45 protein-coding genes and 2 pseudogenes (1 of these 47 running past the window's edge) are annotated in these 57,671 nt (G+C 46.3%); 20 read left to right on the plus strand and 27 right to left on the minus strand.

The features are described from left to right. From FEM33_RS24210 to FEM33_RS24230, 5 genes and pseudogenes are all read right to left on the minus strand, one after another. Nucleotides 1–760 (minus strand): RagB/SusD family nutrient uptake outer membrane protein (locus FEM33_RS24210; RefSeq protein WP_201747836.1); only part of this gene is annotated, 760 nt, incomplete at its 3' end. A 9-nt stretch (nucleotides 761–769) separates the two neighbouring features. After that, entirely contained in the window at nucleotides 770–3,970 is a 3,201-nt protein-coding gene (locus FEM33_RS24215) for a SusC/RagA family TonB-linked outer membrane protein (RefSeq protein ID WP_139014556.1), read from the minus strand. A gap of 695 nt (nucleotides 3,971–4,665) precedes the next feature. Then, the gene (locus tag FEM33_RS24220; RefSeq protein ID WP_139014557.1) at nucleotides 4,666–5,448 is read right to left on the minus strand and encodes an SDR family NAD(P)-dependent oxidoreductase; all 783 of its coding nucleotides are present in this window, start codon (nucleotides 5,446–5,448) and stop codon (nucleotides 4,666–4,668) included. 6 nt (nucleotides 5,449–5,454) lie between these two features. Further along, nucleotides 5,455–6,315: pseudogene (locus FEM33_RS24225) on the minus strand (alpha/beta hydrolase). 127 nt (nucleotides 6,316–6,442) lie between these two features. Next, the gene (locus FEM33_RS24230) at nucleotides 6,443–7,822 is read right to left on the minus strand and encodes a Gfo/Idh/MocA family protein (protein ID WP_139014558.1); all 1,380 of its coding nucleotides are present in this window, start codon (nucleotides 7,820–7,822) and stop codon (nucleotides 6,443–6,445) included. 57 nt (nucleotides 7,823–7,879) lie between these two features. Here FEM33_RS24230 and FEM33_RS24235 point away from each other — a divergent pair, with 57 nt between their 5' ends. Next, nucleotides 7,880–8,362, plus strand: a complete 483-nt coding sequence (locus FEM33_RS24235) for a DinB family protein (RefSeq protein WP_139014559.1) — start codon at nucleotides 7,880–7,882, stop codon at nucleotides 8,360–8,362. Between the two features lie 61 nt (nucleotides 8,363–8,423). On the opposite strand, the gene FEM33_RS24240 is transcribed toward FEM33_RS24235, so the two are convergent. After that, nucleotides 8,424–9,065 (minus strand): 3-keto-disaccharide hydrolase, encoded by a 642-nt coding sequence (locus FEM33_RS24240; protein ID WP_310588837.1) that lies wholly within the window; start codon nucleotides 9,063–9,065, stop codon nucleotides 8,424–8,426. Nucleotides 9,066–9,246: 181 nt separating this feature from the next. Here FEM33_RS24240 and FEM33_RS24245 point away from each other — a divergent pair, with 181 nt between their 5' ends. Further along, nucleotides 9,247–11,658 carry a PAS domain-containing sensor histidine kinase gene (locus FEM33_RS24245; protein ID WP_139014560.1) on the plus strand — a complete coding sequence of 804 codons (2,412 nt, stop codon included), beginning with the start codon at nucleotides 9,247–9,249 and terminating at the stop codon, nucleotides 11,656–11,658. Between the two features lie 20 nt (nucleotides 11,659–11,678). Here FEM33_RS24245 and FEM33_RS24250 read toward each other — a convergent pair whose 3' ends face one another. Together FEM33_RS24250 and FEM33_RS24255 are read right to left on the minus strand one after the other, a co-directional pair. After that, entirely contained in the window at nucleotides 11,679–11,969 is a 291-nt protein-coding gene (locus FEM33_RS24250; protein ID WP_139014561.1) for a GNAT family N-acetyltransferase, read from the minus strand. A 110-nt stretch (nucleotides 11,970–12,079) separates the two neighbouring features. Next, entirely contained in the window at nucleotides 12,080–12,997 is a 918-nt protein-coding gene (locus FEM33_RS24255; RefSeq protein ID WP_139014562.1) for a sugar phosphate isomerase/epimerase family protein, read from the minus strand. A gap of 109 nt (nucleotides 12,998–13,106) precedes the next feature. Here FEM33_RS24255 and FEM33_RS24260 point away from each other — a divergent pair, with 109 nt between their 5' ends. Continuing rightward, nucleotides 13,107–13,601, plus strand: a complete 495-nt coding sequence (locus FEM33_RS24260) for a VOC family protein (protein ID WP_139014563.1) — start codon at nucleotides 13,107–13,109, stop codon at nucleotides 13,599–13,601. A 167-nt stretch (nucleotides 13,602–13,768) separates the two neighbouring features. Here the strand turns inward: FEM33_RS24260 and FEM33_RS24265 are convergent, their stop codons facing one another. The 4 genes from FEM33_RS24265 to FEM33_RS24280 form a co-directional block, all read right to left on the minus strand. After that, complete coding sequence (locus FEM33_RS24265; protein ID WP_139014564.1) at nucleotides 13,769–14,908, minus strand: glycoside hydrolase family 5 protein; 1,140 nt, start codon at nucleotides 14,906–14,908, stop codon at nucleotides 13,769–13,771. A 179-nt stretch (nucleotides 14,909–15,087) separates the two neighbouring features. Further along, the gene (locus FEM33_RS24270) at nucleotides 15,088–16,095 is read right to left on the minus strand and encodes a sugar phosphate isomerase/epimerase family protein (RefSeq protein ID WP_139014565.1); all 1,008 of its coding nucleotides are present in this window, start codon (nucleotides 16,093–16,095) and stop codon (nucleotides 15,088–15,090) included. A gap of 40 nt (nucleotides 16,096–16,135) precedes the next feature. Continuing rightward, complete coding sequence (locus FEM33_RS24275) at nucleotides 16,136–17,260, minus strand: redoxin domain-containing protein (RefSeq protein ID WP_139014566.1); 1,125 nt, start codon at nucleotides 17,258–17,260, stop codon at nucleotides 16,136–16,138. Between the two features lie 218 nt (nucleotides 17,261–17,478). After that, nucleotides 17,479–18,822 (minus strand): WG repeat-containing protein, encoded by a 1,344-nt coding sequence (locus tag FEM33_RS24280; RefSeq protein WP_139014567.1) that lies wholly within the window; start codon nucleotides 18,820–18,822, stop codon nucleotides 17,479–17,481. A 255-nt stretch (nucleotides 18,823–19,077) separates the two neighbouring features. Here FEM33_RS24280 and FEM33_RS24285 point away from each other — a divergent pair, with 255 nt between their 5' ends. Next, nucleotides 19,078–19,959, plus strand: coding sequence for a hypothetical protein (locus FEM33_RS24285; RefSeq protein WP_139014568.1), 882 nt, complete (start codon nucleotides 19,078–19,080; stop codon nucleotides 19,957–19,959). A 28-nt stretch (nucleotides 19,960–19,987) separates the two neighbouring features. Here the strand turns inward: FEM33_RS24285 and FEM33_RS24290 are convergent, their stop codons facing one another. The 5 genes from FEM33_RS24290 to FEM33_RS24310 form a co-directional block, all read right to left on the minus strand. Beyond that, nucleotides 19,988–20,896 carry a bestrophin family protein gene (locus FEM33_RS24290; protein WP_139014569.1) on the minus strand — a complete coding sequence of 303 codons (909 nt, stop codon included), beginning with the start codon at nucleotides 20,894–20,896 and terminating at the stop codon, nucleotides 19,988–19,990. Nucleotides 20,897–20,924: 28 nt separating this feature from the next. After that, nucleotides 20,925–21,395 (minus strand): putative universal stress family protein, encoded by a 471-nt coding sequence (locus FEM33_RS24295; protein WP_139014570.1) that lies wholly within the window; start codon nucleotides 21,393–21,395, stop codon nucleotides 20,925–20,927. A gap of 146 nt (nucleotides 21,396–21,541) precedes the next feature. After that, nucleotides 21,542–22,906 (minus strand): HAMP domain-containing sensor histidine kinase, encoded by a 1,365-nt coding sequence (locus FEM33_RS24300; RefSeq protein ID WP_139014571.1) that lies wholly within the window; start codon nucleotides 22,904–22,906, stop codon nucleotides 21,542–21,544. Beyond that, nucleotides 22,890–23,588: a response regulator transcription factor gene (locus FEM33_RS24305; protein ID WP_139014572.1), complete on the minus strand. Its 699-nt coding sequence runs from the start codon at nucleotides 23,586–23,588 to the stop codon at nucleotides 22,890–22,892. The genes FEM33_RS24300 and FEM33_RS24305 overlap by 17 nt, the downstream gene beginning before the upstream one ends. A 315-nt stretch (nucleotides 23,589–23,903) precedes the next feature. Continuing rightward, nucleotides 23,904–24,170, minus strand: a complete 267-nt coding sequence (locus tag FEM33_RS24310) for a hypothetical protein (RefSeq protein WP_139014573.1) — start codon at nucleotides 24,168–24,170, stop codon at nucleotides 23,904–23,906. 621 nt (nucleotides 24,171–24,791) lie between these two features. On the opposite strand from FEM33_RS24310, the gene FEM33_RS24315 reads away from it, so the two are divergent. After that, nucleotides 24,792–26,942, plus strand: a complete 2,151-nt coding sequence (locus tag FEM33_RS24315) for a type IA DNA topoisomerase (RefSeq protein ID WP_139014574.1) — start codon at nucleotides 24,792–24,794, stop codon at nucleotides 26,940–26,942. 9 nt (nucleotides 26,943–26,951) lie between these two features. Here FEM33_RS24315 and FEM33_RS24320 read toward each other — a convergent pair whose 3' ends face one another. Further along, nucleotides 26,952–27,194, minus strand: coding sequence for a transcriptional regulator (locus tag FEM33_RS24320; RefSeq protein WP_139014575.1), 243 nt, complete (start codon nucleotides 27,192–27,194; stop codon nucleotides 26,952–26,954). Nucleotides 27,195–27,385: 191 nt separating this feature from the next. Here FEM33_RS24320 and FEM33_RS24325 point away from each other — a divergent pair, with 191 nt between their 5' ends. Both FEM33_RS24325 and FEM33_RS24330 read left to right on the plus strand, forming a co-directional pair. After that, nucleotides 27,386–28,237, plus strand: coding sequence for an aldo/keto reductase (locus tag FEM33_RS24325; RefSeq protein WP_139014576.1), 852 nt, complete (start codon nucleotides 27,386–27,388; stop codon nucleotides 28,235–28,237). A gap of 13 nt (nucleotides 28,238–28,250) precedes the next feature. Further along, nucleotides 28,251–29,000, plus strand: a complete 750-nt coding sequence (locus FEM33_RS24330; protein WP_201747837.1) for an SDR family NAD(P)-dependent oxidoreductase — start codon at nucleotides 28,251–28,253, stop codon at nucleotides 28,998–29,000. A gap of 24 nt (nucleotides 29,001–29,024) precedes the next feature. Here FEM33_RS24330 and FEM33_RS24335 read toward each other — a convergent pair whose 3' ends face one another. The 3 genes from FEM33_RS24335 to FEM33_RS24345 all read right to left on the minus strand — a co-directional run bounded on the left by FEM33_RS24335 (nucleotide 29,025) and on the right by FEM33_RS24345 (nucleotide 31,698). After that, nucleotides 29,025–30,185: a Gfo/Idh/MocA family protein gene (locus FEM33_RS24335; RefSeq protein WP_139014577.1), complete on the minus strand. Its 1,161-nt coding sequence runs from the start codon at nucleotides 30,183–30,185 to the stop codon at nucleotides 29,025–29,027. 118 nt (nucleotides 30,186–30,303) lie between these two features. Then, nucleotides 30,304–31,125 (minus strand): DUF481 domain-containing protein, encoded by an 822-nt coding sequence (locus tag FEM33_RS24340; RefSeq protein ID WP_139014578.1) that lies wholly within the window; start codon nucleotides 31,123–31,125, stop codon nucleotides 30,304–30,306. Between the two features lie 129 nt (nucleotides 31,126–31,254). Further along, a complete protein-coding gene (locus tag FEM33_RS24345; RefSeq protein WP_139014579.1) occupies nucleotides 31,255–31,698 on the minus strand; it encodes an RpiB/LacA/LacB family sugar-phosphate isomerase in 444 nt (147 codons plus the stop codon). Nucleotides 31,699–32,098: 400 nt separating this feature from the next. On the opposite strand from FEM33_RS24345, the gene FEM33_RS24350 reads away from it, so the two are divergent. Beyond that, complete coding sequence (locus FEM33_RS24350; RefSeq protein ID WP_139014580.1) at nucleotides 32,099–35,464, plus strand: DEAD/DEAH box helicase; 3,366 nt, start codon at nucleotides 32,099–32,101, stop codon at nucleotides 35,462–35,464. A 31-nt stretch (nucleotides 35,465–35,495) separates the two neighbouring features. Here the strand turns inward: FEM33_RS24350 and FEM33_RS24355 are convergent, their stop codons facing one another. Genes FEM33_RS24355 through FEM33_RS24370 form a run of 4 tightly spaced genes read right to left on the minus strand, consistent with a single transcriptional unit; the run spans nucleotide 35,496 to nucleotide 40,327 of the window. Then, nucleotides 35,496–36,623 (minus strand): glycoside hydrolase family 18 protein, encoded by a 1,128-nt coding sequence (locus FEM33_RS24355; RefSeq protein ID WP_139014581.1) that lies wholly within the window; start codon nucleotides 36,621–36,623, stop codon nucleotides 35,496–35,498. A gap of 22 nt (nucleotides 36,624–36,645) precedes the next feature. Further along, nucleotides 36,646–38,115, minus strand: a complete 1,470-nt coding sequence (locus tag FEM33_RS24360; RefSeq protein ID WP_139014582.1) for a fibronectin type III domain-containing protein — start codon at nucleotides 38,113–38,115, stop codon at nucleotides 36,646–36,648. A gap of 44 nt (nucleotides 38,116–38,159) precedes the next feature. Continuing rightward, nucleotides 38,160–39,062, minus strand: coding sequence for a magnesium transporter CorA family protein (locus FEM33_RS24365; RefSeq protein WP_139014583.1), 903 nt, complete (start codon nucleotides 39,060–39,062; stop codon nucleotides 38,160–38,162). 2 nt (nucleotides 39,063–39,064) lie between these two features. Beyond that, nucleotides 39,065–40,327, minus strand: a complete 1,263-nt coding sequence (locus FEM33_RS24370) for an NAD(P)/FAD-dependent oxidoreductase (RefSeq protein WP_139014584.1) — start codon at nucleotides 40,325–40,327, stop codon at nucleotides 39,065–39,067. A gap of 246 nt (nucleotides 40,328–40,573) precedes the next feature. Between FEM33_RS24370 and FEM33_RS24375 the strand changes: the two genes are divergently transcribed. After that, on the plus strand, nucleotides 40,574–41,431 hold the full coding sequence (locus FEM33_RS24375) for an SDR family oxidoreductase (RefSeq protein WP_139014585.1): 858 nt from the start codon (nucleotides 40,574–40,576) through the stop codon (nucleotides 41,429–41,431). A gap of 96 nt (nucleotides 41,432–41,527) precedes the next feature. On the opposite strand, the gene FEM33_RS24380 is transcribed toward FEM33_RS24375, so the two are convergent. Together FEM33_RS24380 and FEM33_RS26490 are read right to left on the minus strand one after the other, a co-directional pair. Then, nucleotides 41,528–45,394, minus strand: coding sequence for a PAS domain S-box protein (locus tag FEM33_RS24380; RefSeq protein WP_139014586.1), 3,867 nt, complete (start codon nucleotides 45,392–45,394; stop codon nucleotides 41,528–41,530). A gap of 321 nt (nucleotides 45,395–45,715) precedes the next feature. Beyond that, nucleotides 45,716–45,865 (minus strand): annotated as a pseudogene (locus FEM33_RS26490) (DUF6496 domain-containing protein); the annotation flags it as partial. 177 nt (nucleotides 45,866–46,042) lie between these two features. On the opposite strand from FEM33_RS26490, the gene FEM33_RS24385 reads away from it, so the two are divergent. From FEM33_RS24385 to FEM33_RS24435, 11 genes are all read left to right on the plus strand, one after another. Next, a complete protein-coding gene (locus tag FEM33_RS24385; protein ID WP_139014587.1) occupies nucleotides 46,043–47,386 on the plus strand; it encodes an amidohydrolase family protein in 1,344 nt (447 codons plus the stop codon). A gap of 14 nt (nucleotides 47,387–47,400) precedes the next feature. Next, on the plus strand, nucleotides 47,401–47,916 hold the full coding sequence (locus FEM33_RS24390) for a cupin domain-containing protein (RefSeq protein WP_139014588.1): 516 nt from the start codon (nucleotides 47,401–47,403) through the stop codon (nucleotides 47,914–47,916). 27 nt (nucleotides 47,917–47,943) lie between these two features. Next, nucleotides 47,944–48,309, plus strand: a complete 366-nt coding sequence (locus FEM33_RS24395; RefSeq protein ID WP_139014589.1) for a VOC family protein — start codon at nucleotides 47,944–47,946, stop codon at nucleotides 48,307–48,309. A 582-nt stretch (nucleotides 48,310–48,891) separates the two neighbouring features. Next, nucleotides 48,892–49,893 carry a hypothetical protein gene (locus FEM33_RS24400; RefSeq protein WP_139014590.1) on the plus strand — a complete coding sequence of 334 codons (1,002 nt, stop codon included), beginning with the start codon at nucleotides 48,892–48,894 and terminating at the stop codon, nucleotides 49,891–49,893. After that, entirely contained in the window at nucleotides 49,893–51,041 is a 1,149-nt protein-coding gene (locus FEM33_RS24405) for a glycosyltransferase family 4 protein (protein WP_139014591.1), read from the plus strand. Before FEM33_RS24400 ends, FEM33_RS24405 begins: the two co-directional genes overlap by 1 nt. A 25-nt stretch (nucleotides 51,042–51,066) precedes the next feature. Beyond that, nucleotides 51,067–52,224, plus strand: coding sequence for a glycosyltransferase (locus FEM33_RS24410; RefSeq protein WP_139014592.1), 1,158 nt, complete (start codon nucleotides 51,067–51,069; stop codon nucleotides 52,222–52,224). 49 nt (nucleotides 52,225–52,273) lie between these two features. Further along, on the plus strand, nucleotides 52,274–53,200 hold the full coding sequence (locus FEM33_RS24415) for a glycosyltransferase family 2 protein (RefSeq protein WP_139014593.1): 927 nt from the start codon (nucleotides 52,274–52,276) through the stop codon (nucleotides 53,198–53,200). Next, a complete protein-coding gene (locus FEM33_RS24420) occupies nucleotides 53,157–53,723 on the plus strand; it encodes a WcaF family extracellular polysaccharide biosynthesis acetyltransferase (RefSeq protein ID WP_139014594.1) in 567 nt (188 codons plus the stop codon). Before FEM33_RS24415 ends, FEM33_RS24420 begins: the two co-directional genes overlap by 44 nt. Next, nucleotides 53,720–54,463 carry a glycosyltransferase family 2 protein gene (locus tag FEM33_RS24425; protein WP_139014595.1) on the plus strand — a complete coding sequence of 248 codons (744 nt, stop codon included), beginning with the start codon at nucleotides 53,720–53,722 and terminating at the stop codon, nucleotides 54,461–54,463. Before FEM33_RS24420 ends, FEM33_RS24425 begins: the two co-directional genes overlap by 4 nt. A 106-nt stretch (nucleotides 54,464–54,569) precedes the next feature. Next, nucleotides 54,570–55,775: an MraY family glycosyltransferase gene (locus tag FEM33_RS24430; protein ID WP_139014596.1), complete on the plus strand. Its 1,206-nt coding sequence runs from the start codon at nucleotides 54,570–54,572 to the stop codon at nucleotides 55,773–55,775. Nucleotides 55,776–55,870: 95 nt separating this feature from the next. Further along, on the plus strand, nucleotides 55,871–57,671 hold the 5' portion of the coding sequence (locus tag FEM33_RS24435; protein WP_139014597.1) for an NADP-dependent malic enzyme. It continues 470 nt past the right edge of the window; the window shows 1,801 of its 2,271 coding nt (coding positions 1–1,801); it begins with the start codon at nucleotides 55,871–55,873; the stop codon falls past the right edge of the window.

Genomic DNA, 57,671 nt, shown 5'->3' on the forward strand with positions numbered 1-57,671 from the left:
CGGAAAGATACCCCAGGAACTCAGGCTTGGCATAAGCAGCAATTACGCTGGACTTGGCCTTTGCGGTCGGGATGTCGTGCAAATCACTGGCCGCATACAGAAGGATACGGGATTTAAGCGCCAGCGCCGCTTCTTTGGTCGCACGGCCTTTGACCAGCGTCTTGCCTTCCAGCAGCATGGCCGCACTGTCGGCATTGGTTACAATGAAGCTGACGCATTCCTCAAAGGTGTTGCGGGCCACGGCATAATCCTCGTTCAAATCGTATACCTTGGTGATCAGCGGAACAGAGCCGTAGTAGCGCACCAGCTGGTGGTAATAGTAGGCACGAAGGAAATAAGCTTCGCCCATCAGCCTGCTTTTCAGTGTCTCATCGGTGAAAGTGGCCGTTTTCAGGTTCTGGATCGCGATGTTGGTCGAGCGGATACGCTGGTACATCGGGCTCCATCCGTAGGTATCGTCCACCCAGCCCAGGTTGGAAGGGCTCAGACTTCCTTCGTTGACCGTGTTGATGTTGCGGCCCGTATGCGTGAAGACGGCTTCGTCCGAGAGTGAAGCCAGCATCTGCTCGCTGAAACCACCCTGCTGAAGACCCGAGTAAATACCCGTTACAAATGCCTCGGAAAGTGCGCCGTCCGTCCAGACCTGCTCGCTTGCAATCTCGCTCGGAGGCGTTACGTCCAGAAAATCCGTGTCGCAGGACACCAGCCCGAATGTAGCCAGTGATGCAAAAAATAATATATTCTTATAATTGAATTTCATGTTTTGATCTTAGAAAGTTACACGTACGCCTGCATTAAGAACTCTTGACTGAGGATAATACTGTCCATTTGAAGAAGTGGATTCCGGATCCCAGATCTTGATCTTGTCAATGGTGAAAAGGTTCAGTCCGTTAACATAAATCCTCAGATTGCTCAAACCGATCTTGCTTCCTACTTCTGAAGGCAGGTTATAGCCCAGCTCAATGTTTTTAAGACGCAGGTAATTATTGCTTCTGATAAAATAAGTGTTGGCACCGGCAATATCATTGTTTGTATAATAGGTATTGTTACGGTTGGCCAGACGCGGATCTACAGAACTTGGATTATCAATGGTCCAGCGGTGATCGTATGCATATTTCAGGAAGTTTCCGATATCGCCGGATTCTGTCTGACCGATGTACTGAAGACCGCCCATTGTACCCTGGAACAAAATAGCCAGGTCAAAAGCTTTGTATCCGAAGTTGAAGTTCGCACCTCCTGTGAAACGCGGACGGTTGGTTTTGTCAGAACGAAGTCTGTCATCAGCCGTAATTTTGCCATCCGGTTTGAAATCAGGGCCCGGGCCGCCGATGTCCTTGAACTTCATATCGCCGGGACGAAGCGATCCTGCAATAGCGCTGTAATCAATGGTGTTGGCATCAATTTCAGCCTGATCTTTGAAAACACCGTCGTACTGATAAGCCAGGAATGAATTGTAAGGCATGCCGGTAGTTTGCTGATATGGCGGGTTACCCGGCGTTTCATCCCAGAATTTGATCTGGTTTTTGGCATAGCCTCCGTTTACACTTACAGAGTAAGTAAAGTCATTTATGCTTCCGTCATATCCGATTTTGAATTCCCATCCTTTGTTCTGCAGTTTTCCAAGGTTCTGGGGAGGAAGTTTTCCGTCGATACCCGCAGATGAAGGCGTAGAACCGGTTTTCGGAATCAGGATATTGGAACGGTTGTTTACAAAGTAGTCAAACTCAAAGTAAACCTTGTCGCGGAACAGTGTTCCTTCAATACCGAAGTTGCTGTTGTTTGCTACTTCCCAGGTAAAGCTGTTGTTTGCAACACGCGACTCAAGAAGCGTTTTGGCAACCTGATCGTTGATCACGTACTGGCCAAATCCCATTGTAGAAAGATACTGGTACTCAGCAAGGATTTCGGTTCCAAGGAAATAAGGCTCCGCTCCCATCTGTCCCCACGATCCGCGCAGTTTCACGTTGTTCAGGAAATTGATGTTGTTTTTCCAGAAACCTTCTTCCGAAATTCTCCATCCGGCAGAAATACCCGGGAAGAAACCGAAACGGCCGTCTTTTGGAAACACGTAAGAACCGTCTACACGCCACAGGAATTCAGCAAGATACTTTTCTTTGAAGTTGTAACCTGCACGACCGAAATAGCTCAAACGGGCACGCTGATAAAGATCTGTGTTGTTAAGGGTTGTACCGTTCAATGTAGCCGTTCCCGAGTTTCCGATATTCTGCTCAGGCGTTCCGCCGGCAAACAACTGATCCACGATGGGTGACACAAAGTAGCGGCGGTATGCAAAGAAACCGTCGGCATCCACTTTTTCACGCTGGATACCAGCCATTACATTGAAATTGTGCGATCCGATTGATTTCTCATAGGAAACCTGGCCTGTAAGCTGTATCGATAATTCCTGAGATGCCGTTTCCGTCAGACGCGGATCATTGAAAGTAGAGCGTACAGAACCTGTCAGCAGCGGGCTGGTGCCGTCTGCTTCAAAGGATGTTTTGTCCCAGTAATACAATGTCCACGGTTTCTGGAACGATTTCTGACGACGTACCTGCTTATCCACTGCAGCCATGGCAGTTACTTTCAATCCGTTTACACCCGGAACAAGGATTTCCAGCGTTCCATTGGTCTGGATATAATCCCTTTTGTCATTGTTGTAACCGGTTGTATTGGTCGTAATCACGGCCGGGTTTTGTCCGTTTTCAATATCCGGGCCCGGACGTCCGTCTGGCCAGATGGCGATTTCAGTCGGCTTTCCGCGCATCAGCATACGGAAAATATCGCCTGCGCCACCGCCATTCGGGAAGCGGCGGTCTTCTTCACGTAGAGCTACTCCAAGATTTGCATTTACATATTTGTTGATTTTGGTATCCAGATTGACACGCATGTCATACTGCTTGTAACCTGTTGCGGAGTTGATATAATTTCCCTCCTGATTGATGTGTCCAAGCGACGCCAGATATCTGATATTTTCGCTTCCGCCCGTCAACTGAAGATTGTGACGTTGCTGCGGTGCCCATTTCCGGATTACCGAACCGTACCAGTCTGTATTCGGGTGCAGCAAAGGATCCGATCCATTGGTAAATTTATTGATGTCATCCGGAGTAAAAACCGCGCTCAGTACGTTTCCGTTGTCCGTTCTTGTATAGGATCCGTTTGTATTGAAGCCCTGCAATGCATTTCCCCACTGTCCGACCGGAAGGTTGTCGTAAATCTGCAACTCGTTACGGATTGTAGCGTACTCACGTGCGTTTGACATGGTTGGTGTGCGGGTTGGCTGCGACATTCCAAGGTTAAGGTCATAAGCCAATTGCGGCTTGCCTGATTTTCCACGCTTGGTGGTGATCAGTATTACACCGTTTCCTGCACGCGAACCATAAATAGCAGCCGCAGCATCTTTCAGAACGGAAATACTTTCAATGTCGGCCGGATTGATACGGTCCAGACCGCCGCTACGGTTGGGAACGCCATCCACAACGATCAGTGCATTGCTGTTACCCAGCGAGTTAGTTCCACGAATACGGATTGCCGATCCGTCATAACCCGGCTCACCGCTGGACTGTACGGCAGAAACGCCCGGAAGACGACCGCCCAGCGTGTTGGAAAGGTTGGCAGCAGGCGCTTTCTGAAGCTCCGCTCCTTTTACAGCTGTAACCGAGCCGGTAAGCGTTGCCTTCTTGGCTGTACCGTAACCCACAACCACTACTTCTTCAAGGGCTTTGGTATCGGAAAGCATTTTTACATCCAGATTGGTCTTATTGCCCAAGGGTATTTCCTGTGTAACGTAACCAATAAAGGAAAACACAAGGGTACTTGTTCCGGGCGAATTCAAGGTATAGTTACCTTCCAGATCGGTAACCGTGCCGACAGAAGTTCCTTTTACTACCACACTTACTCCCGGCAATCCCTGCCCTTGCTCATCATTTACTTTCCCTTTTACCGTAACATCCTGAGCAAATGCTGCGGTCATGACACACATGGTCATTAAAAGCGAAAATAAGTACCGGGTTAAGGTCCGGTCCCTGCTGGTTTTAAAAATCCCCATAGATCAATTGCTTAATTGTAAATAGTTAAAAAATAATAAAAATTAAAAAAATCCTATTCTTACCATTGTTCACTTTGTTTTGTCATGTAGGCTTCATAAAGGTTTAGTGTCTATTTTACACAATTAATTAAACTAAAAAAACGAAATGTCCAATTCTGCCGGAGCCGCAGTTATTGCCGGAAAAATTTTTGTAATAAAAAAAAGGAAATTAAGTGTGATTTGAACCTTATTCTGAAAATTCCCGGCTCAGATCGGATCTGGATTGCAATGATCCATCTGTACAAAAAGATATGAAATTATTTACATAAACAAGCATTCACGTTTTCTGAATATGTTTTCTTAGAAAAGAACCAATATACAACAACGAATAATGCTTGTACAATGATAAGGAGCAATAAAATAATATGATTAATAGACTTAAGTTGATTTTATCAATTCCGTCACCGCTTTCCACTTTCAAATCCCTGAACAAAGCCAAATCTGTCATGCTGTCTTAATAACCACAAACTTTATTATTTTATTATATTTAAAGAAGAAATATTTACATTTTAAAATATTTGTATATATTTCAGGTTACTTCTGCTTTTGTGTTCATTTGGCAGTTCCTGAAAAATTACAATTCAGCGCGCAGTCCAGCCGCCGTCAACCGTAAGGATAGAACCCACCATATAACTCGCCGCATCACTGGAAAGAAAGATGGCGGCGCCCTGGATTTCCCGTAAATTGCCCCAGCGCTGAAGTGCCGTTGTGTTCAGGATTTTCCTGGCTTCGTCGCTGTCTGCAATCGGAAGGTTCATTTCGGTAAGGAAAGGGCCCGGACAAATTGCATTGACCAGAATGTTGAACGGGGCAAGTTCCAGCGCCAGCGCGCGCGTCATCTGTACAACGGCTCCTTTGCTGGAAGTGTAAGGTGTGCGGTTTTCCAGCCCGACCAGCCCGAGCGTACTGGCCAGATTAATGATCCTGCCGCTTTTCTGCAGCTTCATATAAGGCGTAACGGCACGTGAGGAAAGCCATGTGCCGTTTACATTCACATTCATCACCTGATTGAAATCCGCCGGAGAAAGTACATCAATTGCACCGCGGATGTTGATACCGGCACTGTTGATCAGAATATCAATTTTCCCGAAAGTTTCTGCGGCGAATGCAGCCATGCCATCCGCTTCTTCCACATTCGTGATGTCGGCTGCAAAAGAAACGATCCGCGTATCATACGGTTTGCCGAGTGCGGCCGCACTCGCCTGCCCTTCTGCGGCATTGCGGTTTACCAGCATTATATCGGCTCCGGCAGAAGCCAGCCCGGCTGCCATCGCAAAGCCGAGCCCTTTGGAACCGCCCGTGATAACTGCCGTTTTTCCGGTAAGATCAAACTGTCTGATGCCCGGAAGTAGCTCTTTGTCCATGCGTAATCAATATTGATGAAATGCCTGCGATACAAATTCCAGCACCGTGGGCAGCGAAGCACGCCAGTAAGTCCAGTTATGCGCACCGTCGCGGATACGGAACTCGTGCGGGATTTCCTTTTTGCGGAGTGCAATGTGCACCAGGCTGTTTCCTTCGTACAGAAAGTCATCATCACCGCAGTCTATAAACCAGCGCACTGCTTTTTTCTGGTCATCCGGCATGCTATTGATCAGCGCCAGTGCGCTATGCCTGTTGTAATACGAAGCAACGGTTGAATCCTGCACGTTCGGATTGTTCCTGAGCAGGTTCTTTTTCGCATCTTCCAATGTAATCGGACCGGTGGATGCACTCAGCGGACAGGCGGATGAAAACAGTTCGGGATGATGCAGGGCATACATGAAGCTGCCGCCTCCGCCCATAGAAAGCCCGGCAACGGCGCGGTACTTTTTTTCTCCTTTGATCCGGTATTTCTTTTCCACAAACGGCATCAGCTCTTGGAAAAAGAAGTCTTCGTACGGCCAGTCGCCTTTTACATCGTTGAAATAGCCTCTTCATCCGGTATCTGCATCGGGCATGACAATGATCATCGGCGTTGCCGTGCCTTCACGAATGGCCTTGTCCGCAATATTCAGCACTTCGCCAAACTGTACCCAGCCTGTATGATTATCACCGGCACCGTGTAAAAGGTAAAGTACCGGATAACTTCTTTCAGAAGTCGCATAATCGGGAGGCAGGTAAATGGCGAACTTTCTTTCCGATTTTAACAGCTTGCTCGGAAGCGATAAATTGTCCAGCACTTTGCCGGACTGTGCAAATGTGCAGACGGATGTTACAAAAAACAGGCAGGAGAATACGACAGATTTCATTATTGGTGTAATGGATTTTGTTTCTGACCGTATAAAGTTTCCGGCGCGGGATTTTCTACTTCCTGTATATTGCGCGAATATGGATGCCAGCCATGATTTTGTACTGCACACAACCAGCTGTAACTGCTTATTTTTTCTTCAGTTTCATCTCCACGGGATCCCAGTGAATTACTTTTTTGGAAAAATAGCTTTCATTGCACGCCAGTACCGGCGCAGCGGCACGGTAGCCAAAAACGGGATCTTCAACGGTGCCGAGGCTGCCTTTTTTCACATTCTCAAAGAAATCACGAAAGTGACTGGCATGTGGGTCATCGTCTTTCGGCGCTTCGAATCTTATTTCCTTTACGGGCTCTGCCTTGCGGGTTTCCTGGGGGAACTGCGCTTCATACTGCTTTTTGAATTCTTTTTGCTCGCTTACAGAAAAAGTGTTGTAGCTGTCGTACCCGCCGAAGCCCGGCGCTTCAGGCAGTTTTTTCTTTGTCAGAACCAAATGGTCTTCCGTAAATTCCAGCTGTCCCTCAGTTCCTATGATTCTTGTGTTGTTGACAATGGCGCCTGCATTCGCAAAATTCACCCGCAGTACCATCTGAAAACTGGCGTTAACTGCTGTTTTGGGATAATCCAGTATGGAAACCATTACATCGGGAACATCGCGGCCATCCTTCCAGTAACTCAGACCGCCGGAGGAAAAAATGCGCTCGGGCCCCAGTGAATTGGTCACGAAATGAACACCGGTAATCAAGTGCACATACAAGTCGCCTGCAACGCCCGTACCGTAATCTCTGTAATTGCGCCATCTGAAAAAACGTTTGGCATCAAACGGCACTTTGGGCGCATCGCCCAGAAAAGTGTCCCAGTCCAGCGTTTTTGTGGAAGCGTCCGTCGGAATGGAGTAATTCCATGCGCCGATGGCATTGAAGCGGTCATTATTGGATTCTACATAATTGATTTCACCGATTTCGCCCGCCTGATACAATCTTTTCACTTCTTTAAACGCCGCCGAACTGATGCTCTGGCTGCCGATCTGCATGGTTTTACCGGATTTTTTCCAGGCTTCGATCACAGACGGCCCTTCCTGAATATGATGCACCATGGGCTTTTCACAATACACATGCTTTCCGGCTGCAAGTGACGCTTTGGTGATGTGGTCATGCCAATGGTCCGGCGTCACGACGAGTACGGCGTCAATGTCTTTTCTTTCCAGAATCTGGCGGTAATCGCGGGTTGTAAAAATGTCTTTTCCAAACAGTTCTTTCACACGCGTAAGCCGGCCGTCGTACAGATCCGCTGCTGCCACAAATTCCGCATCCGGCGTTCCCCGCAAAGCGGCGTTTGTATCACTGTGTCCCTGAATGCCCATTCCGATCGTTGCAAACCGGATTTTATCATTGGGACTGATTTTTTTGAAATCCTTGATAATGCTGAAAGGCTTGGCAATGCTTTCGGTAGCCAGCAACGCCGAAGCAGCCGTAACGCTTTTGATAAAATGCCTGCGGTGAGGATTCATGATGGAAATGGCCGGATGTGTGAACAATAACAGTAAACTAAAATAAGCATAAATGCGATGGAAAATGATCAGCAACAAAAATTAATCAGCGAACTGGTATTTTTGATTGAAAAAGGAAATGCACACGTTTCCATGGAAGATGCCGTTTCCGGGCTTCCTGCAAACATGCGCACCATAATCCCAGAAAACCTTCCTTACAGTATCTGGCAGCTCATTGAACACATCCGGATTGCGCAGAAGGATATTCTTGATTTCTGTGTTTCCGAAGATCATGAAAAACTGGCGTGGCCGGACGATTACTGGACAGAACCGGTGGAAAATATTAACGATAAAACGTGGGAAAATGCCTTGAATGAAATCAAACAGGACCGTCAGCGTTTTCTTGACCTTCTTCATGATGAACAGACAGACTTGTTCAGTCCGATTGAATGGGGCGACGGCCAGACGATTTTGCGCGAGGCCATGCTGATCGCAGACCACAATGCGTATCATACGGCTGAAATAGTGGTGATCCGCCGGATGCTCGGATGCTGGCGTTAATGTCTGCAGTGAGATGCTTTTTGTAAAACGTGAAATGTTCCGGTGATGTGAAAATGAATTTTCAGAGTTCTTTAATGTAGATGTCTTTGTATGCAATGAGGGCTTTTCCTCCGCCGTGAACCTGAAGGGCAATCAGTCCTTTCTGCGGAACGGATTTGTCCGGTTCTGTGTAATCCACGGTTTGTGTGCCGTTAAGAAAGATACGAATGCGGCCGTTTTCGCTTCTTATTTCGTAATCGTTCCATTCATTGGCTTTCAGGACTTTTCTGACCGTTGCAGAGTCCGGCCCGATCAGCGTTTTGTTTCTTCTGGATTCATCGTAAAGGCTAGCCCAGTAACCATTTCCCAGATCTGCCTGGTATCCGATCATTTCATAGGCTGGATCCTTGGCTCTTACGCTGTGAAACTGAACGCCGCCGTTGATAAAACCTTCTGTACCGGAAAATTTGAATTTTAGTTTTAAGATATAATTGGCGTAGCTTTTGCGGGTACAGATGAACTCATTGTGCGGAACCGTTTCCGTTAAAGATCCGCCCGTAAGTGCCTGATCAACAATTTTCCACGTTTTTACCGTATCGCCTTCCCAGCCGTTGAACGTCTTGCCGTCAAAAAGCGCAACTTGCGATTGGGCAGGAAAAGTTATGCAGCTCATTACTACCGAAAAAACGGCAAAGACAACAGATTCAGGCATTTTCAATTTCATGGGCTCCTATGGTTAGCAAAAGAAAATTTTCTTAGATCATAAAAGTCTTCCGGTTTAAAACTTTACTATATGTGCCCGGTATATGCATTATAATTAATATCAGTATTTTTACTGAAAATAATTGTTTGTCCCGCGTTTGTTACAGATTATACAAGCCAAAGTATATGCAGATCATTTTTAAATGAAACTAACCGAAACAATCAACGGCCATGAGCATGATCTGCTGGTCGCTATCGAAAGATTTGAACTGGTTGCAAAAGCCACACACGATGTAATATGGGACTGGGATCTTGAAAAAAGTACCGTTTGGTGGAACGACGGTATGCACCATATCTTTGGATATGACCCCGCCCAGATCAGTACAGGACCGGATTCCTGGTTCGACAGGATCCATCCGGACGATCAGGATAAGGTCATCAGGAAAATTTACTCCGTCATTGACCAAGGCCAGGCAAACTGGTCGGATTTCTATCGATTCAGGCGCGCCGACGGCTCGTACGCCCATGTGCATGACCGGGGTTACACCATTCAGTCCAACGGCAAGCCGATCCGGATGGTCGGATCCATGATGGATATTACCGAACAGCTGAAATCCGAGCAGGCGCATAAGGAAAGTGAGGAAAACCTGAAATTCGCCATGCTGGCTGCCAATCTGGGAACATGGAACCTGGACCCGGATACCAAAATGCTGCTCTTTGACGAACGCTGTCTTGAACTGTACGGAAATCCTGCCGATGAATTTCTGAGCTATGAAAAAGTACTCAAATACATTCATCCCGAAGACCGGGAATGGGTAATGACAGCAGTTGCAAAGGCGCTGGACCCCGAGCTGAAAAGGGATTATGACGTTCGTTACAGAACAATCGGTGCAACCGACGGGATACTGCGCTGGCTTCATTGTAAAGGAAAAGCCTATTTTAATAATTTTAACCAGCCTTACCGCTTTGCGGGTGTGAGCCGGGACATTACGGATGAAGTTGCTACCCAGCAGAAAATCCTGTGGGCAGACCAGCAGGCTGCCATGACCATAGAAGGCTCCGGTGCCGGTTCCTTTTTTATCACGCTGAATTCGGATGAAATCATCTATTCTCCGACCATGGCCCGAATACTGACAGGCACTGAAAATAAACAGATCACGCGGGATGTATTCATAGACCACATTCATCCGGATGATGTACAGACGCGGCTGGACGCCTATGCAGAAGCAGAGCAGACCGGCGAACTCAGGTATGAGGCGCGTTTTATCTGGGACAACGGATCGGTGCACTGGATCCGGGTAATCGGAAGAAATTTTTATGACAGTGCGGGCAGAGCCATCTCGCTATCCGGCATTGTCATGGATATGACAGACCGGATCGAGTCGGAACAGAAAATCAAGACCAGTGAAGAACACCTGCGGACTTTGATCGAGCAGGCACCTGTGGCCACGACGCTTTATGTCGGAAAAGATATGATCATTGACATTCCCAACGAAGCCATGCTGAAATTATGGGGAAAGGGGAATTCCGTTATCGGAAAGCCGTTGCGCGAAGCATTGCCCGAGCTGGAAGGACAGCCATTTCTGGGTATACTTGACAAAATTTTCCAGACTGGAGAAGCCCATTCCGAAAAAGGTGCACGCGGAGATATTGTTATTGACGGCGTTCTGCAAACGTTCTATTACGATTATACTTACAAGCCGCTCCGGAATTCAGAAGGGGAAATTTACGCCATTCTGGACATGGCGGTGGACGTAACAGAACAGGTAAAATCCTTGCAGGCGCTTGAAAAAAGCGAGGAACGTTACAGGCAGCTTGCCAGTGAACTGGAAAGAAGGGTCCAGCAGCGGACCGAAGAACTGCACAGGGCCAATGCAGAACTGATCAATTCCAATAATAATCTGCAACAGTTTGCCTATGCTGCCAGTCACGACATGCAGGAACCGCTAAGGAAAATACAGTCTTTCAGTTCCCGTCTGCAAAGCATATATACAAAGCAACTCGATGAAAACGGCGTTTTCATGCTGGGCCGCATTCAGGACGCATCCAAACGAATGTCCATGATGATTGACGACCTGCTGACTTATTCCCGGCTTACAACGCGTGAAGTCGAATTTGAAGCCGTACCGTTGGATAAAACAGTAAGCGCAGTGCTGGCCGATCTGGAAATCTCGATTCAGGAACAGGGAACTCAGGTGACGGTGGAACCCATGCCGGAAGTATGGGGAAACCGGCCGCAGCTTACACAGCTTTTACAGAATCTCATCAGCAATGCCATCAAATACAGGCAGCGCGATCAGGTTTCTGTTATTAAAATCAGCGCTCATGACGCAGATGAGTCAGAAATGGCTTCTGTTCCGAAAATACTTGCAGCACATTCCTATACCTGCCTCGAAATCAGCGACAACGGAATCGGATTTGATGAAAAATTTCTGGACCGGATCTTTCAGATGTTTCAGCGCCTGCACGGAAGAGGCGAGTTTTCAGGTTCCGGCATCGGACTGGCATTGTGCAAAAAAGTAGTTCAGAACCATTACGGTCACATCACAGCCCGAAGCGAACTCGGAAAAGGCTCCACTTTTATCGTATACCTTCCGAAACCGGACAAAAAATAACCCGTTGTTTTACAAACGGGTTACTTTTTCCAAACATCCTTGTACTCGTCCGGATGCCGCTTGAACTGCACATGCACGTATTCACACAAGGGAACAACCTGCAGATCATGTGTTCTGGCGTAACGGACCATTTCATCCAGCATCTGTTTGGCCAGCCCTTTTCCTTCCATTTCGGGGACGACTTCGGTATGATAAACCGTCAGCGCACTTTCACTGAGGCCAACCACCATTTCTCCTGCTTTTTTATGGTTTTCCTCGATGTAAAAAGCCCCGCGCCTGCTAGAATCCAGATTAAATTTTACTTCACTCATATTCGATTCAATAAGTCTGTTAAAAACCTTGTACAAAAAAGCCAATTGCCTGTTCCCAACCAGGAAACAGGCAATTGACGAAAATGATTACAGACAGGCAGCATTTGTTTTCAGGAAATCCCTTCCGTTACCTTCTTCATTTTGGCCAGTCCGGTCTTTGCCACTACCAGTGCATCCTGTGCATAGTAATTTTTATTAAATACCTCAAAGGACAAGATAACGGGCCTTGCAGGATTTACGAGCGTCTTCATCAGCTCTTTGAGCGGGGCCACGCCGTCTCCGGCATAAACCCGGTCGGCATCCGTAATGGCTTCGCGCGCAGGCGTTGCCGGGTAATCGTTGATGTGGAATATTTCAATCAACGGCTTGCCGACGGCTTTCACGCTTTCGCTTCCCGAACCGCCTTTGTGTAGATGATAAACGTCCATTAACAGCCGTGCGGAAGGATGGCCGGATTCAACGGCAACGTACAGGATTTCCCCTACCCGGCTCAGGTTTTTGGAAAATCCCCAGAGTTCCAGATGCGGTACTACGCCGGTTTTATCACCAAGTTCCAGAATCGTACGGTACCGTTCCGCCACTCTGGCCAGATCAAGCGAATCGCCGGTTGTGGCGCCCATCGGCGGAGCTGCTATGCGCGGACATCCGATCTGCGCAAGTTGTTCCATTTCCATTTTCAATTGGTCAATGGCTTTTGCCCGCGCCGTTTCGTCATCCACAATCCACGTGGCAAACCCGATCGCATCTTCCACTTTCAATCCCAGATCATCAATAATGCGTTTGGCTTCCGCAAGCGTGGCACCTGTTTTCATAAAATCCTGCAAGGTATTGACCCAGATTTCAACAGATCCGTATCCTGCTTTGGCCGCCACTTCCAGCTCTTTTCTGAATCCCAGCTGATGCCCGCGGAGGGTACTCATGTTGAGCGCATATATAAATGGCTGCTCTTTGTTCCGGGTCGTTTTGGCAGGCAGTAACTCCGCACTGGAAATGGCTAAAATAGACGACAGTGCTTCTCGGCGCTTCATTCGTTTGATATCTGGTTGAAAGATGATTTATTTGTAAAGACGTAACCGGGAATTATTTACCGCAACATCCTGTAAATTCATTGTCAAACACTGAATAATAAACCTTCTTATGGAACTGGAAAACTACAAAGTGCCGGCACAAACGCAAATCGGACATGTGCATCTGAAAGTAGCCGACCTGGAAAGATCGCTCCATTTTTACTGCGGACTGCTGGGTTTCGAGATCATGGCGCGGTACGGAGAACAGGCCGCTTTTATATCGGCCGGCGGTTATCATCACCATATCGGACTGAATACGTGGTACAGCAAAGGTGCTCCCGCCGCTTCCCAGTACGGCGTCGGGTTGTTTCATACGGCCATACTTTACCCCACCAGAAAGGATTTGGCCATTATTTTTGACAGGCTGCAAAAAGCCGGGTACCCGCTTTCCGGCGCCAGCGATCACGGCGTTTCCGAAGCATTGTATCTCAACGATCCGGACAATAACGGCGTGGAACTTTACTGGGACCGGCCAAAAGAAAAATGGAACTTCCTGCCCGACGGCACCGTAGAAATGTACACCAAACCCCTCAACTTCCACACCTTACTTGCCGAACTGAAATAAGTGTCCGGTTCAAATATTTTCCAATATTATAACGGGCAAAAACAAAGCCCGCCTAAAAGCCGCAAACCACATATGGATCAATCCATGACGATAAGTGACTAAAAATGACTACAAATGACAAATCACATTATGCCCATCTAATTCCCTTTATCCCAAACTGTCCAAAGTCAATACTTCATCAGCAACGTCAGCAGCTTGCGGTCCAGCTTGTGCCCGTGCCAGTCTTCGTAACGGACATCTTCACGCCTGGAATCCAGCACACCGAAATCTCCGGCAAATTCCCAGAGTGAAAACCCGATTCCGTTGGAAGTCAGAATATCCAGCACATCGCCAAACCAGGCCAGAAAAACGGCATGCGGCGTTTTGTTCCAGCAGCCGCATTCGCCGCAATGCACGCCAACGCCTTTTTGCACCAGTTCAATCCAGGGTTTGTAAAACTTTTCGAGCATGGCGCGGCTGAGGTACTGGTCACCGACCTGTCCCGGCCATTTTGGTTCCGGAATGTTTTCCGTATCCTTCATCGCCCACGGCGCCTTGTAATGTGAAATAATGCCCGGATGATACCCGCGGCAGCTCTGGGCAATGTCCAGATCGGCAATTTCAGGAATAACGGAAGTCCCGACGTCGTTTCCGTCCGCAATGATCAGGTGCATGGGATTTTCCCTGCGTATTGCTTCCGAAGCAGCTAATGCAAGTTTCCGGTACGTTTCACCCGGCACCGATGTTCTTTTGGAATGCTGATCGTTCATATCCTCGCGCATACTCGGCTCGTTGAGCAGGTCAAAACTGATCTTTTTGGAAGAAACGTTCCTGTATCTTTTTGCCCACATGTTCCAGTGAAAACAGAATGCATCCAGTGCTTTCTGGTCGGTCCAGAGATTGTAAGGCTCGTTAAATCCTGCATTTACACAGTAACCCGGCGCCCTGTGAAGGTTCAGGCTGACGTGCATATTATACTTGTGCGCGGCAGAGACAAGCTTGTCGATGCGCTCCACAGCCTGTTCATCAATCTGATAAACTTCTTCCGGCGTAATGTTGCGGCTGCGGTCAAATTTCAGATAGGCCGGATATGCCATCGGGATTCTTACAAAATCAAATCCCCAGTCGCTCATCCATTTGAATTGCTCTTCGGTCGTAGCCTTGCGGCCTGACGAAGGATCGGGCGAGAAAAAATCGAGCAGGTTGAATCCCTTCCATTTGGGCAGCTTGTTCTTGGCCTCAGGATTCGGAAAGTTAAAAGGCGAAGTAACAGCGGCACCGGCTGCAACCATCATTCCCGTATTTTTTATAAAAGTTCTGCGCTGCATGGATTGCACATGTTTGGTTGCTGTTTTCTATAAAATACAACCGGCGCATCATTTTACTTGGCTGTAATCCGCAGTTTATGCGAACTGGCCGCTTTGATTTAAATTGTAATAAATGGAAATTCTGTATCCATGTATTTGTCTGCACGATTTTGAAGAAAACCATGCAGACAAATTGAAATCTATGCACCCAATGCCTTGCGTGCGTATTCCACACATTTTGCGGTTTCCTTCACGGCATCGGAACCGGCGGGTATTTCATATTCCAGTTCTATGGTTGCCGGGAATTTGTATTTTCTGGCACGCATGAGTTCGAGTGCCGCCGTAATTGGCGTGTCGCCTTGTCCCCAGGGCAGGTTTGCGCCGCCGTTTTCCTTTGATTTCCTGTCTTTAACGTGCATGCTGACGATATGCTCGTGCTTGGTTTCAATCAGCGGGATCGGATCAAAGCCGGCTGCTACGTAATGCCCCATATCAAAATTCATGGCGTTGTATTTGGACTGTCCAAGCGCCATGTCCCACCAGGTCGGCGTTTGCTGCGTATGACCGTGATAGCCGACATAAACCTTGTTTCTGGCAGCAATATCGCCAAGTCGTTTGGTCTGCGCCGGATCGGTCGGCAGTTCAATATTGGCCTGGTTTGCGCCAAGCGCTTTTGCAGCACGAAAAGCATAATCCGCCTCTATATCGGTATTGTTGACGCCCAGTGCCGACGGTTTGAACGCATAGATGCTTACGCCGGCATCGTTGTACATCTTCCGCAGCTGAACAAATTTGTCCATCGGCACTTTTGCGCGCCATTCCGCCATTTTGGCCATATGTTCTGCCTGCGCTGCTTTTTGTTCGGGTGTCAGTTCCGGGCGCTGGCCATTGGCAGCAGGCGCCATATTCGGGCGTGGCGGTGCTTCCGGCGCACCGGCAAACAGTTCGGCAGTCGGGCCCATGAGTTCAATCGCGCTGACGTTGCAGTCGATGCAGTATTTCAGAATGTCCTCGGCACTTCCCGGCAGGCTGCGCCATGAATACGTAATGGCTCCGATCTGTACGCCGTTAAACAAGGAGTTGGGCTTGCCGAGCCGTTTGATGTACGCAGGCATTCCGAATGTCGGTACGGAAACAAGTGCAATCCCGGTTGCCGCCAATGCCGCTTTGCCCAAGAACGCACGTCTTGAAATTTCTTGACTGTTCATTTTTACAGGTTAAAAGTTTTTTACAAAACAGATTTGCAGCTCAGTAATATCTGCCTACATACTTATTTTCCACGATCAGTTTTTTCATTTGATGCGGATCGATCGGCCCTTGTTTGGCATAAACGATTTTACCGCCCGGCTCCACGAGCAGCGTATAAGGCAAAGCGCCCTGCCATTTCGGGTCCACGGCCTCAATCAGTTTGTATTTGTCTTCCACACTGAAAATGTAATTCTTGTTGGAAGCAAATTTCCCCTGAAGGAATTTGAGCGCTTTAGCTTTTTTATCCGGATTATCGGCACTGATGGAAATAAATTCGAAGTCACGCTGGCGGTACATATGGTGCATGGTCATAAAATCAGGAAACTCGGTTACGCACGGCCCGCACCAGGTTGCCCACACGTTGATCAGCCTCAGTTTGTCGGATTTGTTCTGGATCAGTTCTTTCAGCCCGGCTTCGTCAATGGATTCAAGCGTCACGGGTTCTTTGGCCCAGGCTGCCTGCTCGTCCTGCACGCCATGCTCCTTTGAAATCCATTTCATGGAACAGCCGAAGGTTTTGGTCGTGGGAACCGGAACGGGTTTTCCGGCCAACAGCGCTTCTATTGCATTTCTGGCATCCGTATTTTTAGGCGTACCCGTTGGTTTTTCCACGTCATCGATCCTTCCGTTGTACTGCAGTTTTCTGTCTTTGTCAAAAATGAAGATATGCGGCGTGGCAACCGGGCCGTAAGCCAAAGCCGTTTTCTGATCGTCGCCGTCGAAAAGGTACGGGAAATTATAGGCCATGTCTTTTGCCCGCACTTTCATTTCTTCGTAGGTGTCGCTGAGGTCCGTATAACCAAGTTCATCCAGGCGGATCGCTTTCGGGTCGTTGGACGAAATGGCCACAACGGCCACTTTGCTCGCCTTGAAATCGGAGGTCAGTTTCTTGATCCTTTCTTCGTAAGCCTGCGCCGTAGGGCAATGGTTGCAGGTAAATACAATGGCAAGAACCGGAGAAGCGGCAAACGTTTTCAGGGTATATTTTTTACCGTCAATGCCCGTCAGGTTAAAATCCGGCGCCTGGGCTCCGATTTTCAATGTCTCCGGCTGTTCGGCCCGTGAAACATGGATGCATGCGGCGTAAACAAAAAGTACCAGAATAATTCGGCAGCAGGCGCGCATATGTTTTATGTTTAAAATGAATATTCGTTTTTGATCAAAAGCAACTTCACTCCAAAAAAATACTGTTTTTATACCATTAATAAGATAAAATATAATCACAAAAAAACCGGCATTCAATCAGAATGCCGGCGGCTGATGCTGTCTGAGTTCAGTTTGTTAACAAAATCAGTTTTTATCCCGCCATATGCGTGTTAAAAACATTACGATTCAAAAAGGCGCTACTTTCTTTTCTGAAACCGGAGGTTTCCCTTTTGCCAGGCTCTTTTGAAAAACAGGTTGTTGATCCAGATAAAAAGCGCCAGCCCGAGCAGGATAAAAATGGCGTTCAGCTTATACGAAAAGCCCGCGAACTTTTCCTTGCCATCGAGTGACAGTTCAAACCGCAGCCATGACCTTTCCACCGTTGTAGTGACCCGGTCAAACGGCAATGCTTCATCGTAAATTGCTTCGGTCACAAACCGGCCGGTTGTATCGATGTAGCCGTACTTGTCGTCGATGCGGACCATGGAAAGGCCGTTATTGTAATAGGAAGCAAAGTCGTATTTCAGAGGCGTGCGTATTTTGCCCGATTTGTCGATATGCCCGAATTTGCCGTTAATGGCCACGGCAGAACGGTTTTCAGAAGTAAAACCTGTTGCTTCATCGTATAAGAAGTTTATCCTGACCTTTCCCGTTTTGTCAATGGCGCCCCATTTATTGTTCTTTTTTGCCCAGAACAACCCCGCCGTCGGTTTGCGGGTTTCGGAGAACTGGAACGGAACGATGAGTTCGCCGGTATACGGACTGATATAGCCATATTTATCACCATACTGAACCCTTTCCATGCCCTGGCCGGAATACTTGTAAGTAGGATCAATGTCGTCGAGCGCAACGGGTATGCGCAGGATCATGTTTTTATCAATGATGCCGTATTTGCCTTTGTAATTGAAATGATAAATCCCTTTTGAACCCGTGATTTCGCGTTCGATAAACGGACTGAAATTCCAGTTGAGGATAAAAAGCTCGCTATTTTTCCACCATAAAATATCTTCCCGGCAATCATGGCTGCATACATGATCAACACTTGCTTTGGAAATCAGGAAGTCGTTTTTAAACTGTTCAATCGGAATCCTGTAAATCGTTTTCCCCGTTGTATCAATGTAGGAAAGGCCGTATTGCTTTCCGGCGGGGTAAATAACCCATGTTTTCCCTTTGTAAAATTTGTCCGTTGCGTGGTAAATGGCCGGAATCACGATTTTTCCCTGCCGGTTGATAAAGCCGTGAAGTGCGTGTTTCTGCGAATCCGAAGGTATAGGAACAAACTCGGCAAGATTGCCTGAGAAATCACCGATATCGCGAAAAGCCGGCGTAAGTTTTTTACCATTCGGATCGGTAAGGAAAGTCTCGTAATTACGGCACGGAATGTTTACCTTTTTCACCACATAAACGCCGCCGTATGCCTTGTATTCATTGTATTCTTTGAGCCACGGCTTGTTCTTACCCGTGTCGGATTGGCCATTTGCATTGAAAATCTGAAAAATAAAAAGGATCAATAGGAAAAAACGAAAATCCGACTGCTGCATTCCGGCGTAAGTTTTATTCAGTAACTGTTCATTTCAAAGGTGACGAATATACCGAATATGCACCATGCAGCATAACGGTTGAGGAAATAACTTGTCAACTTTCGGGCACATGCTTTCATGATCAGGCAGCGGAAAGCGGATAAAATTTCTGCCTTTATCGTTTTGGTTTAAAATTATATAACTTATTTTCAGGAAAGATGTTATAACCATGTTGTTCACAAACCGGCTTCACACTTCACCCAACAATATTTGCAAATGACTGTTGTCAAATTCATATTTTTACTGATCCTGATTACGGTTATGGATCATCACGGCTTTCTTTACCGCACGGACACGGATGCCGGTGAGGACGAGATTGAAAGCGGAAGTGCGGAATATTATGCGCTTGCGGGTAAAAATAACCTGAAAGGAACGTGGCGGCTTACCGGCGTAAGCGAGACGCCAAACGAACACGGCAATACTTTCACGCCGGAAAAACAGAAAGAAGAATTTCTTTTGTCGTTTTTTCCGGACAGCACTTACACGCAGGTTACCAACGACGGCCGTTATGTTTCGGGAAAATGGGTGTTTGATGAAGATTCGGAGTCTGTCTTTCTGACATCCAACCGGAAAACCGAAGAAGTAAAAGTCCTGTTTGATCTTGCATCGACGGGCAAAAGACTGGCTACATTGGTGTTCTCGCCTGAAAACAGCATGTCACTGGCTGAGTACGGAAGGAGCCTGGACAAATACAAGGAAGATCCCTATTATGCGGCAAACAATCAGTGGAGGATAAAGCCAACCGAATCGGAAAATGAAAAACAGATTCATGAAAGGCTTACCAATTACATTGCACACAATCTCTGCATCCTGAAATCGGCACAAATAAGAGAGCAGGATTACATTTCCTGGGAATTTTCGGAAGGCATTATCAAACTTTACAATGTAGGCATCGGAATTGTTTCCATTGAAAAAATCCCGCAATCGTGGATCGACAACTTCTATTCCCGTGAAGATGCACTGCGCGCACATGAGATTTTTGAAACTTATCTGCGCACAGGCACTCACAAGAAATTCGCAACCGGCAACTGGGTCAAAGACGATTACAACATTCTGCTCGGCATCCAGAACGGATTAACCAAAATGAACAATCTGTAACAATCGTCCCGACACATTTGCCGGCGGTTTAAAGGATGAAAAAAGCATCCGGCTCGTAAGCTGACGGAACGTGCTTGTCTTTCATCATTTGTTTCAGGTCGCGTTCAATGTTTCTGGAAATGGTCAGCACCGGCGTATCCGTAGGCTTGTTTTCAAACGGATCCTGCAGATGAATCGCCATTTTTTCGATCAGGAAAAAACAGGCCGTAATCACGATCAGAACGGGAACCATCAGAAATCCGAAAAGCTGTACAAGTCCGAACGGCAGCAGCAGAATAAAGAAATGCAGCGCCATTTTGATGTAAAGTCCGTACGTGGACGGAAAAACCGTATTCTTGATTCTTTCGCATTTTCCCATGGCATCGCAAAGGCGCGTTATGGTGCGGTCGATCTCGATCTGCTGGTAAGGATTTATCCAGCCTTGTTTCAGCGCGTTGTTAAGGTCTCTTGCATGCAGTTGCTGCAATCCTACATGCTTGTTATCGTAGTCTTTCAGGTATTCGCATTCCTCTTCGGACACGAATTTACGGATGAGCGGCATGGGATCGTCCTTGCGCAGGCCTTTTCCGAGCGCATAGCACCATGCAATCTGTCTTTTGATGATGCGTTGCTTGAAAGCTTCTATATTCTCGGGTTGAAATGGATCTTCCATCAGGAAAATAATCTGGCGTGCAAAAGAACGCGAGTCGTTGACAATAGCGCCCCAGATGATACGTGCTTCCCACCAGCGGTCGTACGCCTGATTGGAGCGGAATGCGAGCAGGAGTGAAATAATGGTACCCAGCACCGTCGGTACCGTCATCGGAATCGAAATGTTGGTGATGTGGAAATTCTGGTAAATAACCTCGATGGCAATACCGTAAATGGTTACAAACAGAATCTCGTATTTGATTTTTCCGAATATGTATCCGATCGGAATGTTGTTTTTTAACAGCATGATTTGAATGGCTTTGTAATGGATGATTTTACTTTGATCCGCTAATTTGACTGGCAGTAAAAAATGCAGAATCAGCGATCAGGTCCGTATTCAGCAGCGGAAGTCCGCACTTCTTCAGCACCGGCAGCGCTTCAATGCTGCTCTTCTTGAGTTTTGGGATGCCGTAGCTTTCCGAATATGCAATGCAGTCGGCCTGATGATAATCAAGGAAATTCTTGAAGGAAGCCAGTTTGTTGCCGTAATAAAAGGCCACTTTTATGCTCAGCAGTTTCTTGGAATAAAGATCTTTGAGGATCCGGCATTCATGATAAAATTCATCTGAAACCAGTTCATACTCTTTTTCGCGGTAGCTGGAAAAAAGCAAATCCTGGATATCGTCTACAACATGAAAAAGATGCGTAAAAACCAGACGCAAATCTTCGTTACTTTCTCTCACTACGGTTTCAGCTACTTGAATGGATTCCATACTGAAATCACTTGGCAACAGGATCGTTTTCATGACATGATGGTTTGGTTAACAATGCATTTAATTATAATACAATGTTAAGCTCATGACATTAACCCTGGCTAAGAGCCGGATTATAATACGGTGAGAGACTTATTAAAATCAGCTAAGAAAATTAGAAACCGATTAGAAGAATAGGGTTACTTAAACGGCAGATAAGTAACAAAGCGCGTTCCTTCGTCTACACGGCTGTGTACATCCACTTTTCCCTGATGCATCCGGATAATGTTGTGCGCCAGCGGAAGCCCGATGCCGTAACCTTTGTAGTTCTCGGTATTGGACGCACGGAAAAACAGCACAAAAATCTGGTTGATCTCCCGGTCCGGAATACCGATGCCTTCATCAGTGATTTCCACGATCGCATACGTCTGATCGGCTCTTATAATCACGTTCACCGGTTTGTTGTCGGAGTATTTGCAGCTGTTCAGGACAATGTTGGAAAATGCCGCTTTCAGCAAGGTTTTGTTTCCGTTCAGAATCAGCTTCTGGTCGTCGTCCGGAAGGTGATCAAAGTTGATCGCCACGTTGTTGGAAGGAATAATTTTGTCAACAGCTTCTTTCACATCCAGAATGAGTTCGTCGATGCGGAGCTCTTCCCATTGTTCCTTTTTGCCGTCAAAGCCTGTCTGAGCAAGGCTCAGCATGCTGTTCGTGAGATGTTCCAGCCTTTCCGATTCCCGGTAAATGGTGTTGAAGGAATCGATTGCATTTTGCGGAAGACCGGGGATGGACAAACCGATCTGTGCCTCGCCGCTGATCACGGTAAGCGGCGTTTTCAGCTCGTGTGATGCATTGCTGACAAAATTGTTCTGCACCTCGAAAGTAATTTCAAGCCGGTCCAGCATATCGTTGAATGTCTGGGAAAGGTCCGAAATGTCGTCGTTGCTGTCGTTCGGCACGAGCCGCTGATGCAGATTATGCGCGTTAATGCCTTTTACATTCCTGATAATCAGTCGGATCGGCCTGAAAATCTGCGCGGAAAACAGTTTCCCGAACGTAAATACAAAGAACATCGAGATCAGAAAACCGGTGACAAGCAGGTTTTTAAGATTTTCCATTTCCGCCAGCCCGAACACATCCACAGCCGTAGAAAGAACCAGAACATTTTTATCGCCCTTGGCTATTTTCATTCCCACATAGGAAGTATCTCTTCTGAAAAACCGCGCAGGCGTATCGAAGCTGATCTGGCTGTAAAAAGATTCCGGCAAATGCAGCCTGGCTTTTATGTTTCTGGCCCTTGCGCTGTTTACATTATGGATCACATGATGATTTTCGAACGGCAGATCGCCAAGGTGCTTTTCCTTGAAATCGTAATAAACGGAAGTTTTGGATTTGTTTTCTTCCAGCGCCGCATGGCCGACGATTCCCGCCCGAACTTCCAGCCTGTGATAAAAACTTCCGGAAATGCTTTCAGAAGCAAATATGTAGATATAAATGCTGAGCGCCAGAATGATCCCGGCCGAAAGAACCGTAAAAATCAGAGCAATTTTATTTTGTATCGTCATGGGCCTGCCGAATTACATATCCCATTCCGAATACGGTATGGATCAGTTTTACAGGATGGTTTTTGTCAATCTTTTTCCGGAGGTAATTGATGTAAACATCCACAACGTTGGTGCCGAGGTTGAAATTGATATCCCAGACATTTTCCAGGATTTCCATGCGGTTCAGAACCCGGTTCGTATTGGACAGAAGGTATTCGAGCAGCCTGAATTCGGTTGCTGTCAGGTCAATCGCATGCTTCCCGCGCCGCACTGATTTGGTGATTTTATCCAACACCAGATCACCAAGGCTCAGTATGCCTTCATTCTTCTCCTTTTCGGGTTCTTTTCCTCTTCTTGCGAGCGTCCGCAGCCGTGCTTCCAGTTCTGCCAGTTTAAACGGCTTCGTCATGTAATCATCCGCCCCGGCATCCAGTCCGGATACAATATTTTCAGTAGTCCCAAGCGCTGTCAGCATCAGAATAGGAATAACGGACTGCGCACTTTTGAGTTTTCTGCATACCTCCATTCCGTTCATCACCGGGATCATCAGATCCAGAATGATGACGTCAAACGCATAATTAAGCGCCATCTGCAATCCGGACTGTCCATCCATCGCTACTGTAACTTCATGCCCCGAAGCAGAAAGGCTCCGCTGAATAAGCGATATCACACTGGGTTCATCTTCAATAAGCAAAAGCTTCATGCGTGTAACTGTATTCGGTGAAAGATTTAATCCTGATGAACGTAAACAGGCTTAAATGTTTTGGCCAGAAGTTCTGAAAACCGGATTTCTCTATATAAGTACAACATTCGGCACAAAATATCCAATTACCAAAGAATTAATAAGACAAACATTTTCCGCAGCAATTCATTCCATCAGCAGCATTTCACCAGCCCTGCAAACCGGCCGCTTTTACCTTAATATGTATATTCCGGGAACGTAAAGGCACAAAAAAAGGAGGATAAATCCTCCTTGCGACCGCTTATTTTGTCAAACCTGATAAAGGGGCTGTTACAATTACTTTGCAGAAATGCTTTTCAACTTAAGGCCAACGATAGTGGCTTTTTGTGCCGCACTCGGTTTGTTGTTATCTGCATTCACTTTTGCAGTCTGAGGTGCCGGGCTTTCCAGCGCAGGAATGCTGGCAGGAAGTGCTTTGTTTGCACCGTAAACGGTTGCCTTGTCTTCCACTGCTATGGTATTAACTGAATTGCTGGCGCTTGCGTAAGTTGCGATAGTCATTGCCATCATGGCAGCAGCTATCATCGATTTTGTATTTTTCATTGTTAATAGTGTTTTGCTTTTTCTTTTTGTTTCTATCTTGTTTTCGAGTACAAATATACTACAATATTATTAATACAAACGTTCAGGGCACGTTTTACTAATTTCAGTTTAGCTTAAAAACAAGGGAAAACCGATAAAAATCCAGCTCTTTTAAAGATACAATTCATGGTATTATTCCAAGATTACAAAATCAAAATCAACGTGTTTTTCCATTTTTTTGCTGAATAACATTCTGCCTTGATTTGCCTGCAAGGATACCGTTATACGCTGAGGCAGAAACAGCAAAATTAAATTTGCCATATAAATACAATAACAATATATTATTCTTAATGTACTTTAACAATACGCCGGAATTCAGAATTTTTAACCAGAATTTAACCTGAGTGCTGAAAAATATTTTTAAAATTTTTTAAAATATTTTTCCTAAATGATCAAACGGTCGGCTCAAACCGGCAAACGGAGCCTTATTTTCCTGAACATCACCTGTTTTACAGCAGTCCGGAATGTCATATGCATAAAAAGTGACGCATTATTTTACCGGATTCTGCCGGGTTGAAGTAGATTTGCACGATCATACATAGAACCGGTGCATACTTGTAAACCGGTTTTGAAAAGCGTAACATGAAAGTTTGTATAGCTGAAAAGCCAAGTGTAGCCAAAGACATCGCGGGAGTAATCGGAGCAAGCCAGCGTAAGGACGGATATTTTGAAGGCAACGGGTATCAGGTAACGTGGACTTTCGGCCACTTCTGTACATTAAAGGAACCGCACGACTATACCGACCGATGGAAATCGTGGCGGCTGGAAGACCTGCCGATGATCCCGCCGAGCTTCGGCATCAAGCTCATTGACAATGCCGGCGCACTGAAACAGTTTGGCGTGATTGAAAAACTGGTGCAGCAGTGCGAGGAAGTAATCAACTGCGGCGATGCCGGGCAGGAAGGCGAACTGATCCAGCGCTGGGTACTGCTGAAAGCCAAATGCAGCGTTCCGGTAAAAAGGCTCTGGATTTCGTCCCTTACCGAACAGGCTATCCGAGAAGGATTTCAGAAACTGACCGACAGCGGCCAGTATGACAATCTATATGCAGCAGGAAGTGCAAGGGCAATCGGCGACTGGCTGCTCGGTATGAACGCTACGCGCCTTTTTACCAAAAAATTCGGGCAGGGAAAAGTCGTGCTTTCCATCGGCCGCGTGCAGACGCCTACGCTGGCACTTATTGTGCAGCGGCAAAAGGAAATCAACGCCTTTGTTTCGGAAGATTACTGGGAACTGAAAACGATTTACCGGGAAACCGAATTTACCGCAACGATTGACCGTATCAAAAATGCCGAAAAAGCGAATAAAGGGCTTGCGTATCTTTTGCAATATGAATTTGAGGTGACTGCCTTTGAAAGAAAAGAAGGCAAAGAAGGCAACCCGAGGCTTTTTGACCTGACTTCATTACAGGTGGAAGCCAACAGAAAGTATGCCTATTCGGCGGAAGACACGCTCAAACACGTCCAAAACCTGTACGAAAAGAAATTTGTCACGTATCCGCGGGTTGATACCACTTATCTGTCGGAAGACCTGCACCCGAAAGTGGAAGGCATTCTCAGAAACCTGACAGAGTACGCAAGTCTGACCGCATCCATTCTGGAAAAACCGATATTGAAGTCAAAGGTTGTTTTTGACGATAAAAAAGTAACCGATCACCATGCCATTATTCCGACCGGGGTTACGCCAAATCATCTGAGCCAGGAAGAAAGGCATATTTATGACCTGATTGCCAGACGTTTTATAGCAGCATTTTATCCTGAATGCAAGGTTTCCAACACGACCGTTCTGGGAAAAGTAGGCAAAGTGGAGTTCAAGGCTACGGGAAAGCAGATTCTGGAACCCGGCTGGCGCGCCGTGTATGCCAATGAAGCCCGGAGCAAAAAGGAAGCTGCGGAAGAAATCGTTCTGCCGGATTTTACCGTCGGCGAAACCGGGCCGCACGAGCCGAGGGTGCATCAGGGAAAAACCACGCCGCCCAAAGCTTACACTGAAGCATCGCTGCTGCGTGCGATGGAAACGGCCGGCAAACAGGTGGAAGATGAAGAAATGCGTGAATTGCTGAAAGATAACGGAATCGGAAGACCGTCGACACGCGCCAACATCATAGAAACGCTGCTGAAACGCCGCTATATCGAGAAAAAGAAGAAGAATGTTTTTGCAACCCAGACGGGCATGGACCTCATTGATACCATCCAGAATGAACTGCTTAAGAGTGCAGAACTGACCGGAAACTGGGAAAGAAAGCTGCGGCTGATCGAAAAAGGAGAATACGGCATGGAAACATTCAAACAGGAACTGATCCAGATGGTTATTGACCTTACCAATGAGGTTAAGAGCAATCAGTACCGCGTTATTTCCATTGAACAGGAAGCGCCGGCCCAGAATGAAGAAAAGCCCAGGAAAGAACCAAAAGCAAGAGAGCCGAAAGAACCCAGGTCAAGAGAACCAAAGGAACCTAAAGAAGAAGTTCCCATAGAATTGCTTACCTGTCCAAAATGCAAATCGCACTTGCTGAGGAAGGGCAAAACCGCTTACGGCTGCCCTGATTTTCAGAATTGCGGCTTTAAAATACCGTTTGAATTCCTGGGCAAAAGATTGTCCGATAAAAACGTATTTGACCTTCTGAGCAAAGGAAAAACCACCAAAATAAAAGGGCTTCAGATTCCCGGAAATCCGGAAACCATGGATGCCCGACTGGTTATGAACGGCGACTTCAATTTTGAAGTCGGCTGAAAACGGCATTTACATCGGCGTATTCGGCGTTTCCACTGCTGGCATCTGGAACGGAATGCCGGCAATCTGACATAAGCCAAGAAATTCTGTAAGGCTTGGAAGTTTGCCCTGTTCAAAGATTTCGTCGGCCAGTTCTTTGCGAAAACCGGTTTCTTCAAGGGCCATTGGCAAATCGAGACCTTTCACTTCAATTAGTTGCTTGATTTCACCTAGAATTTCTCTGGCACGGTCTTCATATACTGTGGTCTCCATTGTGATCTGATTTTGGTTCAACAGTGCCTGAACAAAATTGTGCCAGCTGATTTGTACGTACCACTTTGCTGATTTTACAGGCTTTTGGCCTGAGATTTGTACATTTTGTTTTTATTCAGCCGATTGGTTTTTTTAGTTTTTACCAGAAAACAGCCGGCTATAAAACGTATCAATCTTCTAAAATTCAAATAATGAGTACGACAACACAAAATCCTGCAACATTCCGGATCGGCGGAGAAATTGAAATCAACAGACTGGGTTACGGAGGCATGCAGCTCACGGGCCGCGGTGTATGGGGCGATGCGCCAGACCGTGACAAAGCGAAGCAAGTTTTAAAGGCTGCCGTAGAAGCCGGTGTAAATTTCATTGATACCGCCGATTCTTACGGACCGCACACGAATGAAGTCCTGATTTCCGAAGCACTGCATCCGTATCCTTCCAATCTCCTGATCGCTACAAAAGGCGGACTGGACAGAACCGGCCCGAATCAATGGCCGGTAAACGGCAATCCGCAGCACATTCGTGAAACTATCGACGGCAGCCTGAAACGCCTGAAACTGGATTGTATTGATCTGTGGCAGCTGCACCGCTTTGATCCGAAATTCCCGGTTGAAGAAACGCTTGCGCCTGTTGTGGATGCCGTAAAAGCCGGAAAAATCCGTTTTGTAGGGCTTTCGGAAGTAGATGTGGAACAGATTGAAAGAGCTGAAAAAGTGATAGAAATCGTTTCGGTCCAGAACCTGTACAATCTGGGCAACAGACAATGGGAAAATGTACTCGATTACACTACTCAGCGCGGTATGGCATTTATTCCCTGGTTCCCGCTTGCTTCCGGGCCGGACAAGCTTAAAAGCAAGATCGAAAGCATTGCAGAAAAGCATCAGGCAACGACGGCGCAGATTGCATTGGCTTGGCTTCTGAAACGGTCGCCCAATATCCTTCTGATTCCCGGAACAAGTTCGGTAGAGCATTTGCAGGAAAATATGAAAGCAGCCAGCATTGAATTGTCAGACGACGACTTTACTGCTCTTTCCCAGCTCTAATCGCCCGAAGTTTATGTTGACATATCAGAATAAAGTGGTGATTGTAACCGGTGCCGGCAACGGCATCGGGAGCGTCATTGCAACTCATTATGCAGAGCTGGGCGCATCGGTAAGCCTGTGGGACCGTGATACAAATGCATTGAAACAAATGCAGGAAAAGCTGGAAGGAAAAAGCGGCCATGTCAATACAAGGGTTATTGATCTTACCTCACCGGAAAATATTGCAGATGCAATGCATGAAGTTCAGCAGTCTTTCGGACGGATAGACGTACTCATCAACAACGCCGGACTGGGCAGAAGCAGCTCGCCTTACAATTTGTCGGTTGAAGACTGGGATTACGTAATCAATACCAATTTGCGCGGCACTTTTCTCTGCGCGCGGGAAGCTGCAAAAGCAATGCGTTCCGGCAACAAAGGAGCAATCGTAAACATTGCCTCCACGCGCGCACTCATGTCGGAACCCGATACGGAGGCTTATGCTGCTTCGAAAGGCGGCATTCTGGCGCTTACGCATGCACTTGCGGTTTCACTTGGCCCGGACCATATTACGGTGAATGCAATAAGTCCGGGCTGGATAGAAACGGGCGATTACGAAAAGCTCAAAGAATCCGATCACAAGCAGCATCCTTCCGGACGCGTCGGCAGGCCGGACGATATTGCGAGGGCATGCCTGTACCTGACCGACCCTTCCAATGATTTCATTACGGGGATCAATCTCGTTATTGACGGCGGAATGACGCGCAAAATGATTTATGAAGAGTAGCCGAAAATAATCAAAGATAAAATTTCAGCTCAGAACAGTCACGTCTGTGGCATTTTTCTGGGCTTTGAGCGCCAGTTCGGTTGCCAGAAAACAATGTTCCTGCGACATGGCTGTTTCGGTTCTGTTCAGGACATCGTCTACAAGCTGGCGGCCGTACGGCAGTTCGACGTTGCTGCAATCAATGTACTGTGTTTCCTTGTTAACCAAAAAAAGATGGTTTCCGCCTTCTCTTCCGGCAATGTCAATATTTTTACGGATTTCGATATAACCTTCCGTTCCCAGAACGGTCAGCCGTCCGTCGCCCCAGGATTTAAGTCCGTCCGGCGTAAACCAGTCCACGCGGATATAACCTGCGCCGCCGTTGCCTTTCAGAACCGTATCGCCAAAATCCTCAAAACCGGGATATTGCGGGTGATTGACATTTCCAACCTGTGAAGCTACAATTTCCGCTTTTGTTGATCCGGTAAAAAACAGAAACTGGTCAAACTGGTGCGAAGCAATGTCGCAAATGATTCCGCCGAACCTCTTTTTATCAAAAAACCATTCGGGCCTTGTGTTTCCGTTCATGCGGTGCGGCCCCAGTCCGATCGTCTGCACTACTTTACCGATGGCGCCTTCCTTAATCAGTTCCGCCGCACGGATGGTTGCACGGTTTTCCAGCCTTTCGCTGTACATGATGGAATAAATCCGTTTGGTTTCCTTCTGCACCTTGCGGACTTGCGCAAGCTGTTCCAGCGACGTAACGCCGGGTTTATCGACCATATAATCTTTTCCGCTTTTCATCACGCGAATGCCCAGCGGCGCGCGCTCATCCGGAATTCCTGCACTCAGAATCAGCTGAACGGATTTGTCATTCAAAATTTCGGCCTCGCTGGCAGCCTGTTTTACATTTGGATAACGCTTCACAAATGCAGCCGCGAGATCAGCTTCTTTGGCATAAAAGGCCACCAGTTCGCCGCCGCCCCTTGTTACCGCCTCAATTTGCCCGTATATATGGCCATGATTGATCCCGATTACCGAAAACCTGATTCGGGGCGCCGGATACTTTGCAGGGATTTCCTGAGACGGCTGCGATTTTACGGAAGCAAGTACTTCTTTTGACAAGGCCGGCATCATCATGAGACCGGCAGCGGTATTTACCGAATTTTTGATAAAACGGCGGCGGTTGTCCTGTAATTCTTTCATTGCTCGATCAGAAAGTTATAAATATGTATAAAAGCAGCATTTGGCCGGATATAATGTAAACCCGGAAATTCATTGCGGTTTTATTATCTTTACTTTGTCTGAAAATGCCGCACAATCCTTATTTATTCCCGACCGAAATACCGAACGTAATACGGGAATCATTGCGCCTTCTGGTGGCTTCCACTACGCTTTCATACGAGTTTTCAAAACTTGTCCGCAGCGTAACCCATTTATTGATAGGAAGTTCAATGGACATAATCGTATTCCATCGCAAATTGGAAAAATCGTTCAGGGCCGGCTGCAGAAAGGTAATATGGTTGAAGCGGATTTTGTCCTGAAGTACAGAATGCTTGCCTTTTACCCGGAAAGAATTACGGATGGTTTTGACCAGTGCCTTTTCCTGAAAATCGGTGGATTCATACAGAATAGCGTTCGTCAGGCTCAGATTGTTGTTGATGTTCTGGATCAGCCGGTAACCGATACCGGCGCCTGCCATTTGCCGCAGATCAATTTTTCTCAGGTTACTCGTTTCCAGCGCGCCAAGCCCGAACAAATACGTCTTCCTCTTTTTGAAAACATCTACAAATACATCCACATAGCTGTCTCTTTCCGCCAGAATGCCGTTTTGCTTTCCGTAAGTAAACCTTGGGTTCGTTGCAATATTGATGACCGGCCCGCTGAAAGTCACTTCGGCACGCAATACCATGAGGCTGCGGTTTACATTACCTTTGGCAAAGTTGCCGTCGCCGATAAACCGGTAACGGATTGTATCAATCAGCACGTTCGGTACAATGAGCACACTGTCCTTTCGGGGCGCAGCTACCGAATCGGCGGGCGACACAACCGTGCCGGAAGGCTGCTGCGCAAATGCAGGAAAAGAAAAAAGAAACAGAATAAAAGCAGCAAGCTTTATAAAGCGGTGGAACGTCGAGTTTTTCATTAATCACTTTTGCAAAATAATAATGCCAAAAAGGTGGATAGTCATTAGCTGTTAGCTGCTAGCTATAAGCTTCGGGCTATTGGCGGTTAGTTGTAAGCCGTTGGCTGAAAGTCCGCGGCAAACAGCCGCCTATTTTTCCAGCGCTTTAACCTTTTCAAGCCGGCGCATGTGTCTTTCGGCACCTGTGAATTCGGCATTCAGAAAGGCTTCTATCAGTTCCTGCGCAACCATTTTTCCAGTAACGCGTCCGCCCAGACACATCAGGTTCAGATCATCGTCTTCCACGCCCTGATGTGCCGAAAAATGATCATTAATGAGTGCCGCGCGCACGCCCGCTACTTTGTTCGCGACAACCGAGGCTCCTACCCCGCTTCCGCAAACGGCAATTCCGCGCTCTACTTCTTCATTCACGATGGCATTGGCCAGCGGTATGACGAAATCCGGATAATCATCCTGATTATCAAGCCCGAAAGCACCGAAATCCTTTATTTCATGGCCTTTGGAAGTAAGAAATTCCCTGAGACTTTCCTTCAATTCAAAACCTCCGTGGTCTGCTGCTATCCCGATTTTCATATTTTTCGTGTTTAATTTTAATGATGTTTCCAGAACCAAAACCGGACCGGATTAATTTAATAACTATATTTTTGAAAGCTGTTAGCTGTTAGCTTTTGGCTTTTGGCTTTTGGCTTTTGGCTTTTAGGATGAATTAATATTGGACCAAGAGAAATCCTTAAAAATTTTAATCTGAATCAAATTTCAAAAACGTAACTGCAAATAATCATTTAAGGTTATTGATAATTATAACAAACTCCGGATTAAACGTTTAATTTTCGAACCGCTGAAAGCTGATTGCCAAAAGCTACTAAAACCGAAACATTTAACGTTGTACTTGTTCTGTCCTGGCCTTTAACGGCAATTAAAGAATAAAAAACCCTGAAAACAAGCACCTGTGCGCCGCTGAAAAGCGATTGATATGACCGGTTTCCACCAACATAAATTTGTATTTGATAATTTAAGCATGCAGGCACTTACGCATGCGCATATCCTGAAAAACAGTGCGGCTTTGCCTTCCACGGATCAAAGAGGCTACTTTGATATCCAGCCGGAAGATATCGCCATTGATTATGCCTGTTTCAAAATCCAGCATTCCTTATCCGATTTTGCAAAAGTCATCATCCGCCAGGATGCCGGTTCGCTGACGCTTTACTGCGAGTGCCTGACGAAAGGAAAAAAACTGTGCGAGCACCAGATTCAGGTTCTGTACAATATGATGAACCGGAAAGACCTGCGTGCGTACTTTGATCCCGAACTCCGAAAAGAGCAGATACGGCTGGTAGCGGCGGATTACGGCATGCAGGATGAAGGGGATCTGGATGAATTTTTTCAGCTGGAATATGTAAACAAAACGCTTCAGATTACGCCGAAAATAAAGGAGCTGATCCCGGCTACACAATCGGCGTTTGCCGTTATTGAAAATGAACTTGTTTCAAAAATCCCGTCCGGGCCGGCAAACAAGGATTTTCCGGAAAACAGGAAAACAATCGTCGTGCTGGGCCAGAACCGCTATTACAATCATTTTTTTCTGGAATTGCATGAAGTACAGACTACTAAGGAAGGCAAACCGAAAAACCCGCTCGTTGCCGTCAATCCGCTGGATGTGATCTGGAAAACGAACAATCCGGAAGTGGTGAAATTTTACACGGCTGTTTCTGTTTTCCAGAATAACTTCCGCAAGAAAAATGCCGAAACGGACATAGAAGGCTTGAAATCCATTGCGGCAAACCCGGCCAAGCTGAATTTCTATTTTCACAATGCAGCCGTTTCCGAAAACATCGGCGCAAGTTCGATACTTCCGGTTCAGGTCCGGCATACGGCTGTGGATCTGGAGCTGCTTATTCACAGGAAAGATCCGTTTTTCCATATCTCGGGAAAGCTCGTGATCAACGGCGTGGACCTTGATCTTGATGATGTACATATCCGGTACGATTACTTTGTCCTGCATTTGAATACGCTTTATCTGATCGACCGTGAAGCGATTCTCAAGACCATTGAATTTTTCAGCCGCCACAATCAGAAAATCGTTATTCACAAATCAAAGTTTGAGGAATTCCGGCAAAATGTACTTTCCAGGATCGAGGCAAATTTCCGGATTACCTATTCGTACCTGAAACCGGCCACGCCCCAGCAATTGCAGGAACAGGGCTTTGACCATGAAACTGAAAAGATTATTTACCTTGAAGACCTTGGCGATTATATTCTCCTTACGCCGGTCATCCGGTACGGAAACGTGGAAGTTCCGGTTTTTTCAAAAAGACAGATTTATTCCGTTGACAGTCACGGAAACCCTTTTACAGTAAGCCGCGATGAAGAAGCCGAAATCCGCTTTGGCAATGCTTTGCTGAGGCAGCATGCCGATTTTGCGGATCAGCCTGAAAGAGAATTTTTTTATCTGCATAAGTCAAAATTTCAGGATGAAGACTGGCTTCTTTCCGCTTTTCAGGAATGGCAGGATTTGCATGTTACGGTGCTCGGATTTGACAAACTGACAAAAAACCGGCTGAACCCGAACCGCGCAAAAGTGTCGGTGCATGTGAGCAGCGGCATCAACTGGTTTGATACGACAATAAGCGTACTGTTCGGAAAGCAGAAGGTTACACTTAAAAATCTGCACAAAGCGGTCAAAAACAGAAGTAAATACGTGCAGCTCGGCGACGGCACGCAAGGCATTCTTCCGCAGGAATGGTTTGAAAAATTTTCGAAATTCTTTGCAGAAGGAGAAATTTCAGAAGAAGTAATTCGTACGCCAAAAATCAACTTTGCTTCTGTATCAGCCATGTATGAAGAAGCATTGCTGTCGCAGGAAACAAAGGACCAGATTGCATTTTATCAGACAGCGTTCAACGACTTTCATGCCATTCTTCCGGTAAAAGTCCCGAATGGTCTGAAAACATCTTTGCGCGAGTATCAGAAACAAGGTCTGAACTGGCTGAATTTTCTGGATGATTTCGGCTTCGGCGGCTGTCTGGCCGATGATATGGGCCTTGGGAAAACGATCCAGATCATTGCATTTCTCCTGCTGCAAAGGAAAAAGAAGGCGCAGAATACCAATCTGATTATTGTTCCTACCTCGCTGATTTTCAACTGGCAGGCCGAAATCGAGAAATTTGCCCCGAGCTTGAAAGTACGCACCATTTACGGCGCGTCCAGAATCAGGGAAGTAAAGTATTTTGACCAATATGAAGTCATACTGACGTCTTACGGAACATTGCTTGCAGACGTTTCCTTTCTGAAAAAATTCTGTTTTAATTACATCATTCTGGATGAATCGCAGAATATCAAAAATCCGGAATCGCAGCGGTATAAAGCGGCGCGCTTACTGCAGTCTCAAAACAAGCTGGTGCTGACAGGGACGCCCGTTGAAAACAATACTTTTGACCTTTACGGCCAGCTTTCCTTTGCTTGCCCGGGACTGTTGGGGAACAAAACGCAGTTTAAAGATTACTATTCCACGCCTATCGACCGGTTCAAGGATAACGAAAGAGCCCGTGAACTTCAGAAGAAGATCAATCCGTTTATTCTGCGCAGGACCAAAAAACAGGTTGCAACCGAACTTCCCGACAAAACGGAAATGGTGCTTTACTGCGAAATGGGCGAAGAACAGCGCAAGGTTTACAATGCCTACGAACTGGAATTCTATACGTATCTCAACACCAAAAAAGAAGTCGATATTCCGCGCATCAGCCTGCACATTCTGCAGGGACTTACGAAGCTGAGGCAAATCTGCAATTCGCCCGCATTGTTGAACGATGATTTGTATTACGGCAACGAATCTTCTAAAATCGCCGTGTTGATGGAACAGATTGAAGCAAAGTCTTCGGGACATAAAATCCTGGTTTTTTCGCAGTTTGTCTCCATGCTCGACCTGATTAAAAAAGAGCTGGAAAAGAGGAATATAGGCCATGAATATCTGACGGGACAAACCAAAGACCGCGCGGCGCGTGTGGATAATTTCCAGAACAATGGCCAAGTACGCGTTTTTCTGATCAGTCTCAAAGCAGGCGGAACCGGTCTTAACCTTACCGAAGCGGATTACGTTTACATCGTTGATCCGTGGTGGAACCCTTCTGTTGAAAATCAGGCAATTGACCGGAGCTACCGCATTGGGCAAAGAAAAAACGTGATTGCGGTAAGACTGATTTGCCCCGGCACGATTGAAGAGAAAATCCTGGAACTGCAGCAATCCAAAAAAGACCTTGCAGAAGATCTGGTCAAAACGGATGCTGCCGTGCTTAAGACGCTTTCCAAAAAAGACCTGCTGAACCTGGTTTCACCAAACTAAAACGGTTAATTATCCGGAGAAAATGCAGTGTTCAGTCCAGATTGCGGCTGATTTCATTGATCAGATATTCCTTGGGGTCGTTAAAATATTCCCAGAAAAAAATCCCGGCCAGTTTGTGCTTTTTCACATATTTGCACTTGTCTTTTACCGACTTTTCGTCTTCGTACGTAATCAGCACTTTCGTGGAATCGTTGAAAAGATAAGGTGCCCGGGCCTTTTTGTCATAATATTTTTTGTACCCGTTCTGATTGATCAGTGAATCTTTCAGCTTTGAATAGCCGCCGCCCGGAACTGATTTGATGCGTTTTTCACCAAGACCATTGTTTTTACCCGTTTCTGCTTCCCAGCCTTTCCCGTAGAAAGCCGCGCCTAATCCGATTTTGGACGCCGGGACGCCTGCTGCAATAAAATTTTTCACCGACTGATCCGCAGACGAAACATCACTGGAATTGCCGTAACCGTAAAGATTGGTATGATGCCCGACGGTGCCGTTTTTACCGCCGTAATCGTAAGTCATGATGAAAATGTAATCCATGTAAGGCTGCAACAAACCCATTTCGGTATTATCTATAAAAGATTTTGATCCGCCGACGGCCGCTGTCAGCAGAAATTTCCTTCCTTTTTCCTTTTCCAGCATATTCAGTTCTTCACGTAATGCCTTGAACATGAGCGTAAAATTCTGTTTGTCTTCGGGCCGGAAAACATTGCCTTCCTCGCCGCGCATGGCAGGATATTCCCAGTCAATATCCACGCCGTCCAGATTATACTGCCGGATAATGTCCACGCTCGATTTTGCAAATAGCAGCCGGGAAGTCGGCGTCAGGACCGCATCGGAGAAGTTCTCGCTCCATGCCCAGCCACCGATCGAAATGAGGATCTGAAGATCCGGGTTTTTAAGTTTCAGTTCGTTGAGCTTTCTGAAATTGGTGGAATCCGTCGCCAGATTGGTCAGGACGGCAAGGCTGTCCTGAACATTTACAAATGCGTAATTGATGTGAGTCAGTTTGTCCGCATCGATTTCTTCAGTATTCACCAACCCGCGAAAACCGCCCACATAAGCATTCACAACATACTTTTTCTTCTTCTGGGCAAATGTATCAGTAAAATGAAAGCAGCAAAATGCAGTTATCAGCAGCAACAAACGGAGAAATGATTTCATGTTTACAGGCTTTGGTTCAGGATTAATCAATCGCAATCTTATGCTTCAAAAGGGTGTTTTCAGTTTCCACAACAACGATATAAATACCCGGATGCAGCGATCCGAGGTCAACTTGTGAAGAAGGCTGCACTGACTGCTGATTTCTTAATATTCCTTTCAGATCATAAATGCTTAACCGGCATTGCGGCTGCGGTTTCAGATCAATCACCAAAGTTCGTCCGTAAGCATAAATCCGGTTCTGGTTTGTTAACGGCTCGTTTGCTGTGATAATCGTAGATCCGCGAACAATGGAAATCAGACTGTAAGGCGAACTTCCGCCTGCGTTAACAGCTTTGATCCGGTAATAATAATCCGTTATGGCCAGCGAATCCGTGTCCTGATACTGCACGGCACTGGCCGGCAGCCTGCCTATTTCCCTGAAATTACCGTCCGTATTTTGCGATCGTTCCACAATGATGGCATCTGCATTGCCGGTTACCGGCGACCAGTTCAGCTGAATGAGGTCAGGCGCAAGCGGTACGGCTGTAAAGTTCAGCGGCCTGTCCGGCACCGGAATTTGCTGCGTCGTAGCCGAACTCACGGCACTATATGCAGAAGCCCCGATCAGGTTTACCGCCCTGATCCGGTAATAATATTTTGTAGCCGGAGCAAGTCCTGTATTTTCATAAACAATCCTGTTGGCCGCAATGTCGGCAATTTTGGTAAACGTAACGCCGTCCAGCGAACGTTCAAGCTGAAAGCCGGTTTCGTTCACCGCTTTATCCGTCCATGCAAGATTGATCTGAAAAGGCGAAACAGCCGTTGCAATCAATCCCGCCGGCGCATTTGGAACGACTTCCAGCGTCGTGGCACTCACAACATTGGAATATGCGGATTTTCCGGCCGTATTTTTGGCCAGCAGGCGGTACCAGTATTTGGTTGTGGAGGCAAGGCCGGTATCTGCATAAGCCGTTGCATTGGCGGCAATGTCGGCAATTTTGATAAAAGCAGTTCCGTTCAGGGACCTTTCCAGTTCAAAACCCGTTTCATCCGTGGCGTTGTCAGTCCATTTCAGATTAATTTCTTTTCCTGTTACCGTTGTCACAGCCAGATTTGCCGGTGCTTTCGGAATGGTAATTACCGGTGGCTTGGTAACGGCGCTCACAATATTGGAATAAGCAGAAAATCCGGATGCGTTTTTTGCCCGTACCCGGTACCAGTATGTCGTTGAAGCAACAAGCTGCAGATTCTGAAAAACCTTGCTGTTTGCAGGAAGATCGGCGATCCGGACGAAAATTTTACCATCCGGCGAACGTTCCACTTCAAATCCGGTTTCGTCCAGAGAAGCATCTGTCCATTCCAGATTAATCTGTACCGGAGAAACAGCCGTTGCTTTCAGACTGGCGGGCGCCACCGGCACTGCCAAGGAATATGCCGGCGACAGTAGCATCAAAAGGTTTATAATCAGGGCATACTGGTCAAACCGCATTGCAGGTATGCAAAGTTTCTTCATAGGTTGAGTACAATTATTGAGTCAAAACAACGCTGAATGCTTTTTCAGAGCCAGCTTTTTCGCTTGAACCACATATAAATCCCGACTGTAATCAATGCCATTGCCAACATGGTGACAGGATAACCGTATTTCATCTGCAACTCGGGCATGTAGCGGAAATTCATCCCGTAAATGCCTACAATAAACGTCAGCGGCATAAAAAATACCGAAAACAACGTCAGTATGCGTACAATTTCATTGGTCCGCTGGGAAGATATGGAAAAATAGATCATTACGAGCTGATTCATGTTCTCAAATAGCGTATCGTAAATGTTCTGCAGTTTAACAAATAAATCCCTTGTATCTCTTGTATTGGCATTGCCTTGTTCCGGCGTATCTATTTTTTCCACGATATCGTGCGAAAGCATGATGACCCGGCGCGTTACTTCCACTCTCCGCCTCAGATAATACAAACCTTTGAGCATGGAAGGTTTTCTGTTTTTAAGAAACATGTTGGCTTCGTAATACTCAATATCACTGGTCAGTTTGATGGATGGCTCTTCATATGTGGTCAGACAGATTTTAATAATTTCATTGACAAGTTCGTGCGTATTGCTGCATGTATTCTGTTCTTTCTGACTTTTCCGAATAATTTCCGGCGCAGCCCACGGTTTACGGTGCAGTGTAATAATCCGTTCATCATTCATGAATATGGCCACACTGTCGGTAAGTTCGGGAACCGTATCCGCTTCAAGGGCAACTTCCTCGGCATGTACCCGGAAAATAATAAAAGCATAGCCGCCGACATTCTCAAATTTGGGAAGATGATCGGGCTGGCGCCAGTCTTTTATTGAAGAATGGTGCAGGGTATATTTTCTGGTTAACTCATCAATTTCTTCATCACTCGGATTTTCGGCATCCAGCCATTCAAAACCATACTCGGAACTTTCGGTAATTACATGGATCATAATTATTTGTCAGGTTTCGCATCCAGGATAAAGCGCAGCGACTGATCTCTGGTAAAAAGCGCAACAATCCAGTTATATAATGTCTTGACCTGATTACGGTAGCGGATCAATGAAAATAAATGCACGACAAGCCACATCATGTAAGCGATAAACCCGTTGAAATGCATTCCCGACAAATCCGCAACGGCCTTGTTCACACCGATGATCGCCATGGAACCCCGGTCATTATAATGAAAGTCGTGCGCAGTTTTACCTTCAATAAGCGACCTGAAATTTTTGGCAAGATTTCTTCCCTGCTGAATGGCAACCTGCGCTACCTGCGGATGTCCGTCCGGGAATTTCTCATCTGAATTCATCAGACAGATGTCGCCAATCGCAAAAATATTGTTATATCCTTTCACCCTGTTATAACTATCCACCAATACCCTTCTGCCTCTTCCGATCGCTTCTTTCGGAAGTCCGGGCAATGCAATGCCAGTTACGCCCGAAGTCCAGATAAGCGTTTCAGTTTCTATCGTGTGCCCGTTTGCAAATGTCACAACCCCATCCTGAAAATCCTTAACGGCATGATCCAGCAGCACATTGATGCCAAGCCCTTTCAGTTCGCCAAGCGTATCCTGCTGCGATTTTTTTGTCATCGGGTTCAGCACATTCGGAAGCGCATCCACCAGGTAAATCTGTACTTCATTCCGGTTCAGTTCGGGGTAATCCCTTTTAAAAATATTCTTGTGCATTTCAGCAAGCATGCCTGATATTTCCACGCCTGTAGGACCAGCGCCGGCCACAACAATGGAAAGTAGCTTCTTTCTTGCATTTACGTCCGCAATTTTGGTTGCTTTTTCCTTGTTCCATAAAATATGGTTCCGCAGCGCCAAGGCATCTTTCACCGTTTTCATGGGGACCGCATTTTTCCTTACGTTCTCCATTCCGAAATAGTTGGTTTCGGTACCCGTCGCAAATATCAGATAATCATAGTAAACGTCTCCGGTATCCGTAGAAATCCTGTTTTCTGCCGGAAAAACTTCCTGAAACAATCCCAGACTGAACCTTAAATTGCTTTTTTTCTGAAAGAATTTACGAAACGGATAACAGATATTGGAAGGGTCCAGAAATCCGGTGGCTACCTGATAAAGCAGCGGCGGAAAGAAGTTGTAATTGTTTTTGTCTATTAGAGTAATGTGAAAGAGATTGTCTTTTGCCAGTTTCTGCGCAAGGTTTATTCCTGCAAATCCGCCTCCGATAATTACTACTTTTTTTTGCTCCATGATATCTGATCTTTTTGACGGAAATAATCCACGACTATTACTATAATTATGCCCGGAGCGGCATGCAGCAGGCAGTTCAGGGCCATTTTCTGTTTTTTTACGGTCAGCAGTGTGAAATTCTTTACTCAGTCATAATTTCCCTTATTCATTTCATACCTTCCGCCGGAAGCTGTTACCGGTCATTGTACTGGCATATCGTTTTTAAGCAGTTCGGTCATATTCAACCTTCAATCAAAAATTGTCAATATGGATTACGAAATAGATACAAAAGGCCAGACGCAGGAATCCCAGCCGGGCATTGAAAAAGAAATGGACCCGGCACCGGTTATTATCCGTGAAAACTACAAAGGCAGCAGCAGGCTGGAAGGCAAGACGGCTCTGATTACGGGCGGCGACAGCGGCATCGGACGTGCCGTTGCGGTACATTTTGCACGCGAAGGCGCCGATGTTGCCATTGTATATCTCGATGAAAACGAAGACGCACAGCAAACGAAATCGCTTGTGGAAGCCGAGGGAAAAGCCTGCCTGCTGATCCCGGGCGATATCCGCAGCGAATCATTTTGTAAAGAAGCCGTGGAACGCGTTGTCAGCAAATTCGGGAAACTGAATATTCTGGTGAACAATGCCGCCGAGCAGCACCCGAAGGAGGACGTGCAGGAAATTTCCGCCGAACAGCTTAAAGATACTTTTTCGACCAATATATTTTCCTTCTTCTATTTTACACAGGCAGCACTTCCGCACCTGAAAGAAGGCGATGCCATTGTGAATACGACTTCGGTGACAGCTTATCACGGAAGCCCTGCATTGCTTGATTATTCCTCTACAAAAGGAGCCATTGTAGCTTACACCCGTTCGCTGGCGATTAACCTGGCAGAAAAGAACATCCGGGTAAATGCCGTTGCGCCCGGCCCGATATGGACACCGCTGATCCCGTCTACTTTCGACTCTGAAAAGGTGGAGAAATTCGGCAAGGATACGCCTTTCAAACGTCCCGGCCAGCCCAGTGAAGTGGCGCCGTGCTATGTATTTCTGGCCAGTGAAGATGCGTCCTACATGAGCGGACAGGTTCTGCATCCGAATGGCGGACAGGTTGTTAACGGATAAAAATATAAAAAAAGCTGTCATTGCGGCAAGAAAATCCGGATGTGTTTTCCGGCATGTTTCCAGCATCAATGACAGCTTTATTTCAAAACGGCCCTTTTACTTTCTTCCCTTAAAAAGCCATTTCTGAATTGCTTCCTCCAGCGTATCTTTTATAACAGGCTTGGTAAGATAATCGTCCATTCCGGCTTCAATACATTTTTCACGTTCTCCGACAACGGTTCCGGCGGTCAGTGCAATGATCGGGATCTTTTTATCCGTTTCCAGCATCCGTATGGCGCCTGTGGCTTCATAACCGTTCATTTCCGGCATTTGAATGTCCATAAAAATAATGTCGGGATCAGATTCCTGATAGGCCTTGATGGCTTCCTTTCCGTTTACCGCTTCAATCATTCTGACATTCGGAAGTATCTTTTCCAGCATGGTTTTAACCAGCAGCATGTTGATTTTATGGTCTTCCGCAATCAGAACCGTTACTTCCTGATTGCTGTAGGTGCTGGCTTTGCCGTTTTCATGTCCTGAATTGCTCTGTACGTCATGTCCGTTTTTCAGGTTGATCTGTGATAAAGTATGGAACAGCTGCGGAATCTTGACCGGTTTGATCAGGAAATGCTGGATGTTCAGTTCTTCTTTTACCGAATTGAGCATTTCTTCCTCAAACGAGTCATTAAGCAGGATTACAGGCTGGTTTGCAAGTTCGGATTTGATGTTTCTGATCCTGCGTACGGTTTCAATTCCGTCCTGCCCGGGCATTTTGAAATCCATCAGAATGACATCATACCTGTTTTCCGCCGCCAGCTTTCGGATTGCTTCATCGCCGTTCTGAACGTAATCTGCGCTGATATTTTTGTTGTTCAGGATGTCTTTCAGGATACGCCCGTTTTTCGGATTGTCATCAACGATCAGTATTTTATCAATATGTTCGTTATTTTGCCAGGCAAACTTGTTCTCGCCTTCCACAGAAGAAAATGTTACATCAAAATAGAACGTACTGCCCGCATCCACCGCGCTCGTCAGCTGCAGCCTGCTGTCCATCAATCCCAGAAGACTGTTGGAAATCGTAAGGCCGAGGCCTGTTCCTCCGAAACGCTTCGTCGTGGAGGAATCTTCCTGTGCAAATGCTTCAAAGATTTTCCGCTGGTTTTGCAGCTCTATACCGATCCCTGTGTCCCTTACGGAGAACCTGAAACTGTTTTCCAGATTACTCAAAGGCGTCAGCAATTCTATTTTAAGTTCGATTTCACCCGTTATCGTGAACTTTACGGCATTGCTCAGCAGATTGACCAGAATCTGCCGCAGGCGAATGGAATCTGTCCAGACGAACTGCGGAATATCTGAAGGAATATTCAGCAGCATTTCCAGATGTTTTTGCTGCGCCTGATAAGTAACCATATCCATCACTTGCCCGCAGATTTCCAGCAAGTCTGTTTTCTCCATCGTAAGTTCCAGCTTTCCGGCTTCTATTTTGGAAAAGTCCAGAATGTCATTGATGATATCGAGCAGCGAATTGGCCGACTGGAAAACCATGGACATGTACTGCTGCTGCGTTTCATCCAGACTTGTTTTCATCAACAGGTCGGTAAAGCCCACGACGCCGTTCAGCGGCGTACGGATTTCGTGGCTCATGTTGGCCAGAAATTCCGATTTCAGTTTATTGGCCGATTCGGCATGTTCGCGGGCTTCCAGCAATTCCTGTTCAGCCTGTTTCCGGAGCGTAATGTCTCTGATGACGGCCTGAATGATATCCTGTCCGTTGATACTGATCCGCGTTAAGAGCACTTCGGCGACAAATGTGCCTTTGATCTTGCCAAAACGCTTGTAAGTCCATTCAAAACTGTGGCTTCCGTCTTCGTACACTTTATTGACGTGTTCCATCGTAATGCCCTCCCCGCTTTCCATTTTCACAGTCGGGTTGTTGGACAAACTGCCCAGCGGCATTCTCAGCAGCGTACCGACGCTGTCCAGCCCGAACATCATCAAGGCTGCATGGTTGCAATCCAGGTATTCGTGCCGGTTGAACAGGATGACGGCATCACTCGTAGAATCATACAGGCTTCTGAACTTGGCTTCCGAATTAAGGAGTTCCACCTCATGGCGCTTGCGCAGTGTTACATCCTGAAAAGCGCCGTAAACTCTTTCACAAATGCCGTTGTTCATATCCGCTTTCCCGATGGTCCTTACCCACAGCTCGTTTCCTTTGCTTGTAATGAGCTGCAGTTCCATGTCCCAGGCCGTACCGTGCGACACCGCTTCGTAAACAGCCTCCGTTATAATCTGGCGGCTCGGGCCTTTATAAAAAGAAATGGCAGACTGCAGATCGGGCATAAAATCGTCGTCTATTTCATGGATTTCCCTGACAATGGACGTCCATGTAATTTCACCTGTCCGCGGATAAAACTCCCATCCTCCTACCCTGGCCACGCTGTTGGTTTGTTCCAGCATGTCCTTCATCCTGCGCATTTCATCGTCCGTTTTTTTACGGGATGAAATATCCCTTTCAACGGCGATGTAATTGATGCAGTTTCCTTTATCATCAATCACCGGGGTAACTTTCAGATCAACCCAGTATTTTTCTCCATTTTTCTTATAACAAAGCAGTTCCTCCTGAACAATGTTGTTATGGATGCATGCATTGTAAATTCTGTCAACTGTTTCTTTATCCGTTTCCGGCCCGCCCATCATTTTCTCCGGCCTCATTCCTTTTACTTCCTTCCTTGTATATCCTGTCTGGTTTTCACATGCCTTGTTGATCCATGTAATGTAACCTTTGTTATCCGTTATGAGGATATAATCCGTTGTGTTGGATGCGACAATGGCAAGTTCCTTCAGACGTTCTCTTGAATTCCTGAGCTCTGTAATGTTGTGGCTCGTCAGTATGATTTCCTTGCTGACCGGATTCACGTTTGCCATCGTGCTGCTCCACGACCATGATCCGTCCTTATGCATAATCCGGTGTTCCACGCCTCCTTTTACAGAGTCCTGTGAAGTCAGGATTTTATGCAGGGCTTTAAAGCAGATTTCAATATCGTCCGGGTGAATAAAGCTGATGAACGATTTACCAATGGTTTCTTCCAGCGAATAGCCGTACATGGTTGTCCAGCTTGGCGAAACGTAAGTAAAGATCCCTTCCGGAGAAATGGTGAAAAGTACGTCGTTCATACTGGAAACCAGCACGGACAGATCTTCCTCCACCTTTAATTTCCGTGTAATGTCATAACCGATGCAGAATACTTCCGTAACCTGACCGGCTTCGTTCCGGATGCCTGTAAATTCCCACTGGGTTGTATTTAATTCTCCTTTCAGCGACTGTTTTCTCAGTACAACGGCGTGCGGTTTTTCGGGTTCCAGGTAGCACTTCCAACCGGTATCCAGACATTTTTGTACGTCTTCCGGAACAACGCCCAGCAACGATGACTTTCCGTATATATCTTCCTGTTTTATTCCATAAAAGTCACAGAAACAGTCATTTGCATAGAAGTAATTTCCGGCTATGTCCACCCCGACAGCATAAATGCTGCTGCTGTGCAGAAATGTTTTGTACAACGGGCTGTTGCAATCGGAATTCAGCCTGGGTTCCTCTGTTCTTTTAAACCCCGAAATGATCTGGCTCAACTTACCGTCATGGTTATATATTCCCAGTGAATGCGCGGTCAAAAACAGTTTGCCCGAATTGTTTTCGCCAATCTGAATCCGTTTGCCGAATTCCTCCTTGGTATTTCTGAAATGATTCCGGGCATTTTCAAGGTATTCCGGAAGGATCTGTGCTTGTAGCAGCCCGTCTGTTTCACTGTCTTCCGGTCTTGAAACAATTCCCAGCGTTCTGTACAATTTATCATCTGCCCAATATCCGGAAGCTTCTGATCCTTCACATATTATCAATCCATCTGTTGCCGAATTCAGAATAAAATCAAAAACATTTTCATCTTCCTGCAGAATGCTATACAGCTCTTTTTTTAGGTTATTCATCTTTAAAAGCCTTCCAAATTTAATTTCATCCTGCATGTGTTTAAGTGATGTACAAGGTAGCCTTTAATTTAATTAGATCGTTAAAATCAAGTGTGTCTGTTGTAATACTTTTACTAATTTCCAACAATTACTACTACTTTCCAAGAAGCATTACATATAAAAGATTAGCGTATAATCATAAATGTTATTGTAACTGTCCTTCACTAACAACCTCGTCATCAGCAGCTGTTTGAGGGATCGACAAGGGCCGGACAGTTTTAAATGAACCCTGCCATTATCTTTCCAAAGTCACCAGAAAACCTGACCGGCATATACTATACTTCAATCCTTTTTCTCCGGCACTTTTGCTCCTGCTTTCCGTGCATCCGACAAACCGATGGCAATGGCTTGCTTTTTTGAAGTTACTTTTTTGCCCGAACCTGTTTTCAGCGTTCCTTCTTTCTGCTCGTGCATGGCTTCTTCCACTTTTTCACCGGCTTTTTTTAATACTTTGCCATATTTTCAGGATTTAAACCATGAATGGCTTATATTAACGATTGCGGACGGGTTAAGTTGTAAGTAAACCATTTACAACAAATCTTATACCAAAGGCGTGCAATCAGTCACAAAAACAATTGTAATGCACTTTATAACAACCCATTTAATCTTATGAAACCAACTTTATTGCTGGCAGGGCTTCTGGTTTTTCTTACAGGCAGCATGCATATCCATGCACAGCAGCCCGGTTTGTTCCTGCTGAAAAATGCAACTGTTATTGACGGAACCGGTACAGCAGCCAGAGAAAACGTGGACATTCTGATCAGAGGCGAACGCATTGAAGCCATCGGAAACGGGATTAAAGCCAATGGAGCAAAGGAAATCAGCCTGAAAGGCAAAACCGTCATTCCGGCACTTATTTCTGCACATGCGCATATCGGAACACTGAAAGGAACAACTTCCTCGGCCGAAAATTACACGCGGGAAAATATATTCAGACAACTGAGAAAGTATCAGGATTATGGCGTCAATTCCATATTGGTAATGGGAACGGACCGTCCGCTCATATTCAATGGTCTGCGCGATTCCACAGTCGCCGGACTGTTGCCCGGCGCACGTTTGTTTTCAGCAGGATACGGTTTCAACACGCCCGATCCGTCGCCCGGCTCGTGGATGAACCTTTTGCAAAGGCCCGCAACGCCGGAGGAAGTACCGGCCATGATGGACAAACTGGTTCCGCTGAAACCGACTGTCGTGAAAATCTGGGTGGATGACCATGGCGGCAATGCGCAGAAAATGAAACCCGAAATTTACACCGCCATTATCCGGGAAGCGCATAAACGGAACCTGCGCGTTGCAGCGCATCTGTTCTACGCCGAAGACGCGCGCGCGCTGACCGAAGCCGGCATAGATATTATTGCACACAGCATTCGCGATAAAGTGGTGGATGAAGATCTTCTTGCAAAAATGAAACAGCACCAAGTAACCTACATTCCGACCCTGTCACTGGACGAATATCAGTTTGCCTATGCCGGCAATCCCGACTGGATCAACGATGAATTTTTTAAAGCCTCACTCGAACCCGGCGTTTTTGAAATGATCACCGACAAGGGCTATGCCGAGAAAGTCAGAAACTCACCGGATTATGAAAAGAACATGGCGGCATTCCAAACGGCATCCGAAAACCTGAAAAAGATATTTGATGCCGGCATCACCGTGGCATTGGGAACGGATTCGGGCGCCTTTCCGGTAAGAACGCAGGGATTTACGGAGCATCTGGAGATGGAACTGATGGTCCGCGCCGGACTTACGCCCCTGCAAGCCGTTATGCTGGCCACGCTAAATGCAGCCGGAGCGTTGAAAATTGACAATGACTACGGCAGCATTCAGAAAGGCAAAAAGGCAGATCTGATCATTCTGAGCGACAATCCGGAAAAAGATATCAAAAACACGCGTAAAATCGAATCGGTCTGGAAAGACGGCAAGGAATCGAGCAAAGGGCCTTTGAAAAAGTAAAAACACGATTGCAAATGAGTATTTTAAATATAAAACCGGAAACTTTCCTTTTCAGCGACGACGGAAAAATCCCGAACAGCAAATTCCCGCTTGTCGTTTATAGAAATGCATTTTCCGAAAGAGGCGTGCAAGGTGCCGCATGGATCGAGGAAAGATTTGAAAGCAACAAATGGACGAATTCATGGCGTAACGGTGTGTTTTCCTATCATCATTATCACAGCATTTCACACGAAGTGCTGGCCGTTTATGCCGGAAATGCGCTGCTGCACATGGGCGGTGAAAAGGGCAAAAAAATGACGGTCCATGCCGGCGATATCTTGATTATTCCCACAGGTGTCGGTCACAAAAAACTGGATGCTTCTGCGGATTTTGCCGTTGTAGGCGCTTATCCGAATGGCAGCGACTATGATATTTTAAGAGGCGAGCCGGGCGACAGGCCAAAAGCCCAGCAAAATATTGCACGTGTTCCGCTGCCTGAACTGGATCCGTTATACGGCAAAAACGGCGAATTATTGAAAATCTGGATTTAGCTTGATCCGAAACAGCATGCAAAAAAGATGAAAATTGAATTCAAAAGACTGGACCATATAATGCTCTGCATTCCGGAAGGCGCAGAAAATGCAGCAAGGGAATTTTACGGAAATATTTTAGGGCTGGAAGAACTTACAGACTTGGGCTATCCGCTGCCAAACGGAGCCATATGGTTTCAAATGGGTGATATTCAGCTGCATATCCGGGCTGAGAAAAATACCGAACTATCGCAAAGGCATCCTGCTTTTGAGGTAAAAAACCTTGAAAGCGCACGTTACTTACTCGAACAGCACGGCATTGCTATCCGAAACGACAGTCCGATCCCCGGCAGAAACCGTTTTTCATTCAGAGACCCGTTTGGAAACCGCATTGAACTGATTGAAATGGTTTGAAGGGGGGAGGAAGGAAGGAGGAAGGGAAAGGAAGGAGGTTTTTTATTTTGGTTACTTAGTTGTCATGAGGTTGTCATGGAGTTGTTATGGATTGTCATGGATTGTCATGAGGTTGTCATGGATTGTAATGGATTGTAATGAGGTTGTTATCGGTTGTAATGGATTTTTATTTTGGTAAAAGGAGTGTTTTTAATGAATCATGAATGGGTTCTTTTACTGCCTTTAATTGCGAAATAACAACTTCCTGACTAAAAATGACAACTTCATGACTACAAGTGACAACCTCCTGACCAAAAGCAACAACCTCATGACTTAAAACAACAACCTCATGACTTAAATGACAACCTCCTGACTAAAAGTGACAACCTCCTGACTAAAAATGACAACTTCCATGACTATAAGTGACAACCTCATGACCAAAACTAAAATGCCATTTCCCACGGCAGAACACTTATCTCCGCCGGTAAATACGCTGATGCTGCCGCAAGCACTTATTTGAGGTCCATATTCTGCAAAAAATCGTATTTGGCAAAAGTAATCCTAAATTTGCACCGCGTTTGCAGATGACACCGCCGATTTATAATGCTTAAATTTTTTTACAGAATCCTGATCCTTATTGTTCTGCTTGCAGGAATCGCTGAAATTGTATTAAGGGTAAAATACGGATTCTGCAACTCACCGCTTTACATTTCTGACCCGGATTTTGAATATATCTACGCACCGAATCAGGATGTCAAACGCTTTGGCTATGCACTTCGTACCAATCGCTTTTCCATGCGAAATGAAGAAGTTTTGCCTGCGGACAGCCTGGTTATTTTGCTGATCGGTGATTCGGTTGTAAACGGCGGAAGTCTCACGGATCAGGACAGCATTGCTTCGACCATGATGGAAAAATGGTTTTTACGCGATTTCAGAACAAGGGTCCGGGTGCTGAATATTTCTGCGGGTTCCTGGGGGCCGGACAATATTGCGGCATTTCTTAAAAAGTATGGAACGTTCAAAGCAAAACTGATGTGTCTGGTAACGAGCAGCCATGACGCGCATGATATCATGTCACATCAAAGCCCCGTCGGCATTGACCCCGGAATGCCCGACAAGCAGTATAAGGTGGCATTGTATGAATTGTGGGACCGTTATGGCTGGATGTTTTTTTATTTTTACGACACGCTGTTCTCTTCGCCAAAAACAGACCAGAGCCAGCAGAACAATCCGCCGGATTCTACAAAAACGGAATCCGTAAAACAGGCGGAACTGAACAATGCCGGAATTCGGAAGCCGGGACTTGTTTTCAATCCGGGTTATGAACAGCTTTACGAACTGGCGCGTGAGCAATCCATTCCGCTGTTTATTTATCTGCATCCCGAAATTTCAGAAATAGAATCCGGCTGTTTCAATGATCAGGGTGAGGAAATTATTGATTTTGCCAAAAGCAGGAACATCCGTTTGATCAATGAATTGCAGTTGGGTGTCTCCACCAAACTGTACCGGAATATGGATGTTGTGCATTATAACAGTCAGGGACAGGTTTTTATGGCCAATAACCTGTATCCGTTGTTTCAGGAATACCTTAAATTTAAAAAATAATGCGCATTCTGATCATTCATAACCAGTTATGGGCGCATTACAAATCAAGGCTGTTCAGTGAGATATACAGTTCATTGAAGAAAAAATATCCGGAAAGCGATTTTCTGGTTGTGCAGATCGCCTTGTACGAAGCAAGCCGCAGCGCGATGCAAAGTGACGAAAGCATTGTTTACGATTACCCGTATCAAGTACTTTTTAACCGCAGCCTTGATTCCGTTCATTTTCCGGAAAGGCTGAAATCGCTTTTCAAAGCTTTCCACGCATACAAACCGACCGTCCTGAATATTACCGGTTACTTTGACTGGGCGCAGGTGCTTTTGATGTTTTATGCCAGAATACGCGGTGTAAAAGTGGTGTTGTCTTCTGAATCTTCGTCCGCCGATCACAACCGCTCCGCGCTGAAAGAACGGTTGAAAAGTTTTATTGTAAACCGGGCAAATGCATTCTTTTGTTTTGGCAGAACTTCGGCGCAATATCTGGAAAGTCTGGGCGTAAATCCGGCAGCTATTATGGTACGCAACGCAGCGGTGATTGATGAAGATACCGTAAGAACGCGGTACGACCTGGCAAAAAAGCAGGTCGGCAATGAAAATTTAATCCGAAAATTCATTTTTACCGGCCGGCTGGCTCCTGAAAAAAACCTTTCATTACTCATCCGGGCATTTTACAATGTTCAACCTATAAATTCGGGTTCATGGCAGTTGCTGCTGGTCGGTGACGGACCGGAGAGGGATTTACTGGAAAATTTAACCAAAAGTCTGAACCTGAGCGGCAAAGTGACTTTTGCAGGCGGATTTCCGTGGTATAAAGTGCCTGAATGGCTTGCCAAAAGCGATGTACTGGTACTGCCGAGCAAATCGGAGCCGTGGGGTTTGGTTGTGAATGAAGCCATGACCTGCGGCATGCCCGTTCTGGTTTCGGATAAATGCGGATGTGCAGCCGATCTGGTGGAACCCGGAAAAAATGGTTTTACTTTTGATCCCGAGAATCAGTCAGCGCTGGAAGAAAACATGCGTTTTTTTATGCAGAATCCGGACCGGATCGTACCCATGGGAAAAGAATCCGTAAAAATGATCGTGCCTTTTTCGTCAAAGCGCGTTGCTTCCCGAATGGCTGACTGTTACAAAATCCTGAGCCGGAGAAGCTAAAAACTTACAGATACTGAATTCAAACATGCGGATTTTAAATATATGTGCCTATACATGGGCAATCGGAGGCCCCGCCCGGATTATTTACGATCATACCAGTGAAGTCATCCGGCAGGGACATTCGGTGGATATCCTGAGCCCGATGACACCGGGTGAAAAAATGTACCCGGTTCCGGAAGGTGCCCGGCTTATTGCCTGCGCACGGACTACGCCTGTCAGCAATTTTTACCGTGAGTTTTCTCTGGACATGTATAAATACCTGAAAGCGCATATCAGCGAGTATGATGTCATTCACATGCACGGCATCTGGCATTTCGGAAGTCTGGCCCCGTTTCTGATTCCGAATAAAGCGGTGAAGGTGATTACGATTCACGGGCTGCTGGACAAATGGGCGGTGGCGCACAGCAAATGGAAAAAACAGCTTGTTACTGCGCTTTATCAGAAAAAACTGTTGGGAAAAGCAGATCTGATCCAGATCAACAATACCGATGAGGAAGAAGATGTGATCCGCTATCTTGGCTACCGGCCGGCCAATATGGTGATCGTACCCAACGGCATGAAACTTTCGGAATACAGCCAGCTTCCGCCAAAAGGTCTTTTCCGTTCCAGGCACCAGATCCGGAAAGATCAGCAGATGATCCTGTTCATGGGAAGGCTGAATATTAAAAAAGGGCTTGATCTGCTTTTGCCTGCATTTCTGGAAATCCAGAACAAGCTGCCTGAAGCCATTCTGGTACTGGCCGGACCGGATGACGGTTACAAGCAGGAAACTGAAGATTTTATACGGAAAAATAACCTGAATGAACGCGTCAGGCTGGTGGGAATGCTTACGGACACGGACAAAAAAGAAGCACTTTCCGATGCCGACCTTTTTGTTCTGCCGTCTTATTCAGAAGGATTTTCCATTGCAGTGCTGGAAGCCATGGCCTCAAAAGTGCCTGCGCTGGTTTCTGACCGGGTCGGGTTTGGCGACTACATCCGCCGCTACGATGCTGCCCATCTGACGCCGCTCAGCAGCAAAGGTGTTGCAGAAGGACTTCTTAAAATATTGCAAGATCATGCATACGCTCAGGATCTTGCAAAGCATGCATATCAGATGGTATCTGAAAACTTTGACATACAAGTTGTAGCCAATCAGTTATTGGAAGAATACAATAAAGTTCAAAAAAGTACTTACCTTTGAAAGGTTCAAGCACCAGCAATCGGCAATTTTGTCCTGTTTTACATTGGGTATGATCGATTTATCCGTCATCATTTTAACACACAACGAATCAAAACATATCGAGCGCTGCATTAGAAGCCTGCTTGCCGTTACGGATAAAATTTTTATTGTCGATTCCTTTTCTACAGATGAAACCGTTGTCCTTGCACGCAGTCTGGGTGCTACTGTAATCCAGAACCCCTGGGTCTCCTACTCTTTTCAGTTTAATTTCGGCATTCAGAACAACCCGTTCAAAACCCGCTGGCTGATGCGCATGGACGCGGATGAGTATATTTCCGCCGAGCTTGCCGATGAACTGAACAATACGATTAACAGCATTCCGGAAGACGTATCGGGTTTGTACGTAAAAAGGCGCGTGATGTTTATGGATAAATGGATCCGGCGCGGCGGCTATTACCCGATTTGGCTGCTCAGGATCTGGAGAAACGGGCACGGAACATGCGAAGAACTCTGGATGGATGAACACATCAAGCTAAGCAGCGGCAGTACAGCACAGCTTCAGAACGACATTGTAGATCACAACCTGAACAATCTGACTTGGTGGACGCAAAAACATAACCATTATGCGATCCGTGAAGTCATTGATCTGCTTAATATTAAATATAATTTTGACAACAAGGAAACGGTTACGCCCGGCTTTTGGGGAAGTCAGGAACAACGTACGCGTTTTCTGAAAATCAGGTACGCCGGGCTGCCATTATTTACAAGGCCATTCATTTATTTTATTTACCGCTACATTTTCAAAGCCGGTTTTCTGGATGGCATCAAAGGGCTGATCTGGCATTTTCTTCAGGGATTCTGGTACCGGTTTCTGGTCGATGCCAAAATTTACGAGGTGTATTACAAGGCGGGAAAAGACAAGCAGCAAATTATTTCACATTTCAGGACAGAGTATGGAAAAGACCTCAAGAACCCAAACCAGTCTGTCCGCGTATAACAACAGCTGGTACCGGCCCGGAAGCTTTCTGAAGCAATTGGCATGGTATATGGCTAACCGGTTGTTTATGAATACGTATCTGCCGTGGCCGATGCTTGTCAAAGTCTTTATCCTAAAATTATTCGGCGCAAAAATCGGGACCGGTGTTGTGATTAAGCCGAAAGTGAACATCAAATATCCGTGGTTTTTAAGCATTGGAAACGACTGCTGGATAGGCGAAAATGTGTGGATTGACAACCTCACAATGGTGACTATGGAAGCAAACGTCTGCCTTTCGCAGGGAAGTATGCTGCTGACCGGAAACCACGATTATACAAAAAGTACTTTTGACCTGATCATCAGGCCGATTACGCTGGAAAGCGGTGCGTGGATCGGGGCAAAAGCCACGGTTTGCCCGGGTGTAAAAGCAGGATCGCATGCGGTGCTCACCGTGAACTCGGTTGCTTCCAACGATCTGGAACCATACGGAATATATCAGGGAAATCCTGCTAAATACTTAAAAACAAGAAATTTAACGCATTGAAAGTAAGTATTATCACGGTTGTTTATAACGGTGCACAAACCATCCGGCAGTGCATTGAATCCGTTCTTGCGCAGGATTTTCCTTCAGTTGAATACATTATCATGGACGGCAGCTCGACGGACGGGACGCAGGAAATAGTCCGGTCCTACGGGCGTGCCGTTGCCCGGTTTGTCAGCGAACCCGACAACGGAATTTACGATGCCATGAACAAAGGCATACAAATAGCATCGGGTGATGTAATCGGAATCCTGAATGCGGATGATTTTTATGCTTATTCTTCTGTTATAAAAGATGTTGTGAATCAGATGGCAGCAGGAAACTTTCAGGCGTGTTATGGTGACCTACAGTATGTTGACGCGTCTGATGAAAGCATTGTCAAGAGGCAATGGAACTCCGGAAAGTACAGTTCCGGCGCATTTCTGAACGGATGGATGCCCCCGCACCCGACTTTTTTTGTACGCAGAGAAGTGTACGGAAAATTTGGTAAATTTCGGCTCGATCTCGGAAGTGCGGCCGATTATGAATTGATGCTCAGGTTAGTACATAAGCATAAAATCAGCATTACTTATGTACCGAAAGTGCTGGTCAAAATGCGGATCGGCGGTGTAAGCAACAGTACGCTGAAAAACAGGCTGGCTGCCAACCGCAATGATCTGAAAGCTTGGAAAATTAATAATTTGCGCCCGAGATTTTACACGTTGTGGCTAAAACCTTTAAGAAAGTTGGTTCAGTTTATTTAATCCGGAATAAATACAACTTGTTCCGATTATTCCAGTAAATTTCGGCAATTGAATCCCGGCCAGATTCAACAACCATAAAACGTATATTACGCTTATTGCAGACACTATGAAATTAGAACTACCTCTTCAGATATTAAGCGAAGGAAATTTCGGCAACATTATCCATCACGACGTTTATCAATGCCTTCTTTCTTTTCTGATTGCCTGTTTTCTTTCCATTATTTCCATTCCGATCATTATCAATCTGTCCAATCTGCTGCACCTGACCGCCAAACCGGGATTCAGAAGTTCGCATGAAACAGAAACGCCGACACTGGGCGGAATCGCGATTTTTGCTGCAACGCTTATTGCCTACTTTCTATGGCCGCATTCAGAGAATATTCTGGATTCCAATCTGATCAGCCTGGCCATGACGGGGGTGATTATCCTGTTTTTCCTGGGCATCAAAGATGATATTCTGGCCGTTGATCCGACCAAAAAGCTGATTATCCAGATATTCGCATCGCTGATTCTGGTGGCAATGGGAAATTTCAAGGTTGATAATTTTTACGGGATATTCGGCATTCACGATGTTTCCGATTTTATCAGCATTCCGCTGACGGTTTTTATTTTTATTGCCATCATCAATTCAATCAATCTGATTGACGGCATCGACGGACTGGCGGGCGGAATAAGCCTGATTGCAGGGCTTGGTTTCGGAATCTGGTTTATACTGAACGATCATTTTTCCTTTGGCTGCCTGGCTTTTGCCATGTCGGGATCGCTGCTTGGTTTTCTGCGTTTCAATTTTTCCAAAACCAGCAAAATCTTTATGGGCGATACCGGCTCGCTGATCGTCGGATACCTGCTTTCCATATTCTCCGTCGAGTTTCTGTCCCTGAATGTAGGTTATCAGCACGATCCGAACGCTTATTTCAATGCGCCGATTATTGTCATGGTTCTGCTTATTGTTCCCATTTTTGATACACTCCGCGTTTTCATTGTCCGTATTTTCAAAGGCGGCTCGCCGTTCATTGCCGACAGAAACCACATGCATCATATTCTGATCGACAGCGGACTGAACCATTTCTGGGCTTCTTTTACGCTCTGGATGGCTACCATTGTGAACACGACCCTGTTTTTTGCATTTCACGGCGATATTACCAATACGGCCTCGCTTTATGTGTACATCGGCATGTTCGCATCTTATATGATTATTGCCACCATTCTGAAAAGGAGAGTCACCCGAAAAAGGAAAAGAAACCTGGCCAAAAGCCCGTCATTCAATGACGATACTATTTCCGCTTCCAAGAAGCTGTTCAGGAGACAGTAAAAGCCTGCATTTCCGGCTGCATTTAATATACATGGCCAAATTCATTGCCTTGTATTGAATGTTTGTACCTTAGCATGAAATAATTGACTACAGGTATGAATAAAAAAATCAGAAAAGAAGACGCCTTACATTACCATTCCAAAGGCAGGCCTGGTAAAATTCAGGTGATTCCTACCAAAGAAACAAGCACGCAGCGTGATCTTACGCTGGCCTATTCTCCCGGCGTTGCAGAACCCTGTCTGGAAATCGCCGCCAACGTTGAAGACGCCTATCTTTATACGGCTAAAGGCAATCTGGTTGCAGTTATCAGCAACGGCACCGCCGTGCTCGGGCTGGGCGATATCGGGCCGGAAGCCTCCAAACCCGTCATGGAAGGCAAAGGACTTCTGTTTAAGATTTATTCGGACATTGATGTTTTTGATATTGAACTGAATACCAAGGATGTTGATGAATTTGTAAGAACGGTTAAAATCCTTGAACCGACCTTTGGCGGGGTTAACCTGGAAGATATCAAAGCGCCGGAATGTTTTGAAATTGAAGCTCGTTTAAAGAAAGAACTGAATATCCCGGTCATGCACGATGACCAGCACGGAACGGCCATCATCAGCGCCGCCGCCATGCTGAACGCGCTTGATCTTGTAAAAAAAGACATTGCCGAAATTCGCATTGTGGTTTCCGGCGCCGGCGCTTCCGCGGTTTCCTGTACCAAACTGTATCTCGCACTGGGCGCAAGTCCCGCCAACATTGCCATGTTCGACACAAAAGGACATATTCACAACGGCAGGACGGATCTTGGCGAAATGAAAAAGCAGTTTGCCACAGACCATGTTTACGAATCGCTGGAAGATGCCATGAAAGGCGCGGATCTGTTCCTGGGGCTTTCTACGGCTGATATTGTTTCCAAAGACATGGTAAAATCCATGGCCAAAGATCCGATTGTACTGGCCATGGCGAACCCGAACCCTGAAATTCCGTATCCGGATGCCGTGGAAGCACGCGAAGACGTGATTATGGCAACAGGCCGTTCGGATTATCCGAATCAGGTCAACAATGTACTTGGATTTCCTTACATTTTCAGAGGTGCACTGGACGTACGGGCGACTGAAATCAATGAAGAAATGAAGCTGGCCGCCGTACATGCGCTGGCCGAACTTGCCAGAAAGCCGGTTCCGGATATTGTAAACCTTGCGTACAACGAAACAAATATTGTTTACGGCAAAAACTACATTATCCCGAAACCTGTTGACCCGAGATTGCTGACGACTGTGGCGCCTGCCGTAGCCAAAGCCGCCATAGCGACCGGCGTAGCCAGAAAAGTAATTACGGACTGGGACGCCTACGAGCAGGAACTTTCCAGCAGGCTGGGCCGGAACGAGCAGATTTCAAGAGTTATTTTAAGTAAAGCCAAACTGGCGCCCAAAAGAGTTGTTTTTGCGGATGCAGAAAATATTCAGGTGCTCCGCGCTGCACAGCAGGTTCGGGACGAAGGCATTGCAATCCCGATTTTGCTAGGAAACAATGAAACCATTCTGAACCTGATCAAAGAAAGCAAGCTGGATCTTGGCGACGTTTCCATCATTGACCCGAGAGCCGAAATAAACGATCATATCATTGACGTTTATGCATCTGCACTTTACGAAAAAAGAAAAAGAAAAGGCCTAACGCCCATTGAGGCCCGCAGAACCATTTATTTCAAAAGCTATTTCGGCTCCATGATGGTGGAAAACGGCGAAGCGGATGCATTCATTTCCGGACTTACCCGTACGTATCCGGATACGATCCGGCCTGCGCTGCATGTCATCGGCAAGGATGAAGGCGTAAACAAGGTTGCCGGTATGTATATCCTGCTGACGCCCAAAGGCCCGATTTTCTTTTCGGATACCACAGTGAACCTCA

Origin of the sequence: Dyadobacter flavalbus (assembly GCF_006149045.1) — a bacterium.
Classification (GTDB): Bacteria; Bacteroidota; Bacteroidia; order Cytophagales; family Spirosomataceae; genus Dyadobacter; species Dyadobacter flavalbus.

Bases quoted from the DNA above. Each gene is read 5' to 3' on its own strand.
- FEM33_RS24215 (WP_139014556.1), bottom strand. From the start codon at position 3,970: ATGACCGCAGCATTTGCTCAGGATGTTACGGTAAAAGGGAAAGTAAAT.
- FEM33_RS24220 (WP_139014557.1), bottom strand. From the start codon at position 5,448: ATGGACAAAGAGCTACTTCCGGGCATCAGACAGTTTGATCTTACCGGA.
- FEM33_RS24230 (WP_139014558.1), bottom strand. From the start codon at position 7,822: ATGAATCCTCACCGCAGGCATTTTATCAAAAGCGTTACGGCTGCTTCG.
- FEM33_RS24235 (WP_139014559.1), top strand. From the start codon at position 7,880: ATGGAAAATGATCAGCAACAAAAATTAATCAGCGAACTGGTATTTTTG.
- FEM33_RS24240 (WP_310588837.1), bottom strand. From the start codon at position 9,065: ATGAAATTGAAAATGCCTGAATCTGTTGTCTTTGCCGTTTTTTCGGTA.
- FEM33_RS24245 (WP_139014560.1), top strand. From the start codon at position 9,247: ATGAAACTAACCGAAACAATCAACGGCCATGAGCATGATCTGCTGGTC.
- FEM33_RS24250 (WP_139014561.1), bottom strand. From the start codon at position 11,969: ATGAGTGAAGTAAAATTTAATCTGGATTCTAGCAGGCGCGGGGCTTTT.
- FEM33_RS24255 (WP_139014562.1), bottom strand. From the start codon at position 12,997: ATGAAGCGCCGAGAAGCACTGTCGTCTATTTTAGCCATTTCCAGTGCG.
- FEM33_RS24260 (WP_139014563.1), top strand. From the start codon at position 13,107: ATGGAACTGGAAAACTACAAAGTGCCGGCACAAACGCAAATCGGACAT.
- FEM33_RS24265 (WP_139014564.1), bottom strand. From the start codon at position 14,908: ATGCAGCGCAGAACTTTTATAAAAAATACGGGAATGATGGTTGCAGCC.
- FEM33_RS24270 (WP_139014565.1), bottom strand. From the start codon at position 16,095: ATGAACAGTCAAGAAATTTCAAGACGTGCGTTCTTGGGCAAAGCGGCA.
- FEM33_RS24275 (WP_139014566.1), bottom strand. From the start codon at position 17,260: ATGCGCGCCTGCTGCCGAATTATTCTGGTACTTTTTGTTTACGCCGCA.
- FEM33_RS24280 (WP_139014567.1), bottom strand. From the start codon at position 18,822: ATGCAGCAGTCGGATTTTCGTTTTTTCCTATTGATCCTTTTTATTTTT.
- FEM33_RS24285 (WP_139014568.1), top strand. From the start codon at position 19,078: ATGACTGTTGTCAAATTCATATTTTTACTGATCCTGATTACGGTTATG.
- FEM33_RS24290 (WP_139014569.1), bottom strand. From the start codon at position 20,896: ATGCTGTTAAAAAACAACATTCCGATCGGATACATATTCGGAAAAATC.
- FEM33_RS24295 (WP_139014570.1), bottom strand. From the start codon at position 21,395: ATGAAAACGATCCTGTTGCCAAGTGATTTCAGTATGGAATCCATTCAA.
- FEM33_RS24300 (WP_139014571.1), bottom strand. From the start codon at position 22,906: ATGACGATACAAAATAAAATTGCTCTGATTTTTACGGTTCTTTCGGCC.
- FEM33_RS24305 (WP_139014572.1), bottom strand. From the start codon at position 23,588: ATGAAGCTTTTGCTTATTGAAGATGAACCCAGTGTGATATCGCTTATT.
- FEM33_RS24310 (WP_139014573.1), bottom strand. From the start codon at position 24,170: ATGAAAAATACAAAATCGATGATAGCTGCTGCCATGATGGCAATGACT.
- FEM33_RS24315 (WP_139014574.1), top strand. From the start codon at position 24,792: ATGAAAGTTTGTATAGCTGAAAAGCCAAGTGTAGCCAAAGACATCGCG.
- FEM33_RS24320 (WP_139014575.1), bottom strand. From the start codon at position 27,194: ATGGAGACCACAGTATATGAAGACCGTGCCAGAGAAATTCTAGGTGAA.
- FEM33_RS24325 (WP_139014576.1), top strand. From the start codon at position 27,386: ATGAGTACGACAACACAAAATCCTGCAACATTCCGGATCGGCGGAGAA.
- FEM33_RS24330 (WP_201747837.1), top strand. From the start codon at position 28,251: ATGTTGACATATCAGAATAAAGTGGTGATTGTAACCGGTGCCGGCAAC.
- FEM33_RS24335 (WP_139014577.1), bottom strand. From the start codon at position 30,185: ATGAAAGAATTACAGGACAACCGCCGCCGTTTTATCAAAAATTCGGTA.
- FEM33_RS24340 (WP_139014578.1), bottom strand. From the start codon at position 31,125: ATGAAAAACTCGACGTTCCACCGCTTTATAAAGCTTGCTGCTTTTATT.
- FEM33_RS24345 (WP_139014579.1), bottom strand. From the start codon at position 31,698: ATGAAAATCGGGATAGCAGCAGACCACGGAGGTTTTGAATTGAAGGAA.
- FEM33_RS24350 (WP_139014580.1), top strand. From the start codon at position 32,099: ATGACCGGTTTCCACCAACATAAATTTGTATTTGATAATTTAAGCATG.
- FEM33_RS24355 (WP_139014581.1), bottom strand. From the start codon at position 36,623: ATGAAATCATTTCTCCGTTTGTTGCTGCTGATAACTGCATTTTGCTGC.
- FEM33_RS24360 (WP_139014582.1), bottom strand. From the start codon at position 38,115: ATGAAGAAACTTTGCATACCTGCAATGCGGTTTGACCAGTATGCCCTG.
- FEM33_RS24365 (WP_139014583.1), bottom strand. From the start codon at position 39,062: ATGATCCATGTAATTACCGAAAGTTCCGAGTATGGTTTTGAATGGCTG.
- FEM33_RS24370 (WP_139014584.1), bottom strand. From the start codon at position 40,327: ATGGAGCAAAAAAAAGTAGTAATTATCGGAGGCGGATTTGCAGGAATA.
- FEM33_RS24375 (WP_139014585.1), top strand. From the start codon at position 40,574: ATGGATTACGAAATAGATACAAAAGGCCAGACGCAGGAATCCCAGCCG.
- FEM33_RS24380 (WP_139014586.1), bottom strand. From the start codon at position 45,394: ATGAATAACCTAAAAAAAGAGCTGTATAGCATTCTGCAGGAAGATGAA.
- FEM33_RS24385 (WP_139014587.1), top strand. From the start codon at position 46,043: ATGAAACCAACTTTATTGCTGGCAGGGCTTCTGGTTTTTCTTACAGGC.
- FEM33_RS24390 (WP_139014588.1), top strand. From the start codon at position 47,401: ATGAGTATTTTAAATATAAAACCGGAAACTTTCCTTTTCAGCGACGAC.
- FEM33_RS24395 (WP_139014589.1), top strand. From the start codon at position 47,944: ATGAAAATTGAATTCAAAAGACTGGACCATATAATGCTCTGCATTCCG.
- FEM33_RS24400 (WP_139014590.1), top strand. From the start codon at position 48,892: ATGCTTAAATTTTTTTACAGAATCCTGATCCTTATTGTTCTGCTTGCA.
- FEM33_RS24405 (WP_139014591.1), top strand. From the start codon at position 49,893: ATGCGCATTCTGATCATTCATAACCAGTTATGGGCGCATTACAAATCA.
- FEM33_RS24410 (WP_139014592.1), top strand. From the start codon at position 51,067: ATGCGGATTTTAAATATATGTGCCTATACATGGGCAATCGGAGGCCCC.
- FEM33_RS24415 (WP_139014593.1), top strand. From the start codon at position 52,274: ATGATCGATTTATCCGTCATCATTTTAACACACAACGAATCAAAACAT.
- FEM33_RS24420 (WP_139014594.1), top strand. From the start codon at position 53,157: ATGGAAAAGACCTCAAGAACCCAAACCAGTCTGTCCGCGTATAACAAC.
- FEM33_RS24430 (WP_139014596.1), top strand. From the start codon at position 54,570: ATGAAATTAGAACTACCTCTTCAGATATTAAGCGAAGGAAATTTCGGC.